The sequence below is a fragment of the Mesorhizobium sp. WSM4312 genome, from assembly GCF_002294875.1.
Lineage (GTDB): Bacteria > Pseudomonadota > Alphaproteobacteria > Rhizobiales > Rhizobiaceae > Mesorhizobium.
This window is the reverse complement of the sequence record NZ_NSFU01000012.1, coordinates 54,937-110,843: the sequence shown is the minus strand read 5'-3', so window position 1 is coordinate 110,843 and position 55,907 is coordinate 54,937. Positions and strand designations below refer to the sequence as shown.

At 64.0% G+C, this 55,907-nt stretch carries 55 protein-coding genes and 1 pseudogene (2 of these 56 only partly in view); 26 read left to right on the top strand and 30 right to left on the bottom strand.

All coding sequences use genetic code 11. The features are described from left to right. Both CK228_RS21295 and CK228_RS21290 read left to right on the top strand, forming a co-directional pair. Positions 1-44: the end of an elongation factor G gene (locus CK228_RS21295; protein WP_095773602.1), read on the top strand. It extends 2,008 nt beyond the left edge of the window; the window shows 44 of its 2,052 coding nt (coding positions 2,009-2,052); the start codon falls outside the window, past its left edge; it ends in the stop codon at positions 42-44. Between the two features lie 730 nt (positions 45-774). After that, positions 775-1,314 (top strand): isoprenylcysteine carboxylmethyltransferase family protein, encoded by a 540-nt coding sequence (locus CK228_RS21290; protein WP_095773601.1) that lies wholly within the window; start codon positions 775-777, stop codon positions 1,312-1,314. Here CK228_RS21290 and CK228_RS21285 read toward each other — a convergent pair. Together CK228_RS21285 and trxB are read right to left on the bottom strand one after the other, a co-directional pair. Then, positions 1,306-2,202 (bottom strand): LysR family transcriptional regulator, encoded by an 897-nt coding sequence (locus CK228_RS21285; protein ID WP_095773600.1) that lies wholly within the window; start codon positions 2,200-2,202, stop codon positions 1,306-1,308. The genes CK228_RS21290 and CK228_RS21285 overlap by 9 nt on opposite strands. Before the next feature lie 90 nt (positions 2,203-2,292). Further along, complete coding sequence (gene trxB, locus CK228_RS21280; RefSeq protein WP_032931359.1) at positions 2,293-3,267, bottom strand: thioredoxin-disulfide reductase; 975 nt, start codon at positions 3,265-3,267, stop codon at positions 2,293-2,295. A 247-nt stretch (positions 3,268-3,514) separates the two neighbouring features. On the opposite strand from trxB, the gene CK228_RS21275 reads away from it, so the two are divergent. Beyond that, positions 3,515-3,994: an Lrp/AsnC family transcriptional regulator gene (locus CK228_RS21275; protein ID WP_019860544.1), complete on the top strand. Its 480-nt coding sequence runs from the start codon at positions 3,515-3,517 to the stop codon at positions 3,992-3,994. A 246-nt stretch (positions 3,995-4,240) separates the two neighbouring features. Beyond that, complete coding sequence (locus CK228_RS21270) at positions 4,241-5,035, top strand: glycosyltransferase family 2 protein (RefSeq protein WP_095773599.1); 795 nt, start codon at positions 4,241-4,243, stop codon at positions 5,033-5,035. 15 nt (positions 5,036-5,050) lie between these two features. On the opposite strand, the gene gmhB is transcribed toward CK228_RS21270, so the two are convergent. The 5 genes from gmhB to CK228_RS21245 all read right to left on the bottom strand — a co-directional run bounded on the left by gmhB (position 5,051) and on the right by CK228_RS21245 (position 9,025). Further along, positions 5,051-5,704: a D-glycero-beta-D-manno-heptose 1,7-bisphosphate 7-phosphatase gene (gmhB, locus tag CK228_RS21265; RefSeq protein ID WP_095789113.1), complete on the bottom strand. Its 654-nt coding sequence runs from the start codon at positions 5,702-5,704 to the stop codon at positions 5,051-5,053. Then, entirely contained in the window at positions 5,697-6,269 is a 573-nt protein-coding gene (locus CK228_RS21260; RefSeq protein ID WP_095773597.1) for an SIS domain-containing protein, read from the bottom strand. Before CK228_RS21260 ends, gmhB begins: the two co-directional genes overlap by 8 nt. A 7-nt stretch (positions 6,270-6,276) precedes the next feature. Continuing rightward, entirely contained in the window at positions 6,277-7,767 is a 1,491-nt protein-coding gene (gene rfaE1, locus CK228_RS21255) for a D-glycero-beta-D-manno-heptose-7-phosphate kinase (protein ID WP_095789112.1), read from the bottom strand. A 114-nt stretch (positions 7,768-7,881) separates the two neighbouring features. Continuing rightward, a complete protein-coding gene (locus tag CK228_RS21250) occupies positions 7,882-8,514 on the bottom strand; it encodes a LysE family translocator (RefSeq protein WP_095789111.1) in 633 nt (210 codons plus the stop codon). Between the two features lie 79 nt (positions 8,515-8,593). After that, complete coding sequence (locus tag CK228_RS21245) at positions 8,594-9,025, bottom strand: hypothetical protein (RefSeq protein ID WP_143750610.1); 432 nt, start codon at positions 9,023-9,025, stop codon at positions 8,594-8,596. Positions 9,026-9,121: 96 nt separating this feature from the next. Between CK228_RS21245 and rfaD the strand changes: the two genes are divergently transcribed. The 3 genes from rfaD to waaC are packed head-to-tail and all read left to right on the top strand — an operon-like array spanning position 9,122 to position 12,023. After that, positions 9,122-10,072: an ADP-glyceromanno-heptose 6-epimerase gene (gene rfaD / locus CK228_RS21240; RefSeq protein WP_095789109.1), complete on the top strand. Its 951-nt coding sequence runs from the start codon at positions 9,122-9,124 to the stop codon at positions 10,070-10,072. Then, complete coding sequence (waaF, locus tag CK228_RS21235) at positions 10,045-11,052, top strand: lipopolysaccharide heptosyltransferase II (protein ID WP_095789108.1); 1,008 nt, start codon at positions 10,045-10,047, stop codon at positions 11,050-11,052. Before rfaD ends, waaF begins: the two co-directional genes overlap by 28 nt. After that, positions 11,049-12,023: a lipopolysaccharide heptosyltransferase I gene (gene waaC, locus CK228_RS21230; RefSeq protein ID WP_095789107.1), complete on the top strand. Its 975-nt coding sequence runs from the start codon at positions 11,049-11,051 to the stop codon at positions 12,021-12,023. Before waaF ends, waaC begins: the two co-directional genes overlap by 4 nt. Positions 12,024-12,054: 31 nt before the next feature. Here the strand turns inward: waaC and greA are convergent, their stop codons facing one another. Beyond that, complete coding sequence (gene greA / locus CK228_RS21225) at positions 12,055-12,528, bottom strand: transcription elongation factor GreA (protein ID WP_008877613.1); 474 nt, start codon at positions 12,526-12,528, stop codon at positions 12,055-12,057. 271 nt (positions 12,529-12,799) lie between these two features. Further along, positions 12,800-13,336 carry a tetratricopeptide repeat protein gene (locus CK228_RS21220; protein ID WP_095789106.1) on the bottom strand — a complete coding sequence of 179 codons (537 nt, stop codon included), beginning with the start codon at positions 13,334-13,336 and terminating at the stop codon, positions 12,800-12,802. A gap of 141 nt (positions 13,337-13,477) precedes the next feature. Here CK228_RS21220 and CK228_RS21215 point away from each other — a divergent pair, with 141 nt between their 5' ends. From CK228_RS21215 to CK228_RS21205, 3 genes are all read left to right on the top strand, one after another. After that, positions 13,478-13,903 carry a DUF3775 domain-containing protein gene (locus CK228_RS21215; RefSeq protein ID WP_095773590.1) on the top strand — a complete coding sequence of 142 codons (426 nt, stop codon included), beginning with the start codon at positions 13,478-13,480 and terminating at the stop codon, positions 13,901-13,903. Positions 13,904-14,505: 602 nt separating this feature from the next. Continuing rightward, on the top strand, positions 14,506-15,141 hold the full coding sequence (locus CK228_RS35820; RefSeq protein ID WP_245438082.1) for an extensin family protein: 636 nt from the start codon (positions 14,506-14,508) through the stop codon (positions 15,139-15,141). 192 nt (positions 15,142-15,333) lie between these two features. Next, positions 15,334-16,140 carry an extensin family protein gene (locus tag CK228_RS21205; protein ID WP_095789104.1) on the top strand — a complete coding sequence of 269 codons (807 nt, stop codon included), beginning with the start codon at positions 15,334-15,336 and terminating at the stop codon, positions 16,138-16,140. A 16-nt stretch (positions 16,141-16,156) separates the two neighbouring features. On the opposite strand, the gene CK228_RS21200 is transcribed toward CK228_RS21205, so the two are convergent. After that, positions 16,157-16,867 carry a gamma-glutamylcyclotransferase gene (locus CK228_RS21200; protein WP_095789103.1) on the bottom strand — a complete coding sequence of 237 codons (711 nt, stop codon included), beginning with the start codon at positions 16,865-16,867 and terminating at the stop codon, positions 16,157-16,159. Positions 16,868-16,967: 100 nt separating this feature from the next. Between CK228_RS21200 and CK228_RS21195 the strand changes: the two genes are divergently transcribed. After that, on the top strand, positions 16,968-17,675 hold the full coding sequence (locus CK228_RS21195; protein ID WP_095789102.1) for an LssY C-terminal domain-containing protein: 708 nt from the start codon (positions 16,968-16,970) through the stop codon (positions 17,673-17,675). 13 nt (positions 17,676-17,688) lie between these two features. Here the strand turns inward: CK228_RS21195 and CK228_RS21190 are convergent, their stop codons facing one another. Continuing rightward, complete coding sequence (locus tag CK228_RS21190; protein WP_095773585.1) at positions 17,689-18,711, bottom strand: NAD(P)-dependent alcohol dehydrogenase; 1,023 nt, start codon at positions 18,709-18,711, stop codon at positions 17,689-17,691. Between the two features lie 125 nt (positions 18,712-18,836). Between CK228_RS21190 and CK228_RS21185 the strand changes: the two genes are divergently transcribed. Further along, positions 18,837-19,751, top strand: coding sequence for a LysR family transcriptional regulator (locus CK228_RS21185; protein WP_095789101.1), 915 nt, complete (start codon positions 18,837-18,839; stop codon positions 19,749-19,751). A 228-nt stretch (positions 19,752-19,979) separates the two neighbouring features. Further along, positions 19,980-21,290: a hemolysin family protein gene (locus tag CK228_RS21180; protein ID WP_095789100.1), complete on the top strand. Its 1,311-nt coding sequence runs from the start codon at positions 19,980-19,982 to the stop codon at positions 21,288-21,290. Between the two features lie 42 nt (positions 21,291-21,332). On the opposite strand, the gene CK228_RS21175 is transcribed toward CK228_RS21180, so the two are convergent. The 4 genes from CK228_RS21175 to CK228_RS21160 form a co-directional block, all read right to left on the bottom strand. Further along, positions 21,333-22,655 carry an HlyD family type I secretion periplasmic adaptor subunit gene (locus CK228_RS21175; RefSeq protein WP_095789208.1) on the bottom strand — a complete coding sequence of 441 codons (1,323 nt, stop codon included), beginning with the start codon at positions 22,653-22,655 and terminating at the stop codon, positions 21,333-21,335. A 3-nt stretch (positions 22,656-22,658) separates the two neighbouring features. After that, the gene (locus CK228_RS21170) at positions 22,659-24,398 is read right to left on the bottom strand and encodes a type I secretion system permease/ATPase (RefSeq protein ID WP_095789099.1); all 1,740 of its coding nucleotides are present in this window, start codon (positions 24,396-24,398) and stop codon (positions 22,659-22,661) included. Between the two features lie 35 nt (positions 24,399-24,433). Then, a complete protein-coding gene (locus CK228_RS21165) occupies positions 24,434-25,927 on the bottom strand; it encodes a family 16 glycosylhydrolase (RefSeq protein ID WP_095789098.1) in 1,494 nt (497 codons plus the stop codon). A gap of 253 nt (positions 25,928-26,180) precedes the next feature. Then, the gene (locus CK228_RS21160; RefSeq protein WP_095789207.1) at positions 26,181-27,059 is read right to left on the bottom strand and encodes a DMT family transporter; all 879 of its coding nucleotides are present in this window, start codon (positions 27,057-27,059) and stop codon (positions 26,181-26,183) included. Between the two features lie 237 nt (positions 27,060-27,296). Between CK228_RS21160 and CK228_RS21155 the strand changes: the two genes are divergently transcribed. Beyond that, positions 27,297-27,701, top strand: a complete 405-nt coding sequence (locus CK228_RS21155; protein WP_095789097.1) for a YciI family protein — start codon at positions 27,297-27,299, stop codon at positions 27,699-27,701. Further along, positions 27,698-28,957: an RNA polymerase sigma factor gene (locus CK228_RS21150; RefSeq protein WP_095789096.1), complete on the top strand. Its 1,260-nt coding sequence runs from the start codon at positions 27,698-27,700 to the stop codon at positions 28,955-28,957. Before CK228_RS21155 ends, CK228_RS21150 begins: the two co-directional genes overlap by 4 nt. A gap of 32 nt (positions 28,958-28,989) precedes the next feature. Here the strand turns inward: CK228_RS21150 and CK228_RS21145 are convergent. Both CK228_RS21145 and CK228_RS21140 read right to left on the bottom strand, forming a co-directional pair. Then, a pseudogene (locus CK228_RS21145) lies at positions 28,990-29,594 on the bottom strand (LysR substrate-binding domain-containing protein); the annotation flags it as partial. 166 nt (positions 29,595-29,760) lie between these two features. Next, positions 29,761-30,366, bottom strand: a complete 606-nt coding sequence (locus CK228_RS21140) for an NADPH-dependent FMN reductase (RefSeq protein ID WP_095773578.1) — start codon at positions 30,364-30,366, stop codon at positions 29,761-29,763. A 92-nt stretch (positions 30,367-30,458) separates the two neighbouring features. Here CK228_RS21140 and CK228_RS21135 point away from each other — a divergent pair, with 92 nt between their 5' ends. After that, positions 30,459-30,827, top strand: coding sequence for a helix-turn-helix domain-containing protein (locus tag CK228_RS21135; RefSeq protein ID WP_179295992.1), 369 nt, complete (start codon positions 30,459-30,461; stop codon positions 30,825-30,827). A gap of 207 nt (positions 30,828-31,034) precedes the next feature. On the opposite strand, the gene CK228_RS35350 is transcribed toward CK228_RS21135, so the two are convergent. The 3 genes from CK228_RS35350 to CK228_RS21120 all read right to left on the bottom strand — a co-directional run bounded on the left by CK228_RS35350 (position 31,035) and on the right by CK228_RS21120 (position 32,769). Continuing rightward, a complete protein-coding gene (locus CK228_RS35350; protein ID WP_095773576.1) occupies positions 31,035-31,199 on the bottom strand; it encodes a hypothetical protein in 165 nt (54 codons plus the stop codon). 127 nt (positions 31,200-31,326) lie between these two features. Continuing rightward, entirely contained in the window at positions 31,327-31,722 is a 396-nt protein-coding gene (locus CK228_RS21125) for an acyl-CoA thioesterase (protein WP_010911043.1), read from the bottom strand. Between the two features lie 105 nt (positions 31,723-31,827). Continuing rightward, positions 31,828-32,769, bottom strand: a complete 942-nt coding sequence (locus CK228_RS21120; RefSeq protein ID WP_095789094.1) for a phosphoribosylaminoimidazolesuccinocarboxamide synthase — start codon at positions 32,767-32,769, stop codon at positions 31,828-31,830. A 206-nt stretch (positions 32,770-32,975) separates the two neighbouring features. Here CK228_RS21120 and CK228_RS21115 point away from each other — a divergent pair, with 206 nt between their 5' ends. The 3 genes from CK228_RS21115 to CK228_RS21105 are packed head-to-tail and all read left to right on the top strand — an operon-like array spanning position 32,976 to position 36,717. Continuing rightward, positions 32,976-34,592: a GMC family oxidoreductase N-terminal domain-containing protein gene (locus CK228_RS21115; protein ID WP_095789093.1), complete on the top strand. Its 1,617-nt coding sequence runs from the start codon at positions 32,976-32,978 to the stop codon at positions 34,590-34,592. After that, the gene (locus CK228_RS21110; RefSeq protein WP_095789092.1) at positions 34,589-35,803 is read left to right on the top strand and encodes a mandelate racemase/muconate lactonizing enzyme family protein; all 1,215 of its coding nucleotides are present in this window, start codon (positions 34,589-34,591) and stop codon (positions 35,801-35,803) included. The genes CK228_RS21115 and CK228_RS21110 overlap by 4 nt, the downstream gene beginning before the upstream one ends. Further along, complete coding sequence (locus CK228_RS21105) at positions 35,800-36,717, top strand: NAD(P)-dependent oxidoreductase (protein WP_095789091.1); 918 nt, start codon at positions 35,800-35,802, stop codon at positions 36,715-36,717. Before CK228_RS21110 ends, CK228_RS21105 begins: the two co-directional genes overlap by 4 nt. A gap of 93 nt (positions 36,718-36,810) precedes the next feature. Here the strand turns inward: CK228_RS21105 and CK228_RS21100 are convergent, their stop codons facing one another. Next, entirely contained in the window at positions 36,811-37,749 is a 939-nt protein-coding gene (locus CK228_RS21100; RefSeq protein ID WP_095789090.1) for a diacylglycerol kinase family protein, read from the bottom strand. Between the two features lie 713 nt (positions 37,750-38,462). Here CK228_RS21100 and CK228_RS21095 point away from each other — a divergent pair. From CK228_RS21095 to CK228_RS21085, 3 genes are all read left to right on the top strand, one after another. After that, positions 38,463-38,897 (top strand): hypothetical protein, encoded by a 435-nt coding sequence (locus tag CK228_RS21095; RefSeq protein ID WP_095789089.1) that lies wholly within the window; start codon positions 38,463-38,465, stop codon positions 38,895-38,897. Between the two features lie 6 nt (positions 38,898-38,903). Continuing rightward, on the top strand, positions 38,904-40,034 hold the full coding sequence (locus CK228_RS21090) for a hypothetical protein (protein WP_095789088.1): 1,131 nt from the start codon (positions 38,904-38,906) through the stop codon (positions 40,032-40,034). A 161-nt stretch (positions 40,035-40,195) separates the two neighbouring features. Further along, on the top strand, positions 40,196-40,717 hold the full coding sequence (locus tag CK228_RS21085; protein ID WP_095773568.1) for a hypothetical protein: 522 nt from the start codon (positions 40,196-40,198) through the stop codon (positions 40,715-40,717). Positions 40,718-40,780: 63 nt separating this feature from the next. On the opposite strand, the gene CK228_RS21080 is transcribed toward CK228_RS21085, so the two are convergent. The 3 genes from CK228_RS21080 to CK228_RS21070 all read right to left on the bottom strand — a co-directional run bounded on the left by CK228_RS21080 (position 40,781) and on the right by CK228_RS21070 (position 43,489). After that, positions 40,781-41,404, bottom strand: coding sequence for a hypothetical protein (locus CK228_RS21080; RefSeq protein ID WP_095789087.1), 624 nt, complete (start codon positions 41,402-41,404; stop codon positions 40,781-40,783). Positions 41,405-41,419: 15 nt separating this feature from the next. Then, the gene (locus tag CK228_RS21075; protein ID WP_095789086.1) at positions 41,420-43,042 is read right to left on the bottom strand and encodes an FAD-binding oxidoreductase; all 1,623 of its coding nucleotides are present in this window, start codon (positions 43,040-43,042) and stop codon (positions 41,420-41,422) included. Positions 43,043-43,246: 204 nt separating this feature from the next. Next, positions 43,247-43,489 (bottom strand): DUF1344 domain-containing protein, encoded by a 243-nt coding sequence (locus CK228_RS21070; protein WP_027047290.1) that lies wholly within the window; start codon positions 43,487-43,489, stop codon positions 43,247-43,249. A gap of 441 nt (positions 43,490-43,930) precedes the next feature. Here CK228_RS21070 and CK228_RS21065 point away from each other — a divergent pair, with 441 nt between their 5' ends. Continuing rightward, positions 43,931-44,356, top strand: a complete 426-nt coding sequence (locus CK228_RS21065) for a DUF2314 domain-containing protein (RefSeq protein ID WP_245438081.1) — start codon at positions 43,931-43,933, stop codon at positions 44,354-44,356. 71 nt (positions 44,357-44,427) lie between these two features. Here the strand turns inward: CK228_RS21065 and CK228_RS21060 are convergent, their stop codons facing one another. Beyond that, on the bottom strand, positions 44,428-45,378 hold the full coding sequence (locus CK228_RS21060) for a DUF3137 domain-containing protein (RefSeq protein WP_179295991.1): 951 nt from the start codon (positions 45,376-45,378) through the stop codon (positions 44,428-44,430). 222 nt (positions 45,379-45,600) lie between these two features. Next, the gene (locus tag CK228_RS21055; protein ID WP_095789085.1) at positions 45,601-46,641 is read right to left on the bottom strand and encodes a CapA family protein; all 1,041 of its coding nucleotides are present in this window, start codon (positions 46,639-46,641) and stop codon (positions 45,601-45,603) included. Between the two features lie 160 nt (positions 46,642-46,801). On the opposite strand from CK228_RS21055, the gene CK228_RS21050 reads away from it, so the two are divergent. Next, a complete protein-coding gene (locus CK228_RS21050; RefSeq protein WP_095789084.1) occupies positions 46,802-48,058 on the top strand; it encodes a hypothetical protein in 1,257 nt (418 codons plus the stop codon). Between the two features lie 114 nt (positions 48,059-48,172). On the opposite strand, the gene CK228_RS21045 is transcribed toward CK228_RS21050, so the two are convergent. The 4 genes from CK228_RS21045 to CK228_RS21030 are packed head-to-tail and all read right to left on the bottom strand — an operon-like array spanning position 48,173 to position 53,035. Then, positions 48,173-48,463: a hypothetical protein gene (locus CK228_RS21045; protein ID WP_095789083.1), complete on the bottom strand. Its 291-nt coding sequence runs from the start codon at positions 48,461-48,463 to the stop codon at positions 48,173-48,175. Positions 48,464-48,496: 33 nt separating this feature from the next. Continuing rightward, complete coding sequence (locus CK228_RS21040) at positions 48,497-49,432, bottom strand: hypothetical protein (protein WP_095789082.1); 936 nt, start codon at positions 49,430-49,432, stop codon at positions 48,497-48,499. After that, positions 49,432-52,140, bottom strand: a complete 2,709-nt coding sequence (locus CK228_RS21035; RefSeq protein ID WP_095789081.1) for a hypothetical protein — start codon at positions 52,138-52,140, stop codon at positions 49,432-49,434. Before CK228_RS21035 ends, CK228_RS21040 begins: the two co-directional genes overlap by 1 nt. A 25-nt stretch (positions 52,141-52,165) precedes the next feature. Then, a complete protein-coding gene (locus CK228_RS21030; protein WP_095789080.1) occupies positions 52,166-53,035 on the bottom strand; it encodes a protein-L-isoaspartate O-methyltransferase in 870 nt (289 codons plus the stop codon). A gap of 518 nt (positions 53,036-53,553) precedes the next feature. Here CK228_RS21030 and CK228_RS21020 point away from each other — a divergent pair. Both CK228_RS21020 and uvrB read left to right on the top strand, forming a co-directional pair. Further along, a complete protein-coding gene (locus CK228_RS21020; RefSeq protein ID WP_095789079.1) occupies positions 53,554-55,179 on the top strand; it encodes a DUF2778 domain-containing protein in 1,626 nt (541 codons plus the stop codon). Positions 55,180-55,306: 127 nt separating this feature from the next. Continuing rightward, a protein-coding gene (gene uvrB, locus CK228_RS21015) for an excinuclease ABC subunit UvrB (protein ID WP_095789078.1) crosses the window boundary here: on the top strand, positions 55,307-55,907 show its start. The gene runs 2,558 nt beyond the window's last position; only the first 601 of its 3,159 coding nucleotides appear in the window; the start codon lies at positions 55,307-55,309; the stop codon falls past the right edge of the window.

Here is a 55,907-nt window from a genome sequence, read left to right as displayed (position 1 = left end):
GTCTCGCCGACGAAGCGATGAATACCAACGGCAAGGCCGCCTGATCCTGATTTCGACACACCATCCCCTCGAACCCTTGTTCGAGGGGATAAATACCAAAAACGACGCCCGGGGAGCCGGACGTCGTTTTGTTTGCGGACCGTTTTCTCGGGAGGGGAAACGGCAGGCCCGCCGCATGTACAGTCGCCGCTTTCGGCGGAAAAGGGTTCGGACGCGGTAGCCGCCTGAGCCCGGGCCGTACGAGTGATGCCCCCATCTCCCGTCCGAACCACACCGCGTCCTAGCCTCTTCATAGCAGCGGAAGGCATCGTTGTCATGTTACCAGAGGTTACATGACACTGTTACGCGGCAATTCTCGTGGAATTCCCAGCCATCCCGGCAGGGTCCGGGCAACAAAAAAGCCGGATCAGTGAAGATCCGGCTGAGTTTGATTGGAAGTGCCTGTTAAGGCTAACCTCCAGAGGGGAACACTCGAGGGCGCTAATGGGAGGAGAACGCGCCCAGGAGATGATCTATATATGTGCTCAACATGCCCAAGAAACAAGCATCTATTTTGCAACACACGCATGCAAAAAGACATAGGCTGTGGTCCAACCCATTCCACGAGCCAATAGGACCAGCAGAATCGTCAAAAATGGGGCGCTCAACCACGCAATCGTCACTACAGAAGCGTGAATCGCGACCGGTTTTCGCCCCAAACCACCAAAATTACGCAATGATGTCGAAGCAGGCAGCAGACGTCCATTTCTGAGGCAATCGGAGAGAAAGCAGCCAATGCGGACGTTTTCGGCGATCGCCGGCAGCACGGCCTTCTTCATCGCGGCACCCGGCGTGGTCGCCGGGCTGGTTCCCTGGCTGCTCAGCGATCATTATCGCCTGCCGTGGTCCACCATGCCGGGCTTTGTTCCTGCCGGCGGCGTCCTCATCGTCGCCGCGGCTGCTGTTCTGCTGCATGCTTTCGCCAGCTTCGCGCTCGAGGGGCTGGGCACGCCGGCCCCGGTCGCGCCGACGGAGAAGCTCGTGATCGGCGGCATCTACCGCCATGTCCGCAACCCCATGTATGTCGCCGTGCTGTCGATCATCCTCGGCCAGGCGCTGCTGTTCTCGAGCTGGACGCTTGTCGGCTATGCCGTCATCGGCGCTGTTGTCATGAGCTCCTTCGTCAAATTCTACGAGGAGCCGACGCTCGCCCGCCGCTACGGCGCCGACTATGAAACCTATCGACGCAACGTCCCCGGCTGGCTGCCGCGCCTGACGCCCTGGCGGGGCGAACAGATCACCAGTGCTGCCGATCGTCCGCTAGGGCTAGAATGACCAACTGCGCGCTTTGGCGATAATGAAATCGCGGAACACGTGCAGCTTGGCCTGGTTCTTCATCGCGTCGGGATAGGCGAAATAGGTGTCGAAAGACGGCACCTCGGTTTCCGGCAAAAGCTGCACCAAGCCGGAGTCCTTGTTGATCACATAATCGGGCAGCATGGCGATGCCTGCGCCGCCCTGCACGGCGCGCTTGATCGACAAGATGTCGTTGATCTGCAGCGACGGCACACGTTGGCCGCCCTCGAAATCGCCGACCGTCTCCAGCCAGTTCAACTCCGACAGATGCGACGGCACCGGCAGGCCGAAGGTGACGATGCGATGGTTTCTGAGCTCCGCGACCGAGGCTGGCTTGCCATGCTTGGCGACATAGGAGGGTGCCGCATAGAGGTGGAAATGCACGGTGAACAGGCGGCGCTGGATCAGGTCCGGCTGCTGGGGCTGGCGCAGCCGGATGGCGCAATCGGCCTGGCGCATGGTGAGGTCGAGCTCCTCATTGGCGAGGATCAGCTGCAGGCTGACTTCCGGATAAAGCTCGATGAACTCCTGCACCCGTTCGGTCAGCCAGCCGGCGCCGAGGCCAACCGTTGTCGTGACGCGAAGCACGCCGGAGGGCCGGTCCTTGGTCTCGGTCAGGCGCGACTTGATGGTCTCGAGCTTCATCAGCACGTCATGCGCCGTGCGAAACAGCATCTCGCCTTGTTCGGTCAACACCAGGCCGCGCGCATGGCGGTTGAACAGCGGCACGCCGACATCGTGCTCGAGCGCACTGACCTGCCGCGAGATCGCCGATTGCGACAGGTGCAATGTCTCGGCCGCGTGCGTAAACGACCCCGCTTCCGCCGCAGCGTGAAACACGCGTAGCTTGTCCCAGTCCAACGCCATGATTCCCCTCGTTCTGTTTGGCGTCTGAATGAAAAATCAGGCTTTTACACGGCGTTTCTAAGCCGTTTTTTTAACAGTTTAAAGCGGCCGTTATTCGGCTGCTTCGCGGTGCACCTCGATGCCGGCGAGATACTTTTCCGCTTCGAGTGCCGCCATGCAGCCGAGCCCCGCCGCCGTCACCGCCTGGCGGTAGACATCGTCGGTCACGTCGCCGGCCGCGAACACGCCGGGCACGTCGGTGCGGGTCGAATTCGGCGCCGTCCACAAGTAACCGTTCGGCTTCTGCTTCAGCTTGCCGACAAACAGCTCGACCGCCGGCGCATGGCCGATCGCCACGAACACACCGTCGACCTTGAGGTGGGTTTCGGCACCGGTCACCGCATGCTTGAGCTTCAGCCCTTCGACTGACGGTGGCAGCGGCGCCTTGCCGGGGCGGCCGGTGATCTCGTCGACCACCGTGTCCCAGATGACGCGGACATTGTCCTTCTGCAGCAGCCGCTCGCGCAGGATGCGCTCGGCGCGGAAGTCGCTGCGCCGATGGATGACCGTGACGCTCTTGGCGAGGTTCGACAAATAGAGCGCCTCTTCCACCGCCGAATTGCCGCCGCCGACCACCGCGACATCCTTGCCGCGATAGAAGAAGCCGTCACAGGTGGCGCAGGCCGAGACACCGAAGCCCATGAAATCCTGCTCGGTCGGAATGCCCAGCCACTTGGCCTGCGCGCCGGTTGCGATGATCAGCGCGTCGGCGGTGTAGGTGGTGCCGGAATCGCCCTTGGCGCGAAACGGCCGCACGTTGAGGTCTACCTCGGTGATGATGTCGTTGATGATGTCGGTGCCGACATGCTCTGCCTGCTTCAGCATCTGTTCCATCAGCCACGGTCCCTGGATGGGATCGGCGAAGCCGGGATAGTTTTCGACATCGGTGGTGATCATCAGCTGGCCGCCTTGCTGCAGGCCGGCGACCAGCATCGGCTTCAGCATGGCGCGCGCGGCATAGACCGCCGCCGTATAGCCTGCGGGGCCGGAACCGATGATGAGAACGGGCGCGTGCTTGGTGGTCATCTAAAACCTCTGCGGGCGGACGATGCCTTGGAAAAAGACGTGGAATTCGCGCTCAATGTAAGGGTTGCCAACCACGCCAGCAAGACGAACGGGCCGTCGTCCCCGGAAAGCTTCGGCCCAAAGCGCTTATTCGCGCCATTGCCGCTTTCGTTACCATTCAAAAATCGCGTTGATGAGGGCTGGCGCCGACACAAAAGTCGTTTAATTACAAAATCGCGAAAGATTCTTGCGCCGAGCTGAGACCGCCATGCCGCTGAAAGCCGACCTCGACGCCATCGACTGGAAGATCCTGCGCGAGCTGCAGGCGGATGGGCGCATGACCAATGTCGAGCTGTCGAACCGTGTCGGCATTTCGGCCCCGCCCTGCCTGCGCCGGGTCAAGCGGCTGGAGGAGGCCGGCATCATCCGCGGCTACCGCGCGCTGCTCAATGCCCCGGCGCTCGGCCTCGATGTCGTCGCCTTCTGCCTGGTCGGCCTGCATCACCAGGCCGATGCCGAACTGCGCACCTTCGCCGAGCGCACGCGCGGCTGGCCGATCGTGCGCGATGCCTGGATGGTCTCGGGCGAATCCGATTTCCTGCTGCACTGCGTGGCAAGCGACCTCGGCGCCTTCCAGACCTTCGTCATCGAGGAGCTGACCTCGACGCCGAATGTCGACACGGTGCGCACCGCTCTCACCATACGCCGGGTCAAGGATGAGGGCCTGGTTTCCTTCGAACGCCCCTGAGGCGAGGCGAGCGCCTGTGCGCTGGCGAATTCCTGGCCTTCGCCACACCGGCGCCGCGTTGGTATTCGACAGACGCTGATGTACAAGGCTGGACGGCTCTGCCGGACTTCGTCGCTTGGCTGACCGCTAATTGGTTTCTCAAGCGATTCCAGGAAAAGTGTGTAACGGTTTTCCGTGCGGATTTGCTTGGGTACAGATGGCGAAAGCAGCGTTGCTCTGGGGGCGGCCCGCCATGGGAGGGGGACCATGACTCGATTTGCAAGCCCGGTCTCGGCGCTTATCATCTGCGTGAACGAGGCCGACATGATCGGCCCGTGCCTGGAAAGCATAGACTTCTGCTCCGAGATCATCATCGTCGATTCCGGTTCTACTGATGGCACCATCGAATGCGTCAAAAGCTATATCGCCAAGGGCTACCCGATAACGCTGCTGCACAATGACTGGCCGGGTTTTCCCCGTCAGCGGCAATTCTCGCTCGACCACGCGACCCAGCCCTGGTGCCTTTCGATCGACCCGGACGAGCGCGTCGACGACCAGTTGCGGCAGTCGATCGTGGCCATCACGCAGGCCGCCGATGGCAAGATCCGCGGCTGGTACATCCGTCGCCGCGATTGGCTGAAGGGCTATGGCTATGCGCATCGCTGGGTGCTGCACAACAGGCTGATGCGGCTTTTCCGTCGGGAGGGCGCCACCATCGATCTCACCGCGCGGGTGCACGAAGCCTTCCACGTGCCGGGCGAGACCGGCACGATCGAAGAGGGCGTCCTGCTGCATCGCCGTGAAATATCGATCGAGGAAGGTCTCGCCCGGGCCAACGCCTATTCCAGCCTCAAGGCCGTCACGCTGGTCGAGAAGGGCAAGAAGCCCGGCCTTGTGCGGCTGGTGCTGTCGCCGCTCGGCAACTTCCTGAAATTCTACCTGGCCAAGCGCTATTTCCTGTGCGGCCGGCACGGCTTCGTCTACTCGATGTCGGTGATGATCTATTCCTTCGCCACCGAGGCAAAGCTCTACGAAGCCTCGGAACGCAACGATCCTGCGTGAGCCGTCAGGCCGGGATCAGGAACGGTTGTCCCGGCCGAGCGCTTCAACGGCGGCGAGCAACTCACCAAGGTCGCTGCTGCCCCGCAGGGGCCGAATGGCGAAGCCGGGCTGGACCGCAGCCTCGCCGTCGACCAGCCAGCCCAGTGCCAGACCGGCGCGCTTTCCCGCCTGCATGTCGGCAAGCTTGTCGCCGACGATCAGCGAGCGCTGGAGATCGAGAGCAAGGCGTTTGCCCACATCGACCAGCATGCCTGGATTGGGCTTGCGCATCGGATGATCGGGGATGGCGAGTGGTCCGACGCCGGCCTCGTGGTAGGCGCAGGCAATCACCATGTCGACGAACACGCCCTCCTCGCCCAACAGCTCGAGCACGCGGCCGTTCACCGCCGCAAAGGCGCTCCAGCCGAAATAGCCGCGCGCGATGCCGGACTGGTTGGTGACCACCACAACCGGGATTCCCGCCCGGTTGGCGGCTGCGATCGCCGGCAGCATCTGCGGCCTGAGCTCTATCTCGGCCGGGTCGCTGGGATAATCGGTATCGACGTTGATGGTGCCGTCGCGGTCGAGGAACAGCGCCGGCAGGTGCGGCGGGAAAATCCGGTTTCCGATGCGCTCGACCCACACGCCCGGCTCGGTCAGCGGATGTGGCGGCGCCGTCCTGTCAGCCATTGCTAAGACGCGCTTCGACCACTTCGCAGAGGTGATGGTAGAGGCACAGATGCCCCTGCTGGATGATCGGCGTCGAGGTCGAGGGCACGTTGAGCAGGATATCGCACAGCGGCTTGAGTTTGCCGCCGGTGTCGCCGGTCAGGCCGATCACCGTCATGTCCATCATCCGCGCCTGTTCGGCGGCGGCCAGGATGCTCGGCGAATTGCCACTGGTCGAGATCGCCAGAAGCACGCCTCCGACCGTGCCATGCGCCTCGACCTGGCGCGAGAACACCGTGTCGAAGCCGTAATCATTGCCCCAGGCCGTCAGCACCGCCGCATTGGCCGGCAGCGCGATGACATTGTAGGCCTTGCGCTCCTTCAGGAAGCGGCCGACCAATTCGCCGGCTATGTGGATGGCGTCGCTCGCCGAACCGCCATTGCCGGCGATCAGCAAGGCCTTGCCCGATGAAAGTGCCGTCACCACGGCGCTCGCCGCCCGTTCCATCTCGCCGGTCAGGTCACGCTTGACCATCGCCGTGATCGCGGCCGCCGAGCGGACCAGATAGTCGTTCAGTTCAGACATCAAAACCTCAGCTTGTAGAGCCGGCGCGCAATTTGCCGATGGTGCCGGTGGTGCTCTTGCCGGCGACGAGATCGACCAGCACGACGCGCCCGCCGGCCTTCTGCACCACCTCGGCGCCGACCACGGTGTCGATGGTATAGTCCGCGCCCTTGACCAGGATGTCGGGCAGCAGCGCCTCGATCAGCGCCAGCGGCGTATCTTCCTCGAAGACAATGACGGCATCGACCGAGGCAAGGGCCGCGAGCACGCAGGCGCGGTCGTGCTGGTCGTTGACAGGACGGCCCGCCCCTTTCAGCCGCCGCACCGAAGCATCGCTGTTGAGGCCGAGCACCAGCCGGTCGCACTGGCTGCGCGCCGCGTGCAGCAGGCTGACATGGCCGGCATGCAGAATATCGAAGCAGCCATTGGTGAAGCCGACGCTCAGGCCCTCTTCCTTCCAGGCCGCCACCATGCGCGCGGCCGATGCGGCATCGAGAATGGCATCCTTGTGGGCGGTCGGTCCGTGCGAGCGAAACAGCGCCCCGGTCAGCTCCTCGACCGTCAGCCGCGCGGTGCCGCGTTTTCCGACCACGACGCCGCCGGCGGCATTGGCGATCGAGGCCGCCGCGACGGGATCGGCTCCCGATGCGAGCGCCAGCGCGAACGTCGCGATCACCGTGTCGCCGGCGCCAGAGACATCGAACACTTCGCGCGCCTGGGTGGCGATATGGCGCGCCTCGACCGGGCCGACGACGCTCATGCCCTTTTCACTGCGCGTGGCGACGACGAAGTCGAAACCATGCGCCGAAATCAGTTCGCGTGCGGCAGCCACGATCTCGTCATCGGCGAACACGGCGTGGCCGACGGCCTCGCCAAGCTCCTTGCGGTTGGGGGTGATGGCGGTCGCGCCGGCATAGCGCGCATAGTCGCGGCCCTTCGGATCGACCAGCACCGGCTTGCCCGCCTCGCGGCAGATGGCGATGAGTTCGGCGGCGACGCCGTCGAGCAGGATGCCCTTGCCGTAATCGGACAGGATGACGATGTCGGCCCCCGCCAGTGCCGCGCGGAAATGCCGGATCAGCCCTGCCCGCTCAGTCGCGTCCAGCGGCTTGATCTCTTCCTCGTCGAAGCGCAGCACCTGCTGGTTGAGCGCGCTGAAGCGGCTCTTCGACGACGTCATGCGGCCGCGCTGCTGCCAAAGCCCCGCTGTCTCGGCGCCAAGCTCGCCGAGCATCCGCACCAGGCTGTCGCCGGCGGTGTCCGTGCCGATCACCGAAACCGGAATGGCCCGCGCGCCAAGCGAGACGATGTTGGCCACGACATTGCCGGCGCCGCCCATGGCCGAGGTCTCGCCGCGCCCATGCAGCACGGGGATCGGCGCTTCCGGCGAAATCCGCTCGATGACGCCGTTGACGAAGCGATCGAGGATAAGGTCGCCGACCACCAGCACGGTGACGCCGCCAAAGCGGGCAATGGCGCGGTGCAAGGGTTCGGGGGAAGGCGGATTGTGCTTGATCATATCACTGGCAACGCGCGGGGAAAAACAGTCGCTGAAACATATGGGGTGTCGGCTGGCGGTCGTTCATGCCTGCCGATATACCGCAATTCGAACCGGCGCAACGGCGGCGCCGCGTCAGCTCTTCTGCAGGGCAACGTGGACGCCGAGCCCGACCAGCACGGCCCCGCCGGCCCGCTGCATCAGCCGCTGCGCCCGGCTCGATCGCCGCAGCCGGCCGATGACGAGACCGGCCAGGAACACGCAGACGATGTCTGCCGAGGAGAACATCAGGTTGACGATGGTGCCCAGCACCACGAATTGCAGCCACACCGGGAGGGCCGCCGAGGCATCGATGAACTGCGGCAGGAACGCCATGAAGAAGATCGCGGTTTTCGGATTGAGCACCTCGACGGTGATGCTCTCGAAAAAGGCGCGGCGGGCCGATTTCCGCTCGATGGCGGGCAGCGCCACGTCGCCCTCAACGCGTTTGCGAAATAGCGAGACGCCGAGCCAGATCAGGTAGAGCGCGCCGATCAGCTTGACCGCCATGTAGATCGGCGGCACGGCATGGAACAGCACCGACAGGCCGGCGGCGGCGGCAAAGACATGCACATAGCCGCCGAGATGGATGCCAAGTGCCGCCGTCAGTCCCGACCAGCGCCCGCGCGCCATCGTCTGCGCCGCCGCATAAAGCATGGCCGGACCGGGGATATAGGCGAAGATCGCCGTGGTGGCGAAGAACGCAATGAGCATTTCGGTCGACGGCATTTTTTGCTCCTTTAGGCAAAGCGTGGAGGACCACGCCCATTAGACGCTTAGTTTTCTATTCTTTGTGCCAGCTTGGGCCTCAGGAATCCCCCAAATTGGAAAACCCGAACACTGCCACGAGCCGTTCGAAAGTTGGCGTATCCTGCCTTTCGCCGAATGGCCGGATAAGTTGCCAGATGTCCTCGCTATAGAGGAGCAGCATTTCTTCCGTAGCTGCAACGACCTCTATATCCCCCGGAGCCACGTAGAAAGAGATGCCCTGGATACCGTCGGGAGAAAGCGCCGTGTAATGGACTCGAAATTCGCCGGTGCTAATTTGAATGCCATTCGTGGACGTCCCTTCGTAGGGCTCGGCAATTCGGCAAATGCGTCCGATAGATGACTGGCGCACCTCTTCGATCGGCTTTCCGAGGTTTTCGTTAGGCAGAGACGAAACCTTTACGTAGGACCCGACAAACACCGCAGTGCCTTGCCTATCGGTTGGCGTCGTTCCGGCAGAATCCCTTGTCATTCGTCTGTCCTTGCTGCTGTCAGTCCGGCCTGCTTTATCGACAGCCTCAACGGCCTCCCTTATAAGGACCGGAATCGCAAGCAACCAGAGGCCTTCATGATCATCGTCACGGGCGGCGCCGGCATGATCGGCTCCAACATCGTCGCCGCGCTCAATGCCGAAGGCCATGACGACATTCTCGTCGTCGACGATCTCACCGACGGCCACAAGATCGCCAATCTCGCCGATTTGAAAATAGCCGACTATCTCGACAAGGATGAATTCCTGCCGCGCATCGAGGCCGGGTCGCTCGGTCGTGTCGAGGCCGTGTTCCACCAGGGTGCCTGCTCGACCACCACCGAGTGGAACGGCAAGTTCATGATGGAGGTGAATTTTGCTTATTCGAAGCGGCTGCTGCATGCCTGCCAGGTCCTGCGCGTGCCCTTCCTCTACGCCTCCTCGGCTTCCGTCTACGGTGGCGGTTCCGAGTTTCGCGAGGAGCCGGCGCTCGAGCGGCCGCTCAACGTCTATGCCTATTCGAAAAAGCTGTTCGACGACTATGTCAGGCGCACCGTCTTCGACACCGACCATTCGCAGGTCTCGGGCCTGCGCTACTTCAACGTCTATGGTCCGCGCGAGGCGCACAAGGGCGCCATGGCCTCGGTCGCCTTCCATCTGTTCAACCAGGTCGAGCGCGGCGAGAATCCGAAACTGTTCGGCGCCTATGACGGCTTCGGCCCCGGCCAACAGAGCCGCGACTTCATCCATGTCGGCGATGTCGCCGACGTCAATCTATGGCTGTGGAAGCGCGGCTCGAGCGGCATCTTCAACTGCGGCACCGGCCGTGCCCAGCCGTTCCGCGCCATCGCCGAAACCGTCATCGATACGCTGGGCAAGGGCGAGATCGAGTTCATCCCCTTCCCCGACCACCTCAAGGGCAGCTACCAGAGCTTCACGCAAGCTGATATGTCCCGTTTGCGCGCGGCCGGTTACAACGGCCAGTTCCGGACAGTGGAAACCGGTGTCAGAGATTATGTCGAATGGCTGAAAGCCCAACGATCCTCGTGATCGGCCCACGCTGGGTGGGCGACATGGTGATGGCGCAGTGCCTGTTCTCGGCGCTGAAGGAGCTCCATCCCAATGCCGCGATCGATGTGCTGGCGCCGGCCTGGGCGGCACCGCTGGTCAAGCGCATGCCCGAGATCCGCCAGCAGATCGACTTTCCGCTGAAACCCGGCGCGCTCGAATTTACCCATCGCCGCCGCTTCGGCCGCCTGCTGCGCGGCCGCTACGACATGGCCTATGTCCTGCCGGGCAGCTGGAAATCGGCTCTGATCCCCTTCTTTGCCCGCATTCCGCGCCGTGTCGGCCATCTGCGCGAAATGCGCTACGGCCTTTTGACCGACATCGTGCCGCTGCCGGACGCCGTGAAACGGCGCACCGCGCAGACCTATTTCAGTCTCGCCAGGGGCGGCAGTTTTCGCGCGCCCCATCTGACCGTGGACGCCGGCAACCAAGCCGCCCTGCTCGACCGTTTCGGGCTGGCGCGGCAGAAATTCGTCGCCCTGATGCCTGGCGCCGAATTCGGCCCGGCCAAGCGCTGGCCGAGCGAAAGCTATGCCGGCCTTGCCCGCGAGTTCGTGGACAAGGGATTGAAGGTCGCCCTGTTCGGTTCGAAGAACGACCGCGACGTCACCGCCGAGATCGCGGGCCTTGCCCCCGGCGTCATCGACCTCGCCGGCCAGACGCGGCTGGAGGACGCCATCGACATGATCGCGGCGGCAAGGCTGGCTGTGTCCAACGACAGCGGGCTGATGCATGTCGCGGCAAGCGTCGGCACGCCGATCGTTGCCGTCTACGGCTCGACCTCGCCCGAAAACACGCCGCCGCTGGCGGAACGGCGCGAGTTGGTCTGGCTGCACCTCTCCTGCTCGCCCTGCCACCAGAAGATCTGCCCGCTCGGCCATCTCAACTGCCTGAAGACAATGGAAGTCGGCCAGGTAGCGGCGGCGGCGGAGCGGCTGCTGGAATTCCCGGCCGCGGCATGAAGGTCCTGATCGTCAAGACATCGTCGATGGGCGATGTCATCCACACCTTTCCGGCCGTCGAGGATGCCAGCCTGCACCGGCCCGACGTTTCCTTCGACTGGTGCGTCGAGGAGGCGTTTGCCGGCATTGTCGCCCTGCACCCGGCGGTTGGCAGGATCCATACGGTGGCCATCCGGCGCTGGCGCAAGGCGCTTTTCAGGGACAGCACCTGGCGCGAGGCGGCCGCGCTGCGCCGAACCTTGCGCGAATGCCGCTACGATCTGGTAATCGACGCACAGGGCCTGCTGAAATCGGCCCTGGTGGCGCGGCAGGCGCGCGCACCGATCGCCGGCTTCGACCGGTCGAGCGCACGCGAACCCTCGGCGACGCTGTTCTACGACGTCACTTACGGCGTGCCGCGCAACCTGCACGCCATCGAGCGGACGCGGCGGCTGTTCGGGCTGGCGCTTGGCTATCAGCCCGATCTGTCGACGCTCGCTTCAGGCATCGTGCCCCCACCCGGCGCTCTCGCCGGCATCACCGGAAAAACCGCCTTCCTGTTGCACGGCACCAGCCGCGAGGACAAGAAATGGCCTGTCGAGGACTGGATCGGGACCGCCCGCCTGCTGGTCGAGCGCGGCATGATGCCGGTCACCACCTGGTCGAACGAACGTGAGAAGTCCGTGGCCGAAGCCATCGCCAGGGTCGTGCCGTCCACGGTCGTGGTGCCAAAATCGCCGCTGGCCGACATCGCCGCCATCCTCGGCCGCTCCACGCTGGTCATCGGCGCCGACACCGGCCTGACCCACCTCGCCAGCGCCTTCGGCCTGCCGACGGTTGCTGTGTTTTTGGCGACGGAGCCGGGTTTGACGGGTCCGCGTGGGCAATTTGCGTCGACACTGCTGGCCGCGCCTGGTGGACGTCTGACGCCGGCGGAGGTGGTGGCGGAAGCCGGCACGCTGCTTAATCTCAAATTGCAGGCGCCGGCTTAGGGCCTTTTAAAAATAGAACTATCAAGAGGCCCTAAATAAACTGCACCTGGACGATCTCATACCCCCTGGCACCGCCGGGCGCATTGACCTCGATGGCGTCGCCAACTTCCTTGCCGATCAATGCGCGCGCGATCGGCGAGGAGATCGAGATGCGGCCGGACTTCACGTCCGCTTCCTGGTCGCCGACGATCTGATAAGTCTTCTTTTCCTCGGTGTCCTCGTCGACCAGCACGACGGTGGCGCCGAACTTGACCTTGTCGCCGCTGAGCTTGGTGACGTCGATCACCTCGGCGCGCGCGATCAGGTCCTCGAGCTCGTTGACGCGGCCCTCATTCAGGCTCTGCGCCTCCTTGGCGGCGTGGTATTCGGCATTTTCGGACAGGTCGCCATGCGAGCGCGCCTCGGAGATCGCCTCGATGATGCGCGGCCGCTCTTCCTGCTGGCGCCAACGCAGTTCTTCCTTCAATGACGCGAACCCCTCGCCTGTCATCGGGACCTTGTTCATGATGCCTGACCTTTCCTGCCGCCACCCCCGCGTTTCGGGGGAAGCCTTGTCGTTGGGTACAAAAAGAAAACGGTCCGGCAGCCTCGGGCTAACGGAACCGTTTCACCGCAATTTCCCCCAATATAGCAACCTTCGCGGGTTTTTCACGCCCAAAAATCGGTTTTGCAAAAATCATCCCCGCTTTCACCAGAGGCGGCGGCTGGTGAGGCGGGCGGCAACAAAAAACGGCCGCGATCGCTCGCGGCCCCTTTGATAAGCCTGGGGAGCCTGATCAGCTCCGCATGAAATGCTCGATCTGCTCGGACAGCATGCCGTATTCGCGCGAGCCCTTGCCGGTGCGCTTCTCGATTTCCATCAGCTGCTGCTGGGCGCCGGCGAGATCGCCGATCTGCAGATGCGCCTCGCCGAGATATTCGCGTACCAGCGTGTAATTCGGGTCGATGCGCAGCGCTTCCTCGTAATAGCCGAGACCGACCGTGACACGGCCGGAATGGCGGTGCGAATAGCCGAGATAGTTGAGGATGCGCGGATCCTGCTTGTTGGCGGCGAGGGTAAGCACCGAGATCGCCTCGTCATAGCGCCCGGCCATCGCCAGCGCATGGCCTGCATCATAGATGCTGTCGTCGTCCAGCATGCCTTCCTGAGGAGCGACACACTTTTTCTTCTTCTTGTCCCAGACCTCTCCCTTCTTGCACTGGGTGACAGTCTGGTCGCTGCCACCACTACTGCCCGCGGCGAATACCGGGACAGCGAAGAACTGCAGCGCGACAAGGGCAGTCGCGGCCTGGATCAGCATTCTTTTGTGCATCGAAGCCTCCTTGAGGGGTGAGAATGCAACACTAACGCCAAGCGTCCCGCGTTTCATCCCGGAAAAATCACGTTGAGAACATCAGGTGACGGAGGCCGGAAATCCGCTATCATCCGGGCAAACGACTGACGGAGACGGCCCGTGCAGCGGCGGCTTGAAAAGGACTGGGATCTTACGATCGGCCCCGATACCGTGCGCCTGTTCATCCTCAAGGCCAAGGCGTTGAGTGCCGCTGTCAACGAGGACTATGCCGACGGTGCCGAACACGAGATCGAGTTCGACGGCGACACGCACGACAATCATCACCATGACGGCCTTGTCGAGGAAAGTTCGGAAAACCTGACCGAAGAGGAACTGCGCGAACTGATCAACGACCTCAATGTCGATGAAGCCGCCGAACTGGTCGCGCTCGCCTGGGTCGGCCGCGGCGACTACGACGCCTCGGAATGGGTGGACGCCGTGACGGCGGCGCGCGAACGCGCCAACAAGCGCACGGCCAAGTACCTGCTTGGCATGCCGCTGCTCGCCGACTGGCTGGAGGAAGGCCTCGAAGCGATCGGCGCGTAACGCCGCGGTAACCGATTGTGATCGGCGCAAAGCGTTCGTCGAGGCAACTTCCAGCATGCCGGCGCCGTTTCGGAGCGATGGCAACGCTGAGCTTTTCCCGACTTTGCACCTTGGCGCTGCTTCTGGCGGCTGCGGTCCTGCTGGCGACACCGGCCGACGCCAGACATCGTCACAGGCATTACCAGCCACTATCCCCTCGGATGGATCAGTCGTCGACGCAGCGTCTGGACCAGCCGCGAAGGCCGAGGGTCAAGCACCGCGTGAGAGCGCGAGGCAAGCAGGCGCCACAGGAAACGCCGGAGCAGCAGACCTCGCCCGCCGAGGTTCCAGTGCCGGAGCCGCGTCCCGCGGACGCTCCAAAGGCCGACGCCGCACCGGCGCAAGAGCAAAAGACGGAAGGTCCAAAGGCCCCGGACGCCTCCAACCAGCTCAATGAGGAAAAGTCTCGTCAGGCAAAGCAGGCACATCCCGGGCCGTCAGCCCCCGAACCTTCGTCCCGAACGCCGTCAACCGAAACGGAGAGCGAGCCGGAGCCGCCAGCCGAGGTGCCGATCCCGACACAAAGACCCGACACTACGGGACCAGAGGTTGGGCCTCCTGCCATGGCCCCGCAGCCGCCGCCAAAACCGGCGGATGCCGGCGATGAGAAAATGCTTCCCGACCCGCGCTCGGCCGACCGGCCTGGCGAAAAGATGCCCGCCGAGGAAGTCGCCTGCCGCGAGCGGCTGAAGGCGCTCGGCGTCGAATTCGAGGAGCACAATGCGGAAAGCAATCCCGAAATCGGCTGCTCCATCCCCTACCCCCTGGTCCTGAAGAGCCTTGGCAAGTCGATCGCCATCGCCCCCGGCACCGAGCTCAACTGCCCGATGGCCGAAGCGGCGGCGCGCTTTGCCGCCGAAATCATCCAGCCGGCGGCGAAAGCCGAATTCGGCGCCGACCTCAAATCGATCGGCCAGGCATCGGCCTTCGTCTGCCGGCCGCGCCACGGCACCGGGAAACTGTCCGAGCACGCCTTCGGCAATGCGCTCGACATCGCCAGCTTCACCTTGTCCGACGGCAGGAAGGTCGAGGTCGGCCCAACGCCGCCGGAGAAGGATGCCACATTCCTCAACGCCGTGCGCAAGGCCGCCTGCGGTCCGTTCAAGACCGTGCTCGGACCGGGCGCCGACGCCGACCACGCGCTGCACTTCCACCTCGATCTCGAACCGCGCAGGCATGGCGGCACGTTCTGCCAGTAGGCCCTCTGGGATCGCGGCCGTATTTCCGCCGCAGGCGTGAACGCGGGCGCTGAGTTTTCCTTTACCCTTGATCGTTAAAATACCGGATATCCGGCCATGATCCCGAAAGTGGAAACCGGTTTTCGGAAAGGATCATGGCCAGGCAAAAGGTAGAACCTGATCGGGATCAGGTTCGGGGACAGGATTCCGCCAATGGCCGGCAAATTTCGCGCCGTGTTTTTCGCCACCGCGCGCCGATCGAAACCCGCGACGCTGCTGGCCGCCGGCCTTACCCTCGCGGCGGTTTCGGCCTGCAACACCGGCAGCGTGCTGTCGCTGCAGCCGGCCGTCGATGTCGGCGCGCAAACCGCGGCCGTGCCGCAATATACCGGCATGCAGCGACTTGTCCCCTCCAATCCCTACATGACCCAGGCCGCCTATCCGCGCATGGATGAGCCGATGTCGCCGGTCGAGCAGATACCGGCCAGCGAAGTCGATTGCCGCCAGCAGCTGAAGCGCCTCGATGTCGCCTATACCGACCTGGCGCCGATCCATGAAGGCCAGTGCGGCATTGACTATCCCGTAAAGGTCACGGCCATCGGCAGTGTCGAGATGAAGCCCGCGGCGACGCTGACATGCGACATGGCCGCCACCTTTGCCGCCTGGACGAAGAACGAACTCGTTCCCTCCGCTCGCTGGCGCTACTTCTCCGGCGTCAAGACCATCCACCAGGGCTCGAGCTATTCCTGCCGCAACATCGCCGGCGAAGGTGTTTTGTCCGAGCACGGCAAGGGCAATGCGCTCGACGTGATGAGCATCGAACTCAACAATGGCGACGACATCGACGTGCGCAAGCCCGGCCTGTTCGCCTTCCGCACGCGCGGCTTCCTCAACAATGTACGCGCCGATGGCTGCCAGTATTTCACCACCGTGCTGGGACCCGGCTACAATTACGACCACCGCAACCATTTCCATTTCGACATCAAGAACCGCAGGAACGGCTATCGCGCCTGCCGGTAGCAGATGATCAGGCGGCTCATGCGCCAGCGGTGGAAGCGATGATTTGCCGTGCCACCAGATCCTGGACGCGCCAGAGGTTCCGGTCGTGGATACCGCTTTCCTCCAGCTTGCTGACGGTCCGGAAGAGATACTGCGCCGACGAACCCCAATGTCCGGCAGCCCGCGCCAGCGTATCCGCGACCTGCTCCGGCGGCAGGCGTCCTGCATAGGCCTTGCCATCCGGCGCGGCGACGAAGGCCAGGGCGCGTAGCGGACCGTCCCTCGTCTGCACCTTAATCCAACGCGGCACGTTGGTTGGCGGGTTGGCATCGATCTCACGGCGCATCAACTGGCCGAGTTGCCCGAAATGATCTTCCACGGGCAGCCGGTAAACAATGCCGTTGCAACTGCCACCGCGGTCGAGAGCCAGCATCAGGGCTGGCAATTCGCGGGTCCCACGCCAGCGGGTCAGTTTCAGGCAGAATGAGCGGTGCCATCCTGGCGCCGTGGCTGGGCGCTGCTCGACAGGAACGAATTCAGGATTCCAGATCAGCGAGCCGTAGGCAAAGACCCACAGCGCCTCAGGCCGGTATTGCGACAGGAGTTGCTCGACAAGGCCGTCGAACTCCGCGTCGCTATGCTCGGCTGTCCCAGGCTCGGGGCCGGGATCCGGTTCGATGCGTTCGACCCTCGCGACAAGGTCGGCGGTCAACGCCATTGGTCCGCGGCCTGCCGGTTTCCCCTTCATTCTCGCCCCCGCGCAAAAACGATGGCCGACGATAGACCGGCTGACCATTGATTTCCAGGGACCGTCGGGCAACAGATACGGCACGAATCGAGCCTCTTTCATGAGCCAACGAAGCCTTCGGCGACGCGCGACAATCTGGCTGGCGTCCTTGCTAGGCGCCTGGGTCGTTCTCGCCTATGTTGCCGCGCCGGAATTCTGGACGTTCCGCGAGCGCGGCTTCCGCGACCAACGCTTCGAAATGGTGACGCACACGCCGCAAGGCATTCCAGGCGACCCGATCAATGTCGGCCTTGTCGGCACCGGGAGGGAGGTGGTCCACGCCTTCGCCATTGCCGGTTGGGATACAGCCGACGCGATCACTTTGAGAACGGCGATCGACATCGGCGAAAGTGTGTTGTTTTCCCGCCCCTATCCCGATGCGCCGATGAGCCGCCTGCTGTTCGAGGGCCGCGCCCAGGATCTCGCTTTCGAAAAGCCGGTCGGCGACAGCGCCGACCAGCGCCATCACGTGCGTTTCTGGCAAACCGATACGGTCGGCGACGACGGCCGTCCGCTCTGGCTGGGTGCCGCCAGCTTCGATCGCGGCGTCGGCCTCAGCCACGACACCGGTGCCATCACCCATCACATCGGTCCCGACATCGACGCCGAACGCGACTTCCTGATCGGCGACCTCAAGGCGGCCGGTCTGCTGGCATCGACCAGCGACATGGCGGGCATCGGCGCCACCAGGACTGGCCGCAATGGCGGCGGCGACCCCTATTTCACCGACGGCAAGGCAATCATCGGCGTGCTGAAGCAGCAGCAATGATCGGATGCCGAGGTCAGGTCGTGCTGATCACGATCTTGCCGAACGGCCCTTTTTCCAGATGCTGCAGGGCCTGCGGCACCTCGTCGAAGCCAAAGACCTTGTCGATGACCGGCTTGATGCCGAGCGCCTCGATCGCCTGGTTCATCCGCTCGAAGGACCGGCGATGGCCGATCGACAGACCCTGCACGACAATGCGGTTGCGCATGAAGGGCACGATCGGGAAATTGAGCTCCATCGCGCCTAGGAGACCAATGATCGACAGCCGGCCGCTGGCGGCCAGCGCGTTCAGCGATCGCCGCGCATTGTCGCCGCCGACCATTTCCAGAATATGGTTCACGCCCAACCCACAGGTCAGTTCACGCGCCGCCTCGTCCCATGCCGGCCGGGCGCGATAGTTGATCACCTGCCAGGCGCCGAGCTTTCTTGCACGCTCGAGTTTCTCGTCGCTGCTCGAGGTGACGATGGCGCGCAGGCCGAACGCCTTGGCGAACTGCAAGGCAAACAGCGACACGCCGCCAGTGCCCTGGATGAGGATGGTCTGGCCCGCCACCGGCCTTGTCGCCTCGGCCATCGCAAACCAGGCGGTCAAGGCGGCGATCGGCAGCGTCGCCGCCTCGATATCGCTGAGCGATGGCGGCGCCAGCACGGCGGCGTCTTCGCCGAAAATGACGTGGTCGGAAAGCACGCCCGGCAGCGAGAACCCCAGCGTATGCTTGTGCAGTACCGGCGGCGCGTCGCCATCCGGCCAGTCGGCGATGACCTGGCCAAGCACGCGCTGCCCGACCTGGAAGCGGCTGACCGCACTGCCGATGGCGACGATCTCGCCCACCGCATCCGATGTCGGCACGAAGGGAAAGGTAAGGTCGGGGATCAGCGTCCCGTCCACGATCAGCCTGTCCTTGTAGTTCAGCGACACGGCTTTCGTGCGCACCAGAAGCCCGTGCGGCCCGGGTTGCGGCATCTTGCCCATCACCTGGCTCAGCCTGGACAGGCCGAAACCGCTCATCTGCCAGGATCGGTTGATTTGGGTGCTCATCTTGCTCGCGCTCCGTGATTGATGGCCACGCGAGACATTTATGCTCTTCGGCTATGGAAAATAGAGCTCCAATGCGGCATATCTGACGACTGATTGAGGACCAATATTCGCCAATTGGAATCATCATGGAAACGACCGACCTGCAAGGCATCATCGCATTCGTCCAGGCCGTGGAGGCCGGCAGCTTCACCGGCGCCGGCGAGCGGCTGCATGTGACGAAGTCGGCGATCGGCAAGTCGGTCGCCCAGTTGGAGCAGCGGCTCGGCGTTCGCCTGCTCAACCGCACCACGCGCAGCCTCAGGCCGACCAGCGAAGGCGTGAGCTACTATGAGGCCTGCATCAGGGCGCTGGCCGAGATCGAGGCGGCGCAGTCGCTGCTCGCCGCCCGCCGGCAGATCCCTTCCGGCCGGCTGCGTGTCGATGTTCCGCTCGCCTTTGGTCGGCGCTGCGTCGCACCCGTCCTGTTCGAGATTTCCAGGAAATTCCCCGAACTCACGGTCGAGATCTCCTTCAACGACCGCCGCGTCGACCTGATCGAGGAAGGCATCGACCTTGCCATCCGCATGGGAGAACTGGACGACAGCCTGTCGCTGGCGGCCAGACGCATCTATGCCCAGCGTTCGGCCATCTGCGCCGCTCCCGCCTATCTCGACGAGCACGGCAGGCCGCGATCGGTCGAGGATCTCGCCCATCACAGCGTCATCGGCTACGGCCGCGACGGCGTCGTCCGCCCCCGGCTGATCAGACATGGCGACGGCCGCCAGACGACCTTCGCCCCCAAGGCGAGGCTTGTCCTCGGCCATGGCGAACCGATGCTCGACGCCGCCCTTGCCGGCTGCGGCATCGCTTTCCTGCCGACCTGGCTGGCGGCCGACAGCCTCAGGCAGGGCGACCTCGAAATGGTCCTGTCGGATTGTGCGGTGGAAAACGTCGTCGTGCACGCCGTCTGGCCAGTGACGCGCGCGCTCACGCCAAAGGTGCGGGTTGTCGTCGACGCCCTCGTCGAACATCTTTCGGCGCCGCCTTGGGACAAGGCCTGAAAGACACGCGTCATATTCTAAGATACCTAATGCATGTCACCCAAAAGTGGTCCCGGTTTTGGTATGACGACATGCATCAACACAATGCATGTCGCCCAAAAGTGGCTCCGGTTTTGGGACAACGACATGCATCAACACAAAGACTGAAAGCGGGCCGCGTGTCATCCATTTGCGCGTGACGCGCTTTCACTATTTTCGAGCGGCCCGCCGCAATGCTATTGAGCCCTCATGCTATACGTCGAAATCGCCATCGTGGTCGTCCTCATCTGCGTGAACGGCCTTCTGGCAATGTCCGAACTCGCCATCGTTTCATCGCGCCCGGCACGGCTCAAGGCAATGATCGACCGTGGCGTCAACGGCGCCGGCCGGGCGCTGGATCTTGGCTCTAATCCCGGCAAGTTCCTGTCCTCGGTGCAGATCGGCATCACGCTGGTCGGTGTGCTCTCCGGTGCCTTCTCCGGCGCTACGCTGGGCGACCGGCTGTCCGTGTTCCTGGCCTCGGCGGGCATGCGCGAAAGCGTCGCCGATCCGCTCGGCGTCGGCATCGTCGTTGCCATCATCACCTATTTCTCGCTGATCGTCGGCGAACTGGTGCCCAAGCAGATCGCGCTGCGCGACCCCGAGCGCGTTGCCGCCCGCGCGGCGCCGGCCATGACCATCCTCGCCACCATCTCGGCGCCGCTGGTGTTCCTGCTCGACATTTCCGGCCGCGCCATATTGTGGCTGCTCGGCCAGCGTGGCGAAAGCGAGGAGAAGGTCACCGACGAGGAGATCAAGATGCTGGTCGCCGAGGCCGAGCATCACGGCACCATCGAATCCGACGAGCGGCGCATGATCGCCGGCGTCATGCGGCTCGGCGACCGCGCCGTGCGCGCGGTGATGACGCCGCGCACCGAGGTCGACTGGATTAACCTGCAGTCCGACGACACGACGATCCGCAAGCTCCTCATGGAAACGCAGCATTCACGCCTGCCGGCGGGTGACGGCGGCGTCGATGTCATGGTTGGCGTCGTCCAGACCCGTGACGTGCTGGCGGCGATCCTTGCCGGCCGCACGCTCGACCCGCGCAAGCATGTGCGCGCCGCCCCCATCGTCTACGACCAGGCCGACGCGCTCGACGTGCTGCACAAGCTCAAGGAATCCGACGTGCCGATGGCGCTGGTGCATGACGAATACGGCCATTTCGAAGGCATCGTCACGCCGGCCGATATTCTCGAAGCCATCACCGGCGTGTTCCGGGCGGACCTCGATGCCGGCGACGAGGAAAACGCCGTCAAGCGCGAGGACGGCTCATGGCTGCTCGCCGGCTATATGCAGGCCGACGAGATGGCCGAGATTCTGGGCTTCGACCTGCCCGAAAACCGCGACTACGAAACCGTCGCCGGCTATGTGCTGTCGCACATGCACCATCTGCCGGCGACCGGCGAATGCGTCGACGCGCAAGGCTGGCGCTTCGAGGTGGTCGACCTCGACGGCCGCCGCATCGACAAGCTGATCGCCACCCGCCTGTCCGGCACCCACCGCGAGGCGGTGCGGTGATTGTCTGAAAGTCGGCCCGGTGGATTGCGCCGCCGGCGACAGCTACCGCTCCGTGAAAGCGCGAGCGAAGGAATCGAGCATCGGCCGTGCCAGATACTCGAAGAAAGTCCGGTCGCCAGTGTTGATGAACGCCTCGACCGGCGTTCCGGGATAAAGCTGCTCGGGCTTCACGCCGGGCGGCAGGTCGGCGGCAATCCTGAGTTTGACCCGGAAATAGGGCTCATGCGTAGCCTCGTCGACGAGCCGGTCCGCGGAAATCTGTGCCACGGTGGCTGAAACCTCGGGGGTGAGCCGCATGTTCAAGGCGGACAATCGCAGTTTCGCCGGTTGGCCGACACGGACCTGATCGACGTCCTTCGGCCGCAGCCTTGCATCGACAATCAGACCCGGTGCCGTAGGCAGGATCTCCATGATCTTCTCACCGCGGGCAATCACGCTGCCCTTGGTATTGTAGGTCGAGGACACCACGATGCCCGCGGCCGGTGCCTTGATCGTCGTCCGTCGCAGCACCGCCTCGGCCGCCCTGACCTGTTCCTCGATGTCGGCCAGGTTGGAGCGAACCTCGTCCAGCTTCGTCAGCGCCTCCTCCACGCGTTGCGTGGTCAGGCGCTCGATCTGCTCCTGGGCCTCGACGATCTGGGTGTTGACCGCCGCCAGATTGGCTTCCAGCGCCCCGGCCTGCCCGATGAGATCGGCCTCGCTGCGCAAAAGCTGCGAATATTCGGTGCGATTGGTGAGGCCCTTGTCCAGCAGGCTTGTCTTGATGCCGAGTTCCTTCTTCACGATTTCGGCTTGTTGCCGAACGGCCTCTTTCTGGGACTGCAATCCCACCACGGACTGCCGATGCATGGCCAGTCGTTGGGCCAGGATCGATTGTTCCGATCGGAACCGGGCGAGTCTGGCGTCGAATTCCTTTTGCTGTTCTCGAATGAGGGCTTCGAAATCGGCCTGGAGCGGTGCCGGCGCCGGTTTGGTGATTGGCGCGAGCCTGTCCAACCCGTCGCGTTCCGCCTCCAGCCGTGCCGCACCAGCCCTGAGCGCGATCGACTGTCTCGTCAGCCGGTTGAGCTCGGCCTGCGCGGCTGTCGGATCCAGCACGATCAGATCCTGGGCCTGTTGCACGCGATCGCCGTCATGGACCAGCAACGCCTCGATGATGCCGCCATCGGGATGCTGGATCAGGATGTTTCCGCCGGTCGCCGAGATCGTGCCTTGCGTGATCACCGCTCCGGACAAGGGCGCGCTGACAGCCCAATAGCCGAAGCAACCCACCAACAGCGCCGTTGCCGCGTATCCGGCGAATGCGACGCGCCTTATGTTGGTACGCGGGTTGCCTTCCTCCCAGGCGAGGATCTGCGCGGCCATCATCTAGGATCCAAAACGGATGTTATGCGTGCGGATCGTCGTGGCGAATGATCCTGTCACCACCGTATTCGGCTGCGCGGGAAGGCCCTTGCGCGAATGCCGCAGCACCTCGCTGCTTGGGCCGAAGGCTTCGATCGCGCCGCCACGCAGAAGCATCACACGGTCGCACGACGCGGCAATCGAAGGGCGATGCGTGATCACGACCATCGTGACGCCGGCCGCCTTCGCGGCGGCGAGCACCGCCTCGAGCGCCGCCTCGCCGGTGCCGTCGAGATAGGTGCTGGGCTCGTCCAGGACGAGAATTCTGGGATTGCCGTAGAAGGCGCGTGCCAGCCCGATCCTCTGGCGTTCGCCGCCCGACAGCGTTCTGTCCGAAGGACCTATCAATGTCTGGTAGCCGTCCCGCTGCGCCAGGATCAGCTCATGCGCCTCGGCCCGCCTTGCTGCCTCGATGATCGCGGCGTCATCTGCATCGGGGTCGAAGCGGGCGACGTTTTGCGCGATCGATCCTGGAAAGAGCTCGATCTCCTGCGCGAGGTAGCCGACATGCTTTCCGAGCTGGTTTTCGTTCCAGGTCCTGAGGTCGGCGCCGTCGATCCTGACCGCGCCGCCGGTCGGCCGCGCAGCGTTCACAAGCAGCCGCGCCAGCGTCGATTTGCCGGCGCCGCTCGGGCCGACGATGGCCAACGCTTCGCCGGCGCCGATTTGAAAGTTCAGCCGCTTGAGGATGGGTTCGGTGCCGGGCTGCGCATTCGGCGCCATGAAGAAAACGTCCTGCACGGAAATCGCGCCTGCCGGATCGGGCAGGATGAGTTTGCGCGCTTCAGCTGGACGCGCCGCAAGCGCCGTCTCCAGCCGCTTCCACGCCCGCCGGGCGTCGGCGATCTGCCGCCAGGCGCCGATCAACTGGTCGAGCGGCTGCAGCGCGCGCGACGACACCAGCGAGGAAGCGAAGATCATGCCCGCCGTCATCTGTCCCTTGAGCACCAGCCATGCGCCGGCGCCCAGGATCGCCAGTTGCAGCATCATGCGCAGCGCCCGCGAGGCACCGCTGAAGACCGCATTGGCACTCGAGGAACGGTCATGCAGGGTGAGCGCTGCCGCCACGTGCCGTCCCCAGATCTGCGCGGCGTTCTCCACCATGCCCATGGCGCGCAGCGTCTCGGCATTGCGGGCAAAGGCCTGTTCCGCCTGGCTGGCCAAGGCCGAACGCTCCGCGGACAAGGCGTCGTTCCTGCCGATGGCAAGCTGGTTGGCCACGACCAGCAAAAGCAGAAGCGCCGCGCCGGCGACCGTCACCCAGAACAGCACCGGATGGATGAGATAGAGCAAGGCGAGGAAGACAGGGGCGAAAGGCAGGTCGAACAACACCGCCACGCCGCGCGACCTGATGAAGGCGCAAACCGAGGCGAGGTCGCGCAGCGGCGACAGGCCGCCCGCATGTTTCGCGCCAAGCGAAACAGCGAATGTGCTGGCGCCCAGTTTCTGGTCGAGGGTCGCCGCAACGCGCTGCGTGTACACGGCGCGGATCGCGTCCAGAAGCCCGAGGAAAGCGAGCGTGAGAACCGCGATGGCCGAAAGATACACAAGCGTCTCGACGCTGGAGGACGGCAGCACGCGGTCATAGACCTGCAGCAGGTAGAGCGGAATCACCAACAGCAGGACGTTGATCAACAGCGAGAAGACGCCGACATCGGCGATGGCGCGCATGAAGACCGGACGCAGGCCAGACGGTCCAGTCATTTCCACATTCCCCGACGCTGCATGTTCCCGAGACCCTACGCGTGGCCCCCGAACTCGGAACCGCCGTGGAGCGTGCTGTTGCCGTGCGTTGCGACACTGTGCGTGCCGATGCTGCTGCTGGTGATGTTCAGGGCGTTTGCCGGCGCACTGTCCAGCGTATAGGCGCGGACGTAGTCGATCTTCATCTCGGCCGGCGTGGCCAGATGATCAGGAGGGGTGCCGGCCAAGCCGCCGACCGCGAGATCGACCAGCATGTACATGGGCTTGTTCATGTCGGACGGCGTCGCCGTTTCCGCGACCTGCACGCCGTCATAGGTCCAGACGAGCTTGTCCGGCGTCCAGAGCAGGCCATAGGTGTGGAAGCCGGCGGGGTTCGAGACACTCACTATCGACGTGACCTTGGTATGCGTCCCCGTTTCATTCGAGTGCGCCGTCATGACCAATGAGTTCGGGGCCTGGCCGATCGTCTCCACGACATCGAGTTCCGGCGGCCACGAACCGTCTTCCGGAAGCAGCCAGAAGGCCGGCCAGGCACCGGCATTCTCGGGCAGGTCGGCCCGTATTTCGAAATAGCCATAGGTCTGCGAGAAGGAATCGTGGGTGGTCAGTATGCCTGAGGTGTATTCGTAGTTGTTGATCAGCGGCTTGATGTCCGCCGGCGCCTGCGCCGCGGTGATTGTGAGCACGCCGTTGTTCACGCTGAACGGATGGACGGAGCTCGTCGGTGCGTAGTTGGCGTCGATATACCATTGCAGTTCGTTGTTGCTGCTCAAGGTGCTGCCATTCGGTGCTCCCCACCAGAAGTTGGAATCCCACGTGCCGCCCTGGCTATTGTGAAGGTTCAGCGTGTTGAAATCGTCGCTGAAGGAGAGCTGCATCCCGGATTTGTCGATCGGCAATTCGAACTGGCTGGGCTGCAGCTTGTCGATGGTCGTGTCCTTGAACTCGAGGATCTCGCCGGACCCGAGGTTCAGCAGCACGTTCGATCCCGCCTGGATCATGTTTGAATGGATGGCGTCGAACGACATGAACCCATAGCCATTAAGGCGGACCGTGTCGGTGGCGGCAAAATTCGCTATCAGGTCGCTGCCGTTGCCTTTCGAGACGATGAACGTGTCGTAACCGCCGCCGCCATCGATCAGCACATCGTTTCCCGCGCCGCCGTCCAGAGTCTGGTGCCCGGCCTTGGCGGTGATGATGTTGTCCAACCCATTTCCGAAAGCATAGTTGTTGGCGTTTGTGACGACGAGATTCTCGACGTTGTCGGGGAGCTTATAGCTCATCCATGTGCTGATCGTGTCGATGCCTGCCCCAGCGGCCTCCGCCACCTTGTTGCCCGCCGCATAGAGGTAATAGATGTCATCGCCCGTGCCTCCGTGCATGGTGACGTTGACACCGGATGCTCCGTAGAATGAGTCGTTTCCGGAGCTGCCGTACAAGTCCGGTCCGGACCCTGCCGCCGAGTACCAATGGCTGGAAGCGCCGCTGTAGGGAAGCGGAACGCCTAGGGCGTTGACGAAGAAGCTCATAGGACAAATCCTCCTCGTGATGCCTGGCCTGCTCGGATCGTTCGATTCCAGGCGGCCGCATCCGGACCAACGTTGCCATGCACGATACCGTTCCAGGAACTTGCCACATAGTTCACCATTACATCGACCATTGAGTGACGTTTTCCGGGACTGGAAGCACAACAACCCGGCGAACGGTGTACAGGCAGTAATTCGTCCGACGAAATATTTAATAAAATTTTACAATAGGCGCGGATCTACTTGCGCGCTTCCCTCAAACCGCGACTTCGATCGGCTCGGCAAGTCTGGGGTTGGAGCGCGCCGCGATCAGGCAGCTGGCCACGATGAGGCCGGCTCCCGCCAGCGTCGTCCAGGTCACCGCCTCATCGAAGAAGAACCAGCCGAGCGCGATCGCCCAGATGAAGGCCGAATATTCGGTCGGGATCAGATATTGCGCTTCGGCCCGCGCATAGGCCCAGCTCATCAGGAACTGGCCGGCGAGCGACAGTGCCGTCACCCCGGCAAGCGGAAGCCAAAGATTGCTGGGCAAGGCGATAGCGAGCCAGGGCGCGGCAAGACCAAGCATGACCGCGACACAAAGGTTCTGGAACAGCATGATCTCGATTGGCTTGGCCAGCATCGCCTGTCGCCGCGCGAGGATCAGATTGTAGGCATAGAACACCGTCGAGACCAGCACCGCAGCCGTGCCGAGCAGCGCATCGCCGGCATAGGTCTTCTGCCCGAACTGGCCCGCCACTATGACTGCGACGCCCGCAATACCGGCGAGCGAGGCCCAGATGGCCTTGCGCTGTATCCTTTCGCCCAAGAGCAGCGCGGCCAGCAGGAGCGCGAACAGCGGCGCCACGAAACTAAGCCCGACCGCCTCCGCCAGCGGCAGCCTTGCAAGCCCCCAGAAGAATGACAGCAGGACAATGCCGACAACCACCGCGCGCAGCGCATGCAGCCTCAGCACCGAGGCAACCGGAAGCGAGCGCGGCCCCGCCAGCCAGCCCGCCCCCGCGACCAATGTCGCCAGCATGCTGCGCCACAGCACCGTGTTGTAGACACCGACCGCGATGACCAGCACCTTCATCGCCGCATCCATGCCGGACAGAAGGAAGATACCGAATGCGCAGACGAGCACCGGGATCATGGGGGAAACGGCGCCGGCCAGGCTGGATGATTTCACGCGGGCTTTCTCGAGGATGACGGATGCAAGCTGACATATCAGGGCAAAAGGACAGGGCCAGATGGCAGCCTCGCCCATGTGGCGGTCCAACGCTGTCGGTCCGGGGGCAATCGCGATCCGAACTTTTTTTTTGCGGCACCTGTCGATTCCGCCACCCATTGTTCGTCGTACCATCGAACCAACCCAACCAAGGAGAAGACCATGCGGTTCATGATGCTGATGATCCCCGGCGGCTACGCCGAGGCGGCGCCCGACGTCAGGCCCGACGCCAAGGGGGTGGAGGGAATGATGAAATACAATGAGGAGCTCAAGAAGGCCGGCGTGTTGCTGGCGCTCGACGGGCTGCATCCGCCGTCATCGGGCGCGCGGGTCAGCTTCAAGGGCGGCAAGCCCGTCGTCACCGACGGGCCGTTCGCGGAGGTCAAGGAAGTGCTGGGCGGCTATTGGGTCATCGACGTACGCTCGCGTGAAGAAGCCATCGAATGGGCCCGCCGCTGCCCCGCAGGGGAAAATGACGTGATCGAGGTTCGCCGCGTCTTTGAGATGAGCGATTTCCCCGAGGACGTGCAGAAGGTGGCGGAAGGTTTTGGCGAGCTGATGGGTTGACGGCCACAACTACCATCGAAGCGGTCTGGCGGATCGAGCAGCCGAAGCTCACCGCCAGGCTCGTCCGCTGTCTCAGGGATGTCGGGCTCGCCGAAGAGGTCGCCGGCGATGCCTTCCTGCTGGCGCTGGAGCGCTGGCCTCGGGACGGCATCCCGCGCAACCCGGCGGCCTGGTTGACCGAGGTCGGCAGGAACCGGGCGCTCGACCGGCTGCGCCGCACCACCATGATCGACGGCAAGCACCGCGAACTCGCCATCGACCTCGCCGAGCTGGAGCGCGAGATGCCCGACATCGAGGCAGCGCTGGACGAGGATATCGACGATGACCTTTTGCGGCTGGTCTTCACCGCTTGCCATCCCATCTTGCCGGTCGAGCAGCGCGCGGCCCTCGCCCTGCGCCTGCTGGGCGGGTTGTCGACGGCCGAGATCGCCCGCGCCTTCCTGGTGCCCGAAGCCACCGCCGCCCAGCGCATCGTGCGAGCCAAGCGGGCGCTTCGCGATGCCGCCATCGCGTTCGAGACGCCGCGCGGGCAAGAGCGGCGCGAACGCCTCGCCGCTGTGCTGGAGGTGGTCTATCTCATCTTCAACGAAGGCTATGTGGCGACCGCTGGATCGGACTGGCTGCGCGCCGATCTCTGTGGCGAGGCGCTGCGCCTTGGCCGTTCGCTGGCGGCGCTGATGCCTGATGAGCCCGAGGTGCAGGGGCTGGTGTCGCTGATGGAACTCAACGCCTCGCGCTTTCCTGCCCGCAGCGGCAAAGCGGGTGAGCCGATCCTGCTGCTCGACCAGGACCGCACGCGCTGGAACTGGTCGCTCATCCGGCGCGGCCTCGACGGCCTGAACCGGGCGATGACCCTGACATCGACACCGGGCCCCTATCAGTTGCAGGCGATGATCGCCGCCTGCCATAGCCGCGCGGCAACCGCCGCCGACACCGACTGGATCGCGATCGCCGCCTATTATCAGGCCCTTGCCTTGGCGGCCCCCTCGCCCATCGTCGAGATCAACCGGGCGGTGGCCGTCGGCATGGCGTTCGGACCGGCGCAGGGCCTCGCCATCGTCGAGGCCTTGAAGGACGAGCCGCGCCTGAAGGGCTCGCATCTCCTGCCCAGGGTGCGCGGCGATCTTCTGGAGAAACTGGGACATCGGGCGGAAGCCCGCGCCGCGTTCCGCCAGGCCGCCGAATTGACCGGCAATGAGAGGGAGCGCGCGCTGCTGCTCGCCCGCGCGGGTTCGCCCTCGGGCGGCCGCTCCTGACGTCTTCACGCCAGCGGCGCCTTGGTTCGGTCTCAGTTTCGATACCGCAGTACATCGACGACAACAGCCATCGCCGGAGACACCTGCCGCCTGCTTGGATAATAGAGATGATAGCCAGGGAACGGCGGGCTCCAGTCGTCCAGCGCGAGTTCCAGCCGCCCCCCAAGAGATGGTGGCTGACCAGATCTTCCGGCACGTAGGCGATGCCGTAGCCGCTCATCGCGGCGTCAATCATGGCGATGGACGTGTTGAAGGTGAGTTGGCCTTCCACCCGGACACGCAGATCACGGCCCTCTTTTGCGAACTCCCAAGCATATAGCCCGCCAAACGTGGCCTGGCGCATATTGATGCAGTCATGCCCGACGAGATCCTGCGGCGCCTTCGGAGCCGGACGACGCCGAAAGTAGTCCGGCGACGCCACTGCCACCAGCCGCCAGTCCGGGCCGATGCGGACGGCGATCATGTCCCTGTCGATGCTTTCACCGAGCCGCACGCCGGCATCGAACCGCTCCTCCACGATGTTTCTCATGCCGTTGTCGCTGTGGAGTTCGACGCGCAGGTCTGGATAATCGAGCAGGACAGGTCGCAGCTTTGGCCAGACCGTCGTCTGCAGCGCATGACCCGACAGCGTGATGCGATGAGGCCGCTTCCCTTCTCCCGTCACTATACGAGAAGGTGCCGGCAGGCGGATGAGAGGCAGCGCCGCATGTCATGCAAATTGATCACCTCTGACATGCGATCCATATGAAAAGGGCGGCGCAAGCGCCGCCCCATATCCCTTGGGAGGATAATTCGACCGGCGGTCAGGCCGCCTTGATTTCCTCGTCGACCACGTCGGCATCGCGCGCCTTCTTCAGCGCCTTTGCCCACCAGGCGACGTCGTTGACCAGCGCGGTGGCCGCCTGGTTCAGATGCTCGAGGTCTTCGAGCTTCTTCTCGCCCTGGCGCACGGCGAGGAAGTCGCCCCAGGCGATATGAACGGCCGACTTGACCGGCGCCATCTGCAGTTCGACGGCATGGAGACGGAGCTGCTCGACGGCGCGGGCGCCGCCGACGCTGCCATAGCCGAGGAAGCCGGCCGGCTTCTTGTTCCATTCGTTGGCGGCGTAGTCGATGGCGTTCTTCAGCACGGCCGTCGGGCCGTGATTGTATTCGGCGGCGGTGAAGATGAAGCCGTCAAATTCGGCGACCTTCTTCTGCCAGCGCTGCGCCACCTCGTTGGTCGACGGCACCCAGGCGGAAGAGGCGACTTCGTCGAAGAAGGGCAGCGGGAAGTCCCTGAGGTCGACGACCTCGACATCGATATCGGCATGCGACTTGGCGATCTTGGCGATCCATTGAGTGGGCACATCGGCGAAGCGCGCGGCGCGCGTCGAACCGACGATGATGGCGATTTTCGGCTTTGACATGGGGGGCTCTCCATTCCAGTAATAAGCTGGTATCATTTGGATACCGGCGCTATATGAGATACTGTCAACTCGATGCGCAAGGAGGCACCTTTTTGTTACTGAGGAACCCGCTTAACACCGAAGATTGCCGCGCCGTTTCGGAAATCCTGCAGCGCGTCGGCGACAAATGGACCGTTCTGGTGGTCGGCAAGCTCGGCCAAGGACCGTTGCGTTTCAACGAGTTGCGCACCGCTGTCGGCGGCATCTCGCAGAAGATGCTGACCACCACCTTGCGCGGACTGGAGCGCGACGGCTTCGTCACCCGCACCGTATTCCCGACCATACCGCCGCGCGTCGACTACGAGCTGACCGAACTCGGCCATGAATTGCTGATCCCGGTCAGCGCGCTTGGCGAATGGGCGCGCAGGAACACGCAGCGTGTGCGGGAGGCACGCGAAAAATTCGACGGCGTGCATGGCTGAAACCCTTGCGCGGCAACGGATCCGGAGCTTCGCATCAGGTGAAATTGCCTGGCAGCGGGGAAGTCGTGGTTCTCTAGACACGGGCTCGCAACTTTGTCCTATGGCGCCGGTGGCAGACCGGCACACATGCTACTTTGACGACGACAATCGCGGACCATAGGCGGACCATTCAACTTCTCGGCGCCAGGCCATCGCCAGGCGCCGTGCTCAGGGCGCGCATGTCGCGGCAGGCTTGCGGTCACCCTTGTCGCCATGCGTGCAGGCGATGGGCCGAAGGTCGTTTTTGACTTCGGCATAGGCGGTTACGCCGAGCAGGCAGACCAAGGCGACAAGCGCTGCCACGAGCCAGCTGTTCAGTATGTGTTGACGCATTGTCTCTCCCCCAACGCCGGCACAGTCGGGCGTCAAGGCAACCAATGGATGTCGGCAAACGCATCGCCCGCACGGACGATGTTACAATTGCCCTGCGCTGGGAAAACGGGGCGCGAGAACGGGCTGGTCAACCCTCGGCCGGAACGGCCTTCGGCTTGCCCTCGCCGTCCAAAGCCACCATGACGAAATCGGCGTGGGTGACCTTTTCCATCAAATCGGAGAGATAGCGCTGCGCCCAGGCTTCGACCTTGAGCGTCATCGAGGTGCGGCCGACGCGTTCGACATGGGTGTAGATGCACAGCGTGTCGCCGATCTTCATCGGCTTGGCGAAGGACATCTCCTTGACCGCCGCCGTCACCACGCGGCCCCTGGCGCGCTCGGCGGCGCGGATGCCGCAGGCAAGGTCCATCTGCGCCATCACCCAGCCGCCAAAGATGTCGCCGGCCGCATTGGCGTCCGAAGGCATGGCCAGCGTGCGCAACGTGAGGTCTCCGATCGGCCGTCCGTCCGCGTAGTGCACCATGCGAGAAATCCCCCTAGGCCGATGGCTTGAGATCGACTGCCCTCGATCCCGTAGCGTCATGGCGCGGACGCGTCAACGCGCCCCGGGCAAAGCTTCGCCAGGCTGCTAGAAGAAGCGCGCCAGGTTCGAACGGATGCGCTCGAGAACCGTATCCCCGGAAAGGTCGGGAACGAATGCCTTGCCGGTGATCGCCTCGTAGGCCTGGGCATAGATGCGCGAAGCCTGTTCGACGATCTCGTCGGGAATCCTGGGGATCGGGTCCTTGTAGGGATCGCAGCGCGCCGCCACCCAGGAGCGGATGAAATCCTTGTCGAAGCTGTCCGGCCGCGTGCCGCTTGTAAGCGCCTGTTCATAGCTCGCCGCGATCCAGTACCGGCTGCTGTCGGGTGTATGGATTTCGTCGGCCAGGATGATCGTGCCGTTCTTGTCGGTGCCGAATTCGTATTTCGTGTCGGCAAGGATCAGGCCGCGCTCGGCGGCGCGCGCCTGGCCGCGGGCGAACAGCTTCAAGGCGTAATCCGAGACGGTGTCCCATTGTGCCCGCGTGAGCAGTCCCTGTCCGAGGATCTCCGCCCTCGACAGCGGCTCGTCATGGCCGCCATCCGCCGCCTTGCTCGTCGGCGTGATGACAGGCTCGGCCAGCTTCTCATTGTCGCGCAGGCCGTCCGGCAGGCGCATCCCGTACATCTCCCGTTCGCCGCGACGGTAACGGGTCAGGATCGAGGTGCTGGTGGTGCCGGCGAGATAGCCGCGCACGACGATCTCGACCGGCAGGATGTCGAGCCTCGTGCCGACGACGACATTGGGGTCGGGATATTCGAGAACATGGTTCGGACAGATATCGGCGGTTTCCTCGAACCAGTAGCGCGCCGTCTGGGTCAGGATCTCGCCCTTGAACGGGATCGAGGTCAGGATGATGTCGAAGGCGCTGAGACGGTCGGTGGCGATGATGATGCGCCGCCCGTCCGCCAGATCGTAGTTTTCGCGAACCTTGCCCTTGTAGTAACCCGGCAACTCGGGAATGAACGCATCCGACAGGGTCCGCATATGATGTCCTGCCTTCCGCAGATTTGGCTGATGCCCTCGCATAAGCTGTCGACCCCATGCTTATCAAGCGCGATTGTCGGTATTCCCTGCAACTCGACCTGACATCGCGGTCGCTTTTTTCACAACCGATGCCGGAAGGCGCGGCGACGCGGCGAAGCCGTCGCGTCTAGGCTGCGGCCAGATTTCCGGAGCCGCCCGTTTCAATCATGCAGACTTTTGACTTCATCATCGTCGGCTCCGGCTCGGCCGGCTCGGTGCTCGCCGACAGACTGTCCGCCTCGGGGCGTTTTTCCGTGCTGGTGCTGGAGGCCGGCGGCACCGACCGGCGCTTCTACGTGCAGATGCCGCTCGGCTACGGCAAGACCTTCTTCGATCCCGCGGTCAACTGGAACTACAAGACCGAAGCCGATCCCGGTCTCGGCGGCAATGTCGACCACTGGCCGCGCGGCAAGCTGCTCGGCGGATCGAGCTCGATCAACGCCATGGTCTGGATCCGGGGCGCGCGCGAGGATTTCGACGACTGGCGCGCCGCCGGCAATCCCGGCTGGGGCTATGACGAACTGTTGCCGATCTTCAAGGCGCTCGAGGACAATGAGGCCGGCGCCGACAGATGGCGCGGCACCGGTGGTCCCCTGCACATCAGCGACACGGCCAACGCCGTCCACCCGCTGACAAAGCGCTATCTCGCCGCCGGCCAGCAGGCCGGCCTGCCGCTCAATCCCGATTTCAACGGTGCCGCCCAGGAAGGCGTCGGCACCTACCAGATCTCGACCAAGAACGGCCGCCGTATGTCCGCGGCGCGCGCCTTCCTGCGCCCCGCGATGAAGCGCGGCAATGTCCGCGTCGAGACCAACGCTTTGGCCACGCGCATCCTGTTCGAAGGCAAGCGCGCAATCGGCATCGACTATCTGCAGAACGGTCAGCCGAAGACGGCGCGCGCCGGCCGTGAAGTGATCCTGTCCGCCGGCTCGATCAACTCGCCGCAACTCATGCAACTCTCCGGCATCGGCCCTGCGGCTTTGCTAAATGGGCTGGGCATCCCGATCGTCCACGCCAACGAGAATGTCGGCGCCAATCTGCAGGACCATGTCGGCATCAACTACACGTTCAAGGGCAAGGTGCCGACGCTCAACCAGATCCTGCGTCCCTGGTGGGGCAAGCTGCTGGTCGGCATGCAGTACATACTGACGCGCTCGGGACCGCTGTCGCTGTCGATGAACCATGGCGGCGGTTTCTTCCGCACCGACCCGGCGTTCTCGCGCCCCAACATGCAGCTCTATTTCCAGGCCTTCTCGACCGTCATCCCGAAGAGCGGTGAGCGGCCGATCCTGACGCCGGATCCATGGCCGGGCTTCTCCATCGGCCTGTCCAATTGCCGCCCGTCGAGCCGGGGCGCGATCATGATCCGCTCCAGCAATCCGCTGGACTATCCAAAGATCACCGCCAATGCCTATTCGACCAATGCCGATGTCGAGGAGATGCTGGCGGCGGTGAAGTTCGTGCGCAAGATCGCCTCGATGCCGGCCATGGCCGAAATCATCCAGGAGGAAGTCCTGCCCGGCCCGTCGATCCAGTCGGACGCCGACCTGATCACCGATTTCAGGAAACGCTCCGGCACCGTCTATCACCCGGTCTCGACCTGCCGCATGGGTCCCGATCCCGCGCGCGCCGTCGTCGATCCGCGCCTCAAGGTGCACGGCCTCGAAGGCTTGCGCGTCATCGACGCCTCGATCTTTCCCGACAACATCACCGGCAACACCAATGCCGCCTCGGTCATGACCGGGTGGAAGGGCGCCGAACTGGTTCTGGAGGACCAAAAATGAAGATCACCGACGTCAAGACCTGGGTTGTCGGCAACCCGCCGCCCGGCATCGGCGGCAAGTATTTCATCTTCGTCAAGCTGACCACCGATGGCGGCGTGGTCGGTTATGGCGAAGCCTACAACGCCACCTTCTCCGCCCATGTCACGGCGAAAATGGTCGAGGACATGGCCGAGCGCTATCTCGTCGGCCGCGATCCGCACGACATCGAGAACTTCTTCCGCCGCGCCTATTCCTCCGGCTTCACCCAGCGCCCTGACGTCTCCGGCATGGGCTGTTTCTCGGCGCTCGAAATGGCCTGCTGGGACATTATCGGCAAGGAGGCGAACAAGCCGGTCTACAAATTGCTCGGAGGCCAGGTACATGAGACGCTGCGCTCCTACACCTACCTCTATCCGCACACCGGCAGCGTCCATTCCGAGGATGCGCCGGACGGCCGGAACGTCTACAACGACCCCGAAATGGCGGCGGCTTGCGCGCTCGAATATGTCGAGCAGGGTTTCAATGCCGTCAAGCTCGACCCGGCCGGCCCCTATACCGCCTTCGACGGCCATCAGCCGCGCCTCATCGACATCGACGTCTCCACCCGCATGATCAAGGCAATCCGCGAGGCGGTGGGCAACCGCGCCGACATCCTCTTCGGCACGCACGGCCAGTTCACCGCGTCAGGGGCGCTGCGCATGGCACGCGCCATCGAGCCCTACGATCCCTTGTGGTTCGAGGAGCCGGTGCCGCCCGACATGCCCGAAGTGATGGCGCAGGTCGCCCGGGGCACCTCGATCCCGATCGCCACCGGCGAGCGGCTGACGACCAAATTCGAATTCGCCCGCGTCATCGAAAACCGCGCCGCAACCATATTGCAGCCGGATCTCGGCCGCTCCGGCGGCATCCTCGAAACCAAGAAGATCGCGGCGATGGCCGAGGCTTACCACATCCAGGTCGCGCCGCACTGCTATTGCGGGCCGATCGTCGGCGCTGCCAACATCCAGCTGGCGGTGACGTTGCCCAACTTCCTCATCTTGGAATCGCTGAAGCAGTGGGACGGCTTCCACGCCACGCTTCTGAAGAAGAAGATCGAGTGGCAGGACGGCAACGTCATCCCCTCGAAGGAACCGGGGTTGGGGGTCGAGCTCGACGAGGCGGTCTGCGATGCCCACCCCTACACCGGCAAGGATCTGCATCTGCAGATGATGCAGAGCCCGTTGATGCCGTGAGCGAGAGTTACGCCTTCATCGGCCTCGGCCATCTCGGCGGCAACCTTGCCGCCAGCCTGATCCGCAACGGCTTTGCCGTCACCGTCTTCGACCGCGACCCGGCTGCCGGCGAGCGTCTGGTGGCGCTCGGCGCCACCACTGCCGACAGCCCTGCCGAGGCGGCGGCGCGGGCCGGCAATGCCATAACCTGCCTGCCCTCGCCGAAGGTTAGCGAAGCGGTGCTTGCCGGTCCCCGCGGCTTGCTCGAAGGCCTGGCCCCGGGCGGCACCTGGATCGAGATGTCGACCAATGGCCGCGACGAGATCGTGCGCCTCGCCGCCCTCGCCTCGGCCAAGGGCGTCGACACCTTGGAATGCCCGGTCACCGGCGGCGTGCATCTGGCGGCGGTCGGAAAAATCACCGCCCTGGTCGGCGGCGATGCCGCGCTTTACGAACGCCATCGCACGGCCATCGAAGCGATGTGCGCGCGTTCCTTCCTGGTGGGGCCGATCGGCTCGGCCGCGGTGATCAAGGTGATCACCAACATGCTGGCCTTCATCCATCTCGTCGCCGCCGGCGAGGCGTTGATGCTGGCCAAGCGGGGTGGCCTCGACCTCGCCCAATCCTACCACGCCATCGTTGCCTCCTCCGGCAACAGCTTCGTCCACGAGACCGAAAGCCAGCTCGTCCTCAACGGCTCCTACGACATCGGCTTCACCATGGACCTGGCACTGAAGGACCTCGGCTTTGCGTTGGGCATGGGCAAGGATTTCGGCGTGCCGCTTGAGCTGGCATCCCGCGTCAACGCGATTTTCGAACAGGGTAAGGCGGCCTATGGCGGCAGCGCCTGGTCGACCCGGATCGTCAAATTGCTGGAGGATGCCGTCGGCACCGACCTGCGCGCGCCTGGTTTTCCAGCCAAACTGGGAATCTGACCGGAGACCGGAAAACCAAGCAATTTCATCTGCTTGAATCGATAGCCGGATTCAGTTTCGAAAAGACCTGAATCAATCTGGCAACGCTTTGATTCAATATCTGAGCGTCAGCGCGCCAGGCAGGATCTCGAAGGTCGCCGGTATGCGTCCGGGCGACTCGCCGTCTATGTCGACCAGCGCGCCATTCTTTTCCACATCGTCGAGCGGTTCGACAACCACTTTCTTGCCGCGCAGGATGGTGATCGCCGGATGGTTGCGGTGCCGACCGCCATAGAGCAGGCGGATGTCCCAGATCAGCTTCAGCTTGCCAGCCGCGCGCAGGATGACGATATCGAATTGCCCGTCGGTCAGCTCGGCGTCCGGCGCGATCATCATGCCGCCGCCGAAGAATTTGCCGTTGGCCACCGCCACCAGCGCCATGCGCGCCTCGACCGGCGCGCCGTCGTCGACGGTGATCCGCACACGCTGGAAGCGGTAGCGGATGAACTCGACCACGGTGCGCCACAGGAACAGCGCCTTGGCCGACGTCTTCCCCTTGCGCTTGTCGGCATTGACGGCGCGGTCGGTGGCGCCTGACAGGCCGAGGCTGGCGATGTTGATGAAATGGCGGCTGGCGAGCGCGCCATGGTCATCGATGTAGCAGATGCGGCCGGCATCGACCTTGCGGCCCTCTGCCCCGGCGATCCGCTTCAAGGTCGCGTCCACCGCCTTCGGCAGGCCAAGCCCGCGCGCGAAATCGATGCCGGTGCCGCATGGCAGCAGGCCAAGCTCGGTCGTCTTGCCGCTCTCCTCGAATGCCTGCAGCAGCCCGTCGGCCACTTCGCTGGCGGTGCCGTCGCCACCGGCGGCGATAACCAGGTCGAAGCCGGTGGCGGCGAGGTCGATGGCCAACCGTTCGGCGTCGCCCTCGGCCTGCGTCTCGCGCAGCTCGAAATCGCCAAAGTGCTCTTTCAGCGAGGCGGAGACTTCAGGCCAATGCCGTTTCAGCCGGCCGCCACCGGCTATCGGATTTAGAACCACCCCGACTTTCAAGACGCACCCTCCCCGGCGCCGGACATCCATGCCCGATCGTTTGCCGGCATTGAAGCCCGCGCCCGCCGGCGGAGCAAGGGGCGCTGTCGATTGCGACGACGAAAAGAGGGGCAGGCTGTCTAAGGCAGTGGGCACCGAAGTTCCCGAGCTCTCGCCAAACGGTCCCCGATAATCCCGCTATCCACAGGCCCAGGGCCATTCCCCGGGACACTTACCCGGCGTACGTTGAACCCATCTCAGGCGGCTACCGATCGCCAAGCCGAAAGGCGGAAGTGAAAGGCTGATTTCCTGAGGCCCGTACGGCCCGGAGCGAGAGCAGGCTTGCCTGTTTCGAGGGACGGTAGCCGAGACCTACGGGGCCGCGGAAAGCGTGCCAACGCCGACGGCGGACCGATGCTGCCATGAAGGACGGCAAAAACCTTCGATGGCACGCAGGGCAAAGCCCGCAAGGGCCAAGACCAGCGTGGTCTGGAACGGACGCCGCCTTCGGGTGGTGGCTGGCAGGACCGTCAAAATCAAGGCCGGCATGGCGCGACGACTTTACGGAAGTTGCTGCCGCGACCGTGTCCTGATCTGACAGGGAGGCGCTGGGAGAAATCCCAGCGCCGACTGTCGTTTTTCCATCCCGCACAATTTTTACGGTGTTTCCGCTTGGGGCTGCAACCGGCGGCAAAATCAGCTAACGTTCGACGTCAATTGAAGGGGGATACTTCATGACGCTGATCCAGAAGCTGGCCGTTGCCTATGCTTTCCTGTTCTTCGCCGTCGTCGCCATCGGCTACATACCGGCGTTCAACGATGCCAACGGCAATCTGTTCGGCTTGTTCTCATTGCAATGGTACGACGACCTGCTGCACGCCTTCTCCGGCGTCTGGGCGCTGGCCGCCGCCTTCATCTCGCACCGCCAGGCGGTGTTCTATTTCAAGCTGTTCGGCTCGGTCTATCTGTTCGACGGCGTGCTCGGGCTGATCACCGGCTCCGGCTGCCTCGAAGCCGGCATCTTCATCAACGGTTTCCGCTCCCTCAACGACATCGAGTTCCCCGCCCGCTTCTTCGCCAACCTGCCGCACATCGTCATTGGCGGCTTCGCCGTCTATGTCGGCTTCTGGCTGTCGAAGCGCATACACGACCACTTCGCCACGGCCTGACCGGCCATGTTGCTGTTCCGCTGGCTGAAGCGCATCATCAAGACGATCCTTTGGCTGATCGTCATCATCATCCTCATCCCGGTCGTCGGGCTGAGCTATGGCTTCCTCACCACCCCGGCGCTCGACAAGACGCCGCTGCCCGGCATTGCCGATGGCGCGCCGCCCAAGGCGCTGGCCGACAAGGTCCGCGCCGAAATTCCCGGCTACCAACGGCCGGAGGAGTCGACCTTCCTCACCTACCCCGAATGGGCGATCGTCTACGCCGCGCGCGAATATGCCGGCTTCGTCGCCAAGGACCCGCCGAGCGGCTTTCCCTACTGGTCCTATGTCGGCCGCTTCTGGCAGGATTATGTGACGGTGATCCGCGCCAGTTCCCCCTACAAGTTCAACTATGCCAACCACCAGATGCTGGTCATCATCGGCACCAGCCACTCAATTGAGCATATATTGCAATGGGCCTATGAGAACACGGTCGGCCGCGTCACCGAGGCGACATCGGCCAAGCGCACCGCCGCCGACATCTACCAGGCCAAGGTGGCGGCGGACTACGCCGCCTTCCTCGACCAGGTGCCGTGGTACCAGTTCGCCTATGCCGAAAAGCGCGCCGGCCTGTTTGCCGTGCAGCCGGCGCCAGGCGACAGCTCCGTCCGCACCAGCGAACGCAAGCTTGCCTTCGGCCTCGCCGACACCATCAAGCAGGGCTATGCCGACCTGATCAAAAAGGCACTTGCCGCGACCTCCGATCCGGCCTTCCTCGATGTCCATGTCTGGGCCAAGGGCCCGGTCGGCGAAGCCACCCGCAACGAGCCGGACACATTGCTGGAGCGCGACTACGGTGCCGATGGCACCGTCTTCGCCACCAGGCGCTATCAGGTCTTCACCGACATGATCCCGCGGCTGATCGACAAGGGTGTGTCCTTCGTCGAGATCGGCGGCAATGACGAGATCATGATCACCATGCTGTCGACCGACTCGATCGCTGTTCCCGAAGGCATGCGCATCCTGTTCAGCTATCCGCTGCCGGCCGATCCCTCGACGCGCCGCACCGGCATGGTCGTGGCCGTGCGCAAGCTGCATCTGGTGCTGCCGTCGCTGATGAAAGCAGGCGCCAAGCTTGAACACGTCTACGATTATTGAGGCCTTTCGGCCACGCCCGGCAAGGATCAGACTGCCGCCATGCTCATTTCACAATCGTGGCCAAATCCCGCCTTGTTCGCGCGCGATGGAACGGTGCATGTTGCCTGACGGGCGACATGCACCTGAATGGCTGCCGGGGGGCATCTCGAAGGGACAAGACCGTGATCAAGACCGCCCTTGTCGCCATGACCATTGTCGGCTGCGACTGCGACGCCAAACTGTGCGAATATATCGGCGAGACGCCGGCCAAGTGGTCGACCATCGCCGAATGCGAAGCCGCGATGAAGAGCCAGATCCTGCACCAGCGCAATTTCGACTATCCGCTGGTGTCCGGCATCTGCCGCACCAAGGGTTCATCATCCTCCTCGCAACTGGCCGCCACCGCATCGCGCCCCGAACTCAAGCCCGCCAGCAGGGTCGTGCGGACGGAAAGCCCGCTGCCGCCGGAACTGAGCCATCGGCCGAGCGTGCCCGTCGGCTCGCCGACGACGACCGTCGACGCGGACGCTGCCCGGCCCGTCGCCTACGAACAGATGGTCGATGGCGGAACCGGCGTGCTCTATCGCACGAAGAACGGCTATGCCGTGGTCAAGACCGATCTTGGCCGTGCGGCTTCCGCGACGGCTGATGCCGCAAAACGCTCCGTGAACTGGCTGGCCGGCCTGGTGCCGACGGGGCTGTAGTCAATGCATGTCGCCCAAAAGTGCGCAGCGGTTTTGCGACAACGACATGCATAAGGGAAAGATTTACATCTTGACCTTCAGGCTCTCCCAGAATTTGTCGATCAGCGGCTGTTCGGTGGCCAGGTCCTCGCTGCCGACGCGCGTGACGAACAACAGCCCCTGATCGGCGAGGCCGTAGCCGACGATCTCGAAATACGCGGTGTCGGTGCGCGTCTTCACCTCGGCGCGGATGCCGGTCAACTCCTTGCCGTCGGCGAGCTTGCGCGTCGTCGGCTGCTGCGTCAGCGTCGCGCCGGCCTGCACCGATTCCCTGGTCATCTCCTGCAGCATCAGTTGGTTGAGCGACACCGGGTTCATCTTGCCATATTCCTGCACGACGACGATCGTGCCAAGCGCCGAAGCCATCAGATATTGCGTGATGTTCTCGCCGAGATCGGACTTGGTCACTGAAATGCCGCTCGGATGGACGAAGGAGAAACTGTCGCCGGAAAAGGTGGCGAAGTCGTTGCGCTCGAGCGTCACCTTGCTCTGCTTGCCGCCGGGCAGCGTGATGGTCCTGCTCTCGCCGGGGTCGATATCGACCGCCACGCCGTCGATGGTCAGCTTGAACGCCTTGAGGTCCTCGGCTCCGGCCGGTCCAGCGCACAGCGCGATGAGAGTGAGGGCTGCCGCTGATACCATGCGCATCGATTGTTCTCCTGCTTATGCAACCCCGCTCAGCGCCTTGATGCCACGGTAGAAGGTCGAGGAAAACAGTTCCGTAGGGTCATAGTGCCGTTTCGCCGCCAGGAAGGCCGGCAGCTCGGGATAGCAGGCCTGCAATTCCTTGGCCGTGTAATGCAGTTGGTAGGGCAGGAAGAAGCGCCCGCCATGCTTGATCGTCACGTCGATCAGCGCCCGCGTCAGCGCTCGCATCTTGGCATTGCCGTCGGCATCGGTCGGCTGGTTGATGTAGAGCACCAGCGAATAGGCCGGCTCCGGCGCGTAGGTCAGCGCCACATCCTCCTTGTGGACGATGCGCACCGAGGCGTTGAGCACCGGCAGGGACTGATGGCGCAGGATCTCGCGCGCTTCGGTGATGAACGGATTATACGCAGCCCGTGGAATAAAATATTCGTGCAGTATGTCGGTTTCGTCGGTCAGATCGTTGAACAGATACGGCACCGAATCATGCATCGGGTTGTTGCGGGTGACGAGGCACGCCTCGCCTTGCGCCATGGCTGCCGTGCGCGCCACCGTGCAGCTCTCGAATTTCGGCTCCAGCGTCTTCTCGGTGAACCACCTCAGCTCCTGGAACAGGCTGCCCCATTTCGCCAGGTTGATGATCACCCGCTTCAGTCCGACCGAGCCCGGCTCGCCGATATCGGGCTGGTCGGCCGGCGGCTCTTCGGCCACCTTGTCGTAGCGATAGACGATCATGTCCTCGAGGAAATTGCCCGGCGCCGTCGACAGATGGCCGTAGAACAGGCCGATATCCTTGTTCGGCTCCAGCACCTCGGCGAAGAACTTTGGGAAATCGTCCGATTTGATGATTTCGCGTGAGGTGCGGTAGACGGCGTTGTCGACGATATCGAGCGTTGCCTCCACCACCACGCCGAACAGGCCGTAGCCGCCGACGACATGGCGGAACAGGTCGCTGTTCTGCGTGGCAGAGCAGGTGGTCACCGACCCATCGGCCAGCATCACCCGCATCGAGCGGATCGAGCCGGCAACCGAACCGGCCTGATGGTCCATGCCATGCGCGTTGACCGACAGCGAGCCGCCGACCGAAAAAATGTCGGTCGACTGCATCGCCTTCACCGCGAAGCGCGGATGCAGCATGTTCTGGATGTCGTGCCAGCGCGCGCCCGGCTGCAGCGTCATGGTCCTGGCCGCCGCGTCGACGCTGACCTTGTTGAATTTCTTGAGGTCGAGCACCAGCGCATTGTCGTCGAAGGCATGGCCGCCCATCGAATGGCGGATGGCGGCCAGCGACACTTTCAACCCGTTGGCGCGGGCGAAGGCCAACGCCCTGGCGATATGGTCCTCCTCGCTGACCTCGACCACGCCATAGACCGGCGTCCGCGACAGGCCGCTGGCATCGTTCATGTCGCCGCCCTTGGCCGACCAGGGTAGCGAAGGCTCAAAGGCTGGCGGACTGGCAATCGGTTTCAGCGGCAGGGCAATGCCATCGATGTCGGCGATGCGTCCGGCATTCTTCGGCCCTGAAGGCCCGCGCGCCAGCCGCGCCATTGTGGTTCCGCCCCACAGCACCGCGCCGCCGACGACAGCCGCACCGAGCACCAGCCGGCGCGATAGGCGAAACCCCTTCTGTTCGTCAGCCATGCAGATCCCCCGTTGGCCAAGGGATAGCGCGGCTCTTCGGCGAAAACCATAGGGGCCGCTACCGGGGCAGCGTTCCGCCACCTCAGTGGCCTGGCATGAGTGAACAGGAGCATGAAAATGGCCGATCCCCGAAGGAACCGGCCAACATTGGGGCAGGGTCTGAAAAGTACGGTCAGCAGGTCTGCCGACGCATGACGCTCGCGGCTACGAAGCCTTCTTGATCGACGTCACCATGCCGGTCTTGTCATCGACGGTTACCGCCACCTTGGCGCCGACCTTGAGTTTGCCGATCTTCGCTTCCGGCGACAGCTGATAGATCTTGCCGTCGTCGAGTGTAATCGACTTGGTCGTCGGATCGACCGCCTGGATGGTGCCCTGAACGGACGCGGCATAGGCCGTACCGAGGAAGGCGAGCAGAGCGGCGGTGGTTGCGAGGGTCTTCTTCATCGATAGCACTCCGTGCTGTTTCACTTTTCCGGGCTGCCGCCTTGCGCAACGACAGCACCGAACGAGCCGACACTGGACCTGAAAGCCTGCTGGCCGCAAATCACGTTGAGTGACTTTTCGCAAAGGAAATCATAGGCTTAATTCTGACACATTGCTTGCGGCTGACGCAGTTTCCAGCCGTATCGTTTGCTTCGACGCGCGCCGTTCGTCCATGAAAAGAATCGTTTAGGCCATTGCGGGGGGCGCCTCGCGGCCATCACGCAGCCGCCATAATCCGCCCCGGATTGCATCACGCAACAGCCTGCCGATCTTCGATTGATACAAGTTTTGTTGCATGGATCAGCGCAACCGCGATCTCAACGAGGCGGATGAAACTCGCGCTTTGGTTGCAAATCCGAAATGAATGCGCGATGATTTCAACCGACGCGACGGGGGACACCGATGAAACTTGCAGTCCGGACCATGATATCCCTGATGCTGGCGTTTGCGCCGGGCTTGGCCGGCGCACAAGGCGTGGATCCGGGCGACAAAACGGTCATCGTTACTCCCGACGATCCCGATATGGCTCTGGCTACCGCGAAGGCGCGCAGCAGACTGGATGAATTCCTCGCCTTGTCCGAGGCTCCTCCCCCTGGGACAGACACGTTCAAACTGAAGGTTAAGGTGCGGGATGGACACGTCACCGAACATTTCTGGGTCATCCCGTTCAGCCGCATCGGGGCCGGATTTGTCGGCATCCTGGCAAACCAGCCGGAGGGGGTGCACAATGTCGTCCTCGGCCAGGCCATAGAATTCACCAGGGACGACATTTCCGACTGGGATACAGAAGCGGTGGACGTCAAGTTGGCAGCTTCACCGTCTGCGTGATGTTCAAGAAAATGTCCAAAGAAGAAGCAGACGCCATGCGCGAACAATATGGCTTCGACTGCTGACGGCGATCAACCCATCTCGTCCTTCGCGCCGATCTTGCGCACCAATGCGGCCGTCGCCAGCATGGCGCCCATGTCGGAGATCATCGGCGCGACATGCCTGGTGTAGTCGAGCGGCGCCGAAATCTCCGGCAGCTCGAAGAAATTCTTTGCCTGCGGCAACAGCAGGAACCCATCGCCGCCGTTGAGGGCGACGCGGGCCGGATCGTCCGGCCAGGTTTCGCCGAGCCATTTCAGCGCCTGCGCCAGCCGGCCGGTCACCAGCGGCCGCGCCGCCTCGACATTGTCGGTGCGGAATTCGTAGGCCGCGTCGAGCAATGGATCGCCCGATGACAGCTCCTGCAGCTTGGAGCCGAACAGGCCGCGGAAAAAGCCGACGACCGCATTGGTCCGCCGCGTCGCCACCAGGATCCCCGGGAACGGCTCGACGGCCTCGAAAGCGACGATGACGCCCTTGAACGCCATCGATGAGCCCTTGCCGGTACCTTCGCGCAATTCGGCCTCGTAGAGCTCGAACGGAAACCCTTCGTAGCGGCCGGACACGACATCGTCGAAGGCTTGCCGGTTGAAGGGCCCGACCGCCTCGCGCGGCAGCCGGTCGAACGAGTTCGGCCTGCCGCCATGCTGGTAACGGATGTCGCGGATGAAGCCGAAGATGATCGGCAGCAGCGTGTCGCGGAACGATTGCTGCAGCCGCGTCGCCGGCTTCATGGCCTGGAAATACAGCAGGATCGAAGCGGCAAAGCCGATGCAATAGAGGAACACATGCGGCGTCGAGAACCATTGCTCGTTGGGGTCGGCAACCTTGTTGAACAGCCAGGCGATCGCCGCCACGGCCACCAGCACCAGCCCGACGAACAGCGGCACTCGCCAGCGCACCTGCCGCACCGCCGAGGCCCGCGCCGCCTCATAGGCCTCGATGTTCTTCCGGATGCCGGCGATGACAGTCTCATCAGGCATGAAATCCGCTGCTTCCACCACCACCCCCCGCAAGCCTGACTACGATCATGATAGCTGGTTTTGCAGGAGCGGCGCCAGACGGATGAAGCGGTGATCCCTTCTCCCCTTGTGGGAGAAGGTGGCCGAGCGAAGCTCGGTCGGATGAGGGGTGTTCCAGCTTGACGCCGACGGCGCTTCGTCACCCACCCCTCGACCGTCTCGGCGCTAACGCGCCGATCCACCTTATCCCACAAGGGGAGAAGGAAAGATCGCGCCCAACCGCCTCTCGACCCTTTCCCTCATCGCGCCCTCCAACCCCTCCACCGGCACGAGCTGCTCATGGCCCCTGCCCCGCAGCCGCACGAACGGATGCATCCGGTAGGCCGCAATCGCACCGCGCGTCTCGACATCCGCACTGACATCCACAACGAAAATCCCACCAATGCGCCCCGGCCATGGCTGTCGCGCCAGGGCGGTGCCGAGGAAATCGCCGAGCCCATAGGCGACGACGGTCTCGCCGATCAGCTCCACCGGCTGCACCACATGCGCGTGATGGCCGGCGATCAGGCCGACGCCCTGCCCGGCAAGGCGCCTGGCCAATGCACGAGTCCCGGCGCGCGGAAAGTGCCGGAACTCCCAGTCCCAATGCGGCACGGCGCAAAGAAGATCGAACCCGCGCGGCCAGCCGGCCGGATCACTGCCCATCGACACACGCCCTGCAAACAGGCTCTCATCTGCATTGCGCCACAGCGTGAAGGCCGCGAAGCCGACATTCAGCAGCCCGACTTTGACCGCCTGCACCGGGCCATCGGCGGCAAGGCCTATGCTGCGGATACCGAGCCGCTTCAGCGCCGCCACCGTCTCGTCGAAACCGGCGACGCCCTGGTCGAGCGCATGGTTGTTGGCCAGCGACAGCACCAGCTTTTCGCGCGCAAGACCGGCCGCGGCGAGCGCCTCGGCCAGAAACCGCTCGCTCATCGCATGGTGCGTGCCGAGCCTTGTGCCCAGCACCGCGCTCGGCCTGTCCACGACAGGGCTTTCGCAATTGCCGATCACCAGATCGGCGGTGCCAAGCAGCGCCTTGATCGCCGGATCGAAATCCGGCGTGCTGCCGTTGGCCACGGCCGAGATGTCGCCGATGAAGGCAAGCCGCACCGTCCGCCTTGGCGGCGGCTCCATCAACATCCCCGCCATCGGCGCAAACCCATTGCCGTCGCCGCCAAGCGACGGCTTAAGGAAACGCGGCAGCCAGGACAGTTTGTAGGAAAGCGGATAGTTCGACACGCAATGCCCAATCGTTTGCCTTGTTTAGACTGTCCCGTGGGCGGGTTGAAGCCGTCGTCAATCAACGATGTGGACAGCACATCGGCACTGACGGGCGCGACACCGCAAATAGCCGCAAATCTGTGTATGGTCGTCGGCGGCAAATGCTTGGGAGGGAAAGATGACACGAATAGCAAGCCTGATGGCATCCGCATTCATTCTGCTTGTGCCGCTGTCTTCGGCGCACGCCGCCGTGCCCGAAGGGGCAACCGCGCTTTTCGAGGCTAAGACCGTGGCCGCGCGCGACAGCGCCCTGTCGACGCTGGAGGCGGCCGCACCGAAAGATCCGGCATCGGCCTATGCCGCCGGCGCCGGTGAGTTCTTCACCGCACTTGAACTGCTCGCCAGCGGCCTGCACCGCCACGGCTTCGAAAGCCCGCAATCCTTCATGCTGCCGCTGATGCAGCTGCCGGTGCCCTCCAATCCCAATCCCGAGCCGCTGACCTACGAAGAGTTCCGCGCCATATTGGCGGCCTTCCGCGACAGGTTGGCAAAATCCGCCGCGACCCTGGGCTCGGTGCCGGCCGATGCCGATATCGGCATGGTCATCGACCTCACCCATGTCGGCATCGACCTCAACGAGGACGGCACGATCGCGCCGGACGAAAGCATGGCGGCCATCATGGCCGCGCTGTCGCACGGTGGCCTTTCGCAGGGCGATACCGCACCGGCGCTGACCTTCCGCTTCGACCGCGCCGACGGCTATTGGCTGCAGGGCTATGCCGAATTCCTGATGGCGCAGGCCGATTTCTGGCTGGCGCATGATTTCAGAACCACTTTCGACGGCTCCTTCCACATGCTGTTCCCGCGCGCCAAGCTGCCCTTGCAGGATATTCTCGTGCCGCCGCCCAGCGAGGTGGGCTCGAGCATGTTCGCCTCGGAATGGCGCATCGCCGATTTCATCTCGATGGTGCACATGATCAACTGGCCGGTGGTCGAACCGGAGCGCCGCAAGGCAGCCCGCCGGGAATTGCTCGAAATGATCCGGCTGTCGCGCGAGGACTGGAAGGCGATCCGCGCCGAGACTGACAATGACCGCGAATGGCTGCCTGGGCCACAGCAGAAGGGCGAGAACCCGCTGACCGGCCTCGACGTCGGCGAGGAGCAGGTTCAGGCCTGGCTCGCCACCTTGACCATGGCCGAGGACCTGCTCGAGGGCCGCGCGCTGCTGCCGCATTTCCGCATCGCCGGCAAGGGCATCAACATGAAGCGCTTCTTCGACGAGCCGAAGCCCTTCGACCTGGTGCTGTCGATTACCGGCCCTGGAATCGCGCCTTATCTCGAAAGCGGCAGGATCCTGACCACCGAGGATTTCGACCAGATCCAGCGCGAATTTGGCGGCGGCGGGTTTTTGACGTTCGCGCTGTGGTTCAACTGAGCGGCCTATCAGAAGCTGGATCCCTGCCCTCGCTGGGCGCGGGAGAAGTATCCAGCATCCACGGCGCCAGCAGTTCCGGGAAAATCGTGAAACGGTTTTCCCGCAGAAATTGTGTCAAACAAAGAGTTGGAAAAGCCATCGCTGAAGCCGCAGCAGCCCGGCCATGGCGGCGGCTATCAGCGCGTTCGATATCACACCGATGACGGCGGTCGTCCAGGCGATTTCGCCGGATTGGCCAAGGACAACGAATGGAAATCCAGCGGCGATGACGACAATCGCCGCGCACAATCCAAGCCAGGCCACGCCCGGCCTTTTAACCAGCCGGCTGAGAAAATAGGCGATCCCGACCAGCAGGATCCTGAGCGGGTCCAACAGCTGGGCGATGACGATGGCGGTCAGAAGCATGAACGGGGACTTGGACTGGAGTACCAAAAAGCCTTAGCGCGGAAACCCGTGCAGCCGGCCAAGCAGCCACTGCAGCGGATTGCCGACGAAGGCGCGGGTGACGAACGTGTCATGGGCGGCATCGGAGGCGAGCAAGGCGATGGTTCCGGCTTCGAGCCGACGCGGCGGATCGGTGCTGGCGTCGATGCCCTGGCCCGCCAGCAACTGCCTGATCTCGGCATTGCCGGAGGCCGAGGACTTGCCATAGGCGCTGACGAAGAAACTCTTCCGGTGCTGCGTGATCCAGCTGGCGAAGATGTCCGCCTCGTCGAAGACGGCGTCGAGCAGGACGACGCCGAGCAGGCGTCCACCGATGTCGCCGTTCCTGAGAATGGAAGCGGCCGGATTGTAGCCGCCGCTATAGGCCACCAGCACCACCGGCATGGCGTCGAACTTTGCCGCCTTGGCGCCGGTCAGCCTGGCCATGCCTTGCGCAGCCTCGGCCATGAATTTGGTAAAATAGCCCGGCGTCCAGAAATTGCCGGCGCTGGAATCCTGCGCATTGCTGGCGAATTGCGGCGCCACCAGCACGGCGTTGAGGCCGGACGCCTCGACCTGCGTGACGACACGCTGGCGGCCGACGACATCGCGCTGCAAGGTGGCGCCATTGCCGTGGAAGAACACCACGATGACCGCCGGCCTAGCCGGATCGAACCCTTTCGGCACCGCCAGCAGCGTCGAGCGGTCGGAATAGGTCTCGTCTTCCCAATAGATGCCGCCGCGTGGCGAGGTGTGGCCGCGCCTTCCATCCGCCGCCGTGACGTCGAGAAACGGCGCCGAGCCGTCGGGCAGCTTGCCACGGTAGGGAAAGGGCGATGCCTTGAACGGCACTACGGTGGATATGGCCTTGCGCAAGCGCGCCCCCTGGCTCACCGCCGGAAACATCGCCGTGGCCAGCAATCCGGCAACGATGGCGCGGCGGTCCGGCATCAGGCCGCCACCAGCCGCACGGACGGCGCTTTCGACGGCAACAGTACGGCAAAGAAGGCCGGGATGGCGATGAGATAGGCGATCGCCGCCCATTGCAGCACGGCGCTCAGTCCAAAGCTGGTGGCGACGATCGGCACGGCGGCCGAGCCGATGACCGAGAAACAGCCATTGATGCCCCAGGCCCAGACGAAAAGATGCTCCTTGCCGAGCCGTGCCAGCCAGGTCATGGCGGTGGCCATCGGCATGCCCATCAGGAAGGCCGGCGGCGACACCAAAAGGAAGCAGAGCAGCAGGCGCACCGCATAGGGATAGGCGCCGATCCGGTCGAGCACCGGCGACAGATAGAAGCCATAGGCGAGCAGCAGCCCGCAGACCGCCAGCAGCACGATCGGCAGCAGCGTCCTGGCGCGGTCGAAGATGCGCTCGGCAAACAGGCTGCCGAGCCCGGAAAACACCAGCATCGAGGAGATCAGCACCGAGGCCGACACGGTCGGGTTGGCGAGCGCCACCGTAAAGCGGCTGATCAGCCCGACCTCGACCATGATGTAGCCGAGGCCGAGACAGGCGAAATAGAGGATGGTGCCGAGCTTGCCGCGCGAGCGCGAGAACACGATGCGCCAGCCGAAGATGACCGGCAGCAGCACCAGTGATGCCGCCGTGATGCAGGCGATGCCGAGCGTCGCCCAGATCAAGAGATAGCCCCAATCGTCCTGGAACAGGTCGAGCCGGTCGAGCGTGCGCGGCAGGTCGGCGACCTTCACATAGGCGGCGAAATAGGGCTGGTCGTTGCTCAGCGCCCGGGTGTCGAAGACGTAGTCGCCGGCAAGTTTTTCCCAGCCGCCGGTCAAAAGCGCGTGCCAGCTCATGCGCTGCAGTTCCGTCGCCGGCAGCACTTGCGGGCCGGCATCGCCGCCGGCCCCCGCACAGGCGTCGAGCGTCGGATCGGCCGGCGCCGTCGGGTCGCAATCAGGATTTGCCGGCGCGGTCGGGTCGGCAGGCGCGGTCGCGCCGGCGGCCGGCTGCTGCGTCAGTGTCGCGTCCTGTCCGCTGCCGAAGATCGAGGCGCGATAATCGTCGAGCACCTTTTGTGCGCCCGAACCGTCATAGGTCATTCCTGGATAGTAGACCTCCTCCCAGGACATCGACTTGGTGTAGTCGCGCAGCGTCTTGATTTCGGCCTCGGTAAAGCCGCCGCGCTTGAACAGCACGGTCGTGGTCGAGAGGTAACTCGAGACCGCGAAGATGTCGTTGGCGGCGCCCTGGCTGTCGAAGGTCCTCGCCGCCTCGGCGACGGTCGAATAGAGCTTCAGAACCGATTTCGGCGGCTCTTCCTTGTTCCACAAGGTGATCGACAGCACGCCGCCATCGGCCAGCGCGTGCATGTAGCTAAGCATCGCTTCGCGCGTGTAGGCGTATTTTTCCGAGATGGCGAAGCCGCCGGGATTGGACAGGCCGACACTGTCGGCGAGGCTGAGGTCGATAACGTCGTAGCGCTCCGCCGTGTTGGCGAGGAACAGCCGCCCATCATAGTCGATGACCTTGAGCCTCGGCTCGGCCAGGATATCGCCGGTGACATCCTTCAGCACAGGGTCGCGGAACGCCCGCAATGTCATCGGATTGCTCTCGGCGACGGTCACCGAGGTCGAACCGGCATTGAGCGCCGCCTGCGTGGAGATGCCGCCGCCGAACTGCACGACGAAGGTTTTGGGCTTATCCTTGATCACATAGGGATAGTGCATCGGCAGATAGCGGAAATAGACCAGCTCGGCCGGCGCCAGGTTGCGCATGATGCCTTCCGGCCCGTCGCCGTCGCGATACATGCCGACATAGGTGTTGGCCGGCACTTCGGGCATGCCGAAGGCGGCATTGTCGCTCAGGCCCGGGGCGAAATGCATGTAGGAGCTGGCATAGACCTGCAGATCGCCGAAGGGCGAGACGCTGCGGTAGATGCGCTTGCCGTCCGGAAAATTGCGGGCATAGGCGACGCCCTTGTATTGCGATACGGCTATGTCGGGTATGCCGAGCAGGCTGGGCAGCATGAGATAGCCTGATATCGACAGCGCCGCGACCACGACGCCGGCGACGACGCTCTTCCAGGCGCCGAAAGCAACAAACCACAGCAGCGAACCGGCGGCCCACAAAAGCAGCGGCACGACGATGATGGTTTCCGGCGCGAACAGATAGAGCGAGACCAGCACAGCGAGGCCGGCAAGCCCCGAACCGGTGAGGTCGGCGAAATAGACGCGGCCGAAGGCCATGCGGCTTTTCAGGAAGACGATGCCGAGGAAGAACGCCCCGGCCAGGAACGGCAGGAGATAGAGCAGGAAATTGGCGAGCAGCCGCCATTTCTGCGCCGGATCGGACACCAGGAAGATGGCGTTGAACGGTACCGTCTGGGCAACCAGGTTGGAGCCGACGGCGAGCGGGCCGATGAGCAGCAGGGCCGCAGTGGCGGCCCCTTGCCAATGGCGGTCGAACCAGCCCTTGCCGGCGAAGATGACGACGCTGGACAGCGAAAAGCCGAGCATGGCGAGGCTGACCACCAGCGAGCCGAAATGCGACCAGCTGCCGACCGCGAACACCCGCATGACAGCGATCTGCAGGGCGATGATGGCGCCGGCGACCAGCCCGACCGCGAGGTAGTGCGCCGGCCGTGGCGCCTCCAGGGAAGGGATGCTCAGGCGGGAATTCGATGCAACGGCTGCCATTCAGGTCCCTTGATGCCGCAAATGCTCAGCCGTTGTGCGTGCCGACGATCTGGTCGCCCTCGAGCTTCGTGAACGGCACGAATGGCACCACCTTGCCATTGTAGATGTCCGAGCGGACGATGTTGAACGTGCCGTCGGCGAGCTGTTGCTTGGTCACCTTGAGCACGTGCTGCGCGCCCGGCGGGCCGACCGGAATGACCATCACGCCGTTGGGCTTCAGCTGCTGCAGCAGCGACGGCGGGATGTGGTCGATGCCGCAGGTGACGATGATCTTGTCGAACGGGCCGACGCTTTCCCAGCCATAATAGCCGTCGGCATTGCGGCTGGTGACCGAACCAAACTCACTGTAGCCGCGCTCGACCAGCCCGTCATAGGTGCGCCGCGTGCGCTGCGCCAGCGGATTGATGATCTCGATCGTGTGCACCTTGTCGGTGAGGTTGGCGAGATAGGCCGACTGATAGCCCGAGCCGGTGCCGATCTCGAGCACGGCCTCGCCGAATTGCACGTCGATCGACGTCGTCATCCGCCCGACGAGGTGCGGACCCGAAATCGTCACGCCATAGCCGATGTCGAGGAAGGCATGGTCATAGGCGCGCCCCAGATTCTGCGGCAGCACGAATTCCTCACGCGGTGTCAAAAGGAAGGCGCGCTTGTTGCGGTCGTCCAGAACGTCCTTGTTGTAGACCATGATCTGGAAGCGATCGAATCGCTGCGCCAAAAACTTCGGATCCTCGCCGCGATTGGCCACCATCCAGTCAATGAACGATTTCTTGTCGTTGAACGGCACTTCGGCGTTGCGGTCGTAGGGCACGGGCACGTTGGCCCTGACCGCGGCCGGAAGAATGGAGAACGCCGCCGCACCCGCCGACAGCGTCAAGAAATCTCGACGCTTCATGGAAAAAGCCTCCAAAAGTGGCCTTTGCCACCCCAAAACCAAGCACTTCAACCCGATTGCACCGCCTCCCAAAACGAGTCAATGGGCGTCGGGGGACGACCGTGCGGGCCGAAAAAATGTGGCAAGCGGGCAACAGTTTCGCCGATGCCATCGGCTTTTTAAGGGCCGTGTAACGGCACGCCGCATTGCCGCAGGGCCCGCCGGAGCGACTTTGCCTTATATTAGCAATAGCTGTTTTGCTTGACTCGGTCGCCAAAAACAGGCAGCAAACCTGCATCGGAAGGGCTGAAATACCGCGTGCATGATCGTGGACGAGCCTTTTTTGGCACAAAGTCCACGTCTCTCGGTTGGTTTTGAGAGGGATTGGTTAACCAACTTTGTCCATATTTTGAAGCAATCGGCAATCAACGACAGGCGCGGCAAACGCGTCGGGGACCACCCTGGGATCACTCGCAGAATGGTCGTCGCGGCTGACAAGGCCACGTACGGGGAAAACCGATTGGAGCGAGATTGGTTGCATGGCGTTGTCGAGTAAACACAAAATAATCCGGGACCAGCGCGAGGGCGGCGAGTTCGTCGATGCGCAGCGCACTCCTTCCTTCAATCCGAAACGGATCGTCCGCTGGGTCGCGGTGCCTGGTGCCAGCGCCGCCGTCGGCCTCTGGCTGATCGGCACCATGGCCGGCCTCAGCTCCGTCGGTGCGTCGCTGTCGGCGACATCGAGCGGCCTGCCGCAGACGCTGGCCATGCCGGGCTCGCTGGCGATGGCCGATCCGCTGAAACAGCATTTCCTGAGGCCTTCGGCGCCGTTCGTGCTGGCCAATGCCCATGGCGGCAGCCAGGCCTTGCATGACCATGCCGTGCAATGCGGCGCCACCTGCTTCAAGCTGGCCCGTGTGAGCCCGCTGGGTGAGAAATCCGCGCGCCTCGCGGCCCACGCAAGGCCGGAACAGCCAATCTTGAAGTCGAAGGCGCAGGAACGCTTCGACCGCATGGAGGCGTCGCTGTCGCCGACCAAGCTCGCCGCCGCCTTTGCCGGCGCCGGCAAGCCCGTCGCCACGGCCGACGCCCGCCCGGTGATTTCCACGGCCGCGCCGCAGATTACCGAGGCCTCGCTGGTTCCGTCGGTCCAGGTGATGGCCAGCCTGTCGAGCGACATGCCGACTCCGGTGGCGGAACGCTTTGCCCGTGCCGATACCGGCGCCGTCGTCCAGACCGCGCCGGCGCCGATGGGCCTCGCCCAGTCGCAGGCGCCTGACAACACGCAGCTGGCGCTGGCCCTCGTCCAGTCGCTGCCCGTCGAGGACGAAGCATTTGCCTCTGCGCTGCCGATGACCGAATCCTCTGCCGATGTCGCGGTTGCGCCTGCCGAGACCCAGCCGCAACAGCCCGGCGACGCTGCCTCGCTGCCGGATGCGCTGACCGACGACGTGCCGCTGCCGACCCGCCGCCCGCAATATGACGCGCCGCGGCAGCCAAGGGCCGTGGCGGAACAGGATGAGCCGGCGCCGCAGCCCAAGATTGCTCAGCCCAAGATCGCGCAGCAAAAGCCGGCGCCGGAGGCAAAGCCGGTCCAGCAGGCCCAGCCCGCAAGGCCGGCCCGGGCCGGCCGCGATGGCGGCGATGTGCTGGCCTATGCCAAGCCGGACACGCCTTCGGGCGGCCTTGGCCAGGCGTTCAGGAACCTCTTCAATGGACCGAGCGGCGGAAGTGGAGCCGGCCACGGCGTCGCGGTCTATGACATCAGCGCCAAGACCGTCTATATGCCGGACGGCCAGCGGCTCGAGGCCCATTCCGGCCTCGGCGCCATGGTCGACCAGCCGCGCTATGTCCATGTGAAGGATCGTGGCCCGACGCCGCCCAATACCTACAATCTGTCGCTGCGTGAATCCCGCTTCCATGGCGTCGAGGCCCTGCGCCTGACACCGGTCGGCGGTGGCAACAAATACAACCGCAATGGCCTGCTCGCCCACACCTACATGCTGCGCGGCGGCCGCGCCGAGTCCAACGGCTGCGTGGTCTTCAGGGACTATTCCCGCTTCCTCGCCGCCTTCAAGAAAGGCAAGGTCACGCGCCTCGTCGTCGTGCCGCGCCTCAACGGATCGCCGACCCAGGTCGCGACGGACAACGCCCGCGGCGCCTGACCGCGGGCGGATGCCCCCCTCGGCAACTGCCTCCTCCTGACAGGCTGCTGTCAGGAGCTGCATCGGGGCATGCGCCTAGCCGCATCGCGCTCTTTCCATTTTCGCCAAGACCTCCCATATTCGGGGCATGGCCAAATCCCCCGATAAAAGAACGCCGCCGACGGCGAATGACGATCGCGCCGCGCCGAAGCGGCGCAGCCCGCTGACCGATTTCCTCGACGCCTCCGAGCCGCTGCATAAAGGTGGCTTTGCCGAGACGCCGCAGCCCGAACTGTCGGGCACGCCGCTGACCGGTTCGATTGCCGACTGGGCCGAACAGATCGAGCAGGAGGCGGAGCGCGAAGGGCGCCAGGCTGGCAAGGGCGACGGCGGCAAAGCGCCAAGACCATCCAAGAAGGTTCCCGAGCGTTCCTCCGCGCCCGGGCGCACGGCGCGCGGCACCTCGATGGGCGGCGCGGCCACCGCTCGCGAACGCGCCGCGGCCGGCCTCAATCCGGTCGCCGGCCTCGATATCTCGCTGGAAGAAGCCGAGACGATGACGTCGAGCGGCGTCACCGCAACGGTCGCCGCGCTCTCGGCGCTGATCGAATCCGGCAATCCGCTGCACAAGGATGGCGTGCTGTGGACGCCGCACCGCCCTGCCCGGCCGGAAAAGTCGGAAGGCGGCATCGCCATCAAGATGGTGTCGGACTTCGAGCCGGCCGGCGACCAGCCGACCGCCATCAAGG

Excerpts from the sequence above, each read along its gene's own strand:
- greA (WP_008877613.1), bottom strand. The coding sequence starts at position 12,528 with ATGAACAAGGTCCCGATGACAGGCGAGGGGTTCGCGTCATTGAAGGAA.
- CK228_RS21080 (WP_095789087.1), bottom strand. The coding sequence starts at position 41,404 with ATGCGCATGGTATCAGCGGCAGCCCTCACTCTCATCGCGCTGTGCGCT.
- CK228_RS21190 (WP_095773585.1), bottom strand. The coding sequence starts at position 18,711 with ATGAGCACCCAAATCAACCGATCCTGGCAGATGAGCGGTTTCGGCCTG.
- CK228_RS21125 (WP_010911043.1), bottom strand. The coding sequence starts at position 31,722 with ATGGTGCACTACGCGGACGGACGGCCGATCGGAGACCTCACGTTGCGC.
- CK228_RS21185 (WP_095789101.1), top strand. The coding sequence starts at position 18,837 with ATGGAAACGACCGACCTGCAAGGCATCATCGCATTCGTCCAGGCCGTG.
- CK228_RS21165 (WP_095789098.1), bottom strand. The coding sequence starts at position 25,927 with ATGAGCTTCTTCGTCAACGCCCTAGGCGTTCCGCTTCCCTACAGCGGC.
- CK228_RS21090 (WP_095789088.1), top strand. The coding sequence starts at position 38,904 with ATGTTGCTGTTCCGCTGGCTGAAGCGCATCATCAAGACGATCCTTTGG.
- CK228_RS21020 (WP_095789079.1), top strand. The coding sequence starts at position 53,554 with ATGGCGTTGTCGAGTAAACACAAAATAATCCGGGACCAGCGCGAGGGC.
- CK228_RS21170 (WP_095789099.1), bottom strand. The coding sequence starts at position 24,398 with ATGACTGGACCGTCTGGCCTGCGTCCGGTCTTCATGCGCGCCATCGCC.
- CK228_RS21075 (WP_095789086.1), bottom strand. The coding sequence starts at position 43,042 with ATGGCTGACGAACAGAAGGGGTTTCGCCTATCGCGCCGGCTGGTGCTC.
- CK228_RS21140 (WP_095773578.1), bottom strand. The coding sequence starts at position 30,366 with ATGTCAAAGCCGAAAATCGCCATCATCGTCGGTTCGACGCGCGCCGCG.
- CK228_RS21030 (WP_095789080.1), bottom strand. The coding sequence starts at position 53,035 with ATGAAGCGTCGAGATTTCTTGACGCTGTCGGCGGGTGCGGCGGCGTTC.
- waaF (WP_095789108.1), top strand. The coding sequence starts at position 10,045 with ATGGCTGAAAGCCCAACGATCCTCGTGATCGGCCCACGCTGGGTGGGC.
- CK228_RS21290 (WP_095773601.1), top strand. The coding sequence starts at position 775 with ATGCGGACGTTTTCGGCGATCGCCGGCAGCACGGCCTTCTTCATCGCG.
- CK228_RS21175 (WP_095789208.1), bottom strand. The coding sequence starts at position 22,655 with ATGGCCGCGCAGATCCTCGCCTGGGAGGAAGGCAACCCGCGTACCAAC.
- rfaD (WP_095789109.1), top strand. The coding sequence starts at position 9,122 with ATGATCATCGTCACGGGCGGCGCCGGCATGATCGGCTCCAACATCGTC.
- CK228_RS21195 (WP_095789102.1), top strand. The coding sequence starts at position 16,968 with ATGAGCCAACGAAGCCTTCGGCGACGCGCGACAATCTGGCTGGCGTCC.
- CK228_RS21115 (WP_095789093.1), top strand. The coding sequence starts at position 32,976 with ATGCAGACTTTTGACTTCATCATCGTCGGCTCCGGCTCGGCCGGCTCG.
- CK228_RS35820 (WP_245438082.1), top strand. The coding sequence starts at position 14,506 with ATGGCCCCGCAGCCGCCGCCAAAACCGGCGGATGCCGGCGATGAGAAA.
- CK228_RS21065 (WP_245438081.1), top strand. The coding sequence starts at position 43,931 with ATGAAACTTGCAGTCCGGACCATGATATCCCTGATGCTGGCGTTTGCG.
- waaC (WP_095789107.1), top strand. The coding sequence starts at position 11,049 with ATGAAGGTCCTGATCGTCAAGACATCGTCGATGGGCGATGTCATCCAC.
- rfaE1 (WP_095789112.1), bottom strand. The coding sequence starts at position 7,767 with ATGATCAAGCACAATCCGCCTTCCCCCGAACCCTTGCACCGCGCCATT.
- CK228_RS21250 (WP_095789111.1), bottom strand. The coding sequence starts at position 8,514 with ATGCCGTCGACCGAAATGCTCATTGCGTTCTTCGCCACCACGGCGATC.
- CK228_RS21045 (WP_095789083.1), bottom strand. The coding sequence starts at position 48,463 with ATGCTTCTGACCGCCATCGTCATCGCCCAGCTGTTGGACCCGCTCAGG.
- CK228_RS21040 (WP_095789082.1), bottom strand. The coding sequence starts at position 49,432 with ATGCCGGACCGCCGCGCCATCGTTGCCGGATTGCTGGCCACGGCGATG.
- CK228_RS21095 (WP_095789089.1), top strand. The coding sequence starts at position 38,463 with ATGACGCTGATCCAGAAGCTGGCCGTTGCCTATGCTTTCCTGTTCTTC.
- CK228_RS21155 (WP_095789097.1), top strand. The coding sequence starts at position 27,297 with ATGCGGTTCATGATGCTGATGATCCCCGGCGGCTACGCCGAGGCGGCG.
- CK228_RS21245 (WP_143750610.1), bottom strand. The coding sequence starts at position 9,025 with ATGACAAGGGATTCTGCCGGAACGACGCCAACCGATAGGCAAGGCACT.
- CK228_RS21110 (WP_095789092.1), top strand. The coding sequence starts at position 34,589 with ATGAAGATCACCGACGTCAAGACCTGGGTTGTCGGCAACCCGCCGCCC.
- CK228_RS21205 (WP_095789104.1), top strand. The coding sequence starts at position 15,334 with ATGGCCGGCAAATTTCGCGCCGTGTTTTTCGCCACCGCGCGCCGATCG.
- CK228_RS21070 (WP_027047290.1), bottom strand. The coding sequence starts at position 43,489 with ATGAAGAAGACCCTCGCAACCACCGCCGCTCTGCTCGCCTTCCTCGGT.
- CK228_RS21285 (WP_095773600.1), bottom strand. The coding sequence starts at position 2,202 with ATGGCGTTGGACTGGGACAAGCTACGCGTGTTTCACGCTGCGGCGGAA.
- gmhB (WP_095789113.1), bottom strand. The coding sequence starts at position 5,704 with ATGGCTGACAGGACGGCGCCGCCACATCCGCTGACCGAGCCGGGCGTG.
- CK228_RS21060 (WP_179295991.1), bottom strand. The coding sequence starts at position 45,378 with ATGCCTGATGAGACTGTCATCGCCGGCATCCGGAAGAACATCGAGGCC.
- CK228_RS21160 (WP_095789207.1), bottom strand. The coding sequence starts at position 27,059 with ATGATCCCGGTGCTCGTCTGCGCATTCGGTATCTTCCTTCTGTCCGGC.
- CK228_RS21050 (WP_095789084.1), top strand. The coding sequence starts at position 46,802 with ATGACACGAATAGCAAGCCTGATGGCATCCGCATTCATTCTGCTTGTG.
- CK228_RS21260 (WP_095773597.1), bottom strand. The coding sequence starts at position 6,269 with ATGTCTGAACTGAACGACTATCTGGTCCGCTCGGCGGCCGCGATCACG.
- CK228_RS21180 (WP_095789100.1), top strand. The coding sequence starts at position 19,980 with ATGCTATACGTCGAAATCGCCATCGTGGTCGTCCTCATCTGCGTGAAC.
- CK228_RS21270 (WP_095773599.1), top strand. The coding sequence starts at position 4,241 with ATGACTCGATTTGCAAGCCCGGTCTCGGCGCTTATCATCTGCGTGAAC.
- trxB (WP_032931359.1), bottom strand. The coding sequence starts at position 3,267 with ATGACCACCAAGCACGCGCCCGTTCTCATCATCGGTTCCGGCCCCGCA.
- CK228_RS35350 (WP_095773576.1), bottom strand. The coding sequence starts at position 31,199 with ATGCGTCAACACATACTGAACAGCTGGCTCGTGGCAGCGCTTGTCGCC.
- CK228_RS21120 (WP_095789094.1), bottom strand. The coding sequence starts at position 32,769 with ATGCGGACCCTGTCGGATGCGTTCATTCCCGAGTTGCCGGGTTACTAC.
- CK228_RS21035 (WP_095789081.1), bottom strand. The coding sequence starts at position 52,140 with ATGGCAGCCGTTGCATCGAATTCCCGCCTGAGCATCCCTTCCCTGGAG.
- CK228_RS21220 (WP_095789106.1), bottom strand. The coding sequence starts at position 13,336 with ATGCACAAAAGAATGCTGATCCAGGCCGCGACTGCCCTTGTCGCGCTG.
- CK228_RS21275 (WP_019860544.1), top strand. The coding sequence starts at position 3,515 with ATGCCGCTGAAAGCCGACCTCGACGCCATCGACTGGAAGATCCTGCGC.
- CK228_RS21200 (WP_095789103.1), bottom strand. The coding sequence starts at position 16,867 with ATGAAGGGGAAACCGGCAGGCCGCGGACCAATGGCGTTGACCGCCGAC.